Below are 55,985 nucleotides of genomic sequence, written 5' to 3'. Positions count from 1 at the left end.
CGTCGGCCGCCCGCAATGCCTCGACGGTACGCGTCGTCAGCGCCACGTGCGCACCGGACAGGATCGAAAGACCCACCAGCGCAACGTCTTCCTGCAGCGCGATGGAGACGATGTCCTCGATACGTTGCCGGATACCGGTGTAGATCACTTCGAACCCCGCATCGCGCAGTGTGCGGGCGACGATCTTGGCCCCGCGGTCGTGACCGTCGAGGCCCGGCTTGGCGACCAGCACGCGCGCCGGGCGGGCTTGGGCGGGAGCGGATTCTGCCATCAGAACACCACCGGTTGCTGAAACTCGCCCCACACCGCTTTGAGGGTGGAAACCATCTCCCCCACAGTGCAATACGCATTCGCACAGTCGATCAGCTTGTGCATCAGGTTGTCGTCGCCTTCCGCCGCGCGCGACAGCGCCGCAAGACTGGCCGCCACCGCATCGGAATCCCGCTCGGCCTTGACCTTGGTCAGCCGCTTGAGCTGAAGGTCGCGGCCCTCGGCATCCAGTTCATAGGTGGCGATCTCGGGTGGCGGCTCGTCGGAGACGAACTTGTTCACACCGACGACCGGGCGCTTACCCGACTCGACCTCCTGGTGGATCTTGAACGCCTCGTCCGCGATCAGGCCCTGTAGATAGCCGTCCTCGATGGCGCGCACCATGCCGCCGTGGGCTTCGAGATCACCCATGATCTCGATGATCTTCTCCTCGGTGGCGTCGGTCAGCGCCTCGACGAAGTACGAACCGCCCAGCGGGTCAGCCACTTTCGTCACCCCGGTCTCGTAGGCCAGGATCTGCTGCGTGCGCAACGCGAGCGTCGCCGACTCCTCGCTGGGCAAAGCGAACGGTTCGTCCCACGCCGCGGTGAACATCGATTGCACGCCGCCGAGCACCGCTGCCATCGCCTCGTACGCCACCCGCACCAGATTGTTCTGGGCCTGCGGCGCATACAGCGACGCACCGCCCGCCACGCAGCCGAACCGGAACATCGACGCCTTGTCCGTCGTCGCACCGTAGCGCTCGCGGACGATGGTCGCCCACCGCCGACGGCCTGCCCGGTATTTGGCGATCTCCTCGAAGAAGTCGCCATGCGTGTAGAAGAAGAACGAGATCTGCGGGGCGAACTGGTCGATGGTCATCCTGCCGCGCTCGACCACGGTGTCGCAGTACGTGACACCGTCGGCAAGCGTGAACGCCATCTCCTGGACCGCGTTGGCACCGGCGTCGCGAAAATGCGCGCCTGCGACCGAGATCGCGTTGAACTTCGGCACCTCGGCCGCACAGAATTCGATGGTGTCGGCGATCAGCCGTAGCGACGGCTCCGGCGGCCAGATCCAGGTGCCGCGCGAGGCGTACTCCTTGAGGATGTCGTTCTGGATGGTGCCGGTGAGCTTCTCCCGCGGCACGCCCTTCTTCTCCGCGGCGGCCACATACAAGGCCAGCAGGATCGCGGCCGTGCCGTTGATCGTGAAGCTGGTGCTGATCGCCTCCAACGGGATGCCGTCGAACAGGATCTCGGCGTCGGCGAGCGTGTCGACCGCAACGCCGACCCGGCCGACTTCCTCCCCGTACTCGGGGTCGTCGGAATCGTACCCGCACTGGGTCGGCAGATCGAGGGCCACCGAGAGGCCGGTGCCGCCCTGGTCCAGCAGATAGCGATAGCGGCGGTTGGATTCCTCGGCGGTGCCGAAACCCGAGTACTGGCGAAACGTCCACGTCTTACCGCGGTACCCGGTCGCGAAGTTTCCGCGGGTGAATGGATAGGTGCCGGGCGCAGGCGGATCGGAGGCCCGGTCGGCCGGACCGTAGACCGGCTCGAGAGGCAGGCCGGAGGGCGTCTGTACAGGCTCGCTCATCACTGGATAACGTACTTGCAGAAAATGAGAATGCCAATAACGCCCGGCGGAAACCCGCACGGAGCAAAGTGCGCGGTGCGCGCGTTCCCGCCGCCGAAGGGCCGGTACACAGCGATTATGAGACTTGCCTAGAATGAGAATGCCAATTCCAATCGGGTAGCATCCGGGTAACTCACCGCGAGGAGGCCCATGTCCACGTTCACTGACCGCACGCTCGTCGTCTCGGGCGGCAGTCGCGGCATCGGGTTGGCGATCGCGCTGGCCGCCGCCAAACGGGGCGCCAACGTGGTGCTGCTGGCCAAGACGGCCGAACCGCACCCCAAACTTCCCGGCACCGTCCACACCGCGGTCGCCGACGTCGAGGCGGCGGGCGGCAAGGGCGTCGCAGTGGTCGGTGACGTGCGCAAGGAAGAAGACGTGCAGCGCGCGGTCGACACCGCGGTGGAGCATTTCGGCGGCGTCGACGTCGTGATCAACAACGCAAGCGCGATCGCGACCGAACCGACCGAGGAACTGTCCGCCAAGAAGTTCGACCTGATGATGGACATCAACGTGCGGGGGACGTTCCTGCTGACGAAGGCGGCGCTGCCGCACCTTCGGAACTCGGCCAACCCGCATGTGGTGACGCTGGCACCGCCGTTGAACATGAAGCCACACTGGCTGGGCGCCCACCCCTCGTACACGCTCTCGAAGTACGGCATGACGCTGTTGTCGCTGGGCTGGGCCGCCGAATACGCCGACTCGGGCATCGGCTTCGCCTGCCTGTGGCCACAGACCTACATCGCGACGTCGGCGGTGGCCAATCTGGCCGACGGCACGCTGATGCCCTCGTCCCGCAGCCCGGAGATCATGGGTGACGCGGCGGCCGAAATCCTGTCCAGGCCGCCCGCCGAGGTGAACGGCAGATGTTTCATCGACTCCGCCGTGCTGGCCGAGGCCGGTGTCACCGACCTTGCCCGCTACGGCGGTGGCGACAACCCGATCCTTGATATCTTCGTCGACAAGTCATGAGTATCTCGTTGCTGCTGGAGATGGCGGCGTCGTCGAATCCGGACCGCACCGCGCTGGTGGCCGGCGAGATCCGGCTGACCACAACCGAACTGAGCGAGCTCGCTGACGGAGGCGCCGGCGTGATCGCCGCGTCCGGTGCGCAGCACGTGACTTACGTCGGAACCGGTGGCGCGATGCTGCCGCTGCTGCTGTTCGCGTCCGCGCGCGCGGGCGTGGCGGTCACGCCGCTGAACTACCGGCTCAGCGAGGACGGCCTGCGGCAGCTGATCGACCGCCTGCCCACCCCACTGGTGATCGTCGACGCCGAGTACCGCGATGTCGTGGCCGGAGCGGGTAAGCAGGTGATCACCTCCGACGAATTCGCCGCGGCCGCACGGACCGCCGAGCCCGCTGCGGAGTTCGCCGACCCCGACGCCGTCGGCGTGGTGTTGTTCACGTCGGGCACCACGTCGCGCCCCAAAGCCGTTGAGCTGACGCACAACAACCTCACCAGCTACATCACCGGAACCGTCGAGTTCGACTCGGCCGAACCCGGCGACGCCGCACTGATCTGCGTGCCGCCGTATCACATCGCCGGTGTCAGCGCGGCGCTGTCGAACCTGTACGCCGGCCGAAAGATGGTGTACCTGCCGCAGTTCGACGCCGCCGAGTGGGTCCGGTTGGTCCGCGACGAGGGTGTCACATCGGCGACCGTGGTGCCGACCATGCTGGACCGCATCGTGTCGGCACTGGAGGCGCGGCCCGTCGATCTGCCCACCCTGCGCACCTTGGCCTACGGTGGTTCCAAGGTCGCACTTCCGTTGGTACGCAAGGCGCTTGACTTGTTGCCGAACGTCGGTTTCGTCAACGCGTACGGCCTCACGGAAACCAGTTCGACGATCGCGGTGCTCACCCCGGACGACCACCGGGAAGCGTTGGCCGCCGAGGATGAGGCGGTGGCCCGGCGACTGGGTTCTGTGGGTCAACCGGTGCCGAGCATCGAGGTGCAGATCCGCGGCGGTGACGGCACCGTCCTCGGACCCGGCGAGACGGGCGAGTTGTTCGTGCGCGGCGAGCAGGTCTCTGGCCGTTACACCGACATCGGGTCGGTGCTCGACGCCGACGGCTGGTTCCCCACCAAAGACGTTGCGATGCTTGACGAAGGTGGCTACCTCTTCATCGGCGGCCGGTCCGACGACACCATCATCCGCGGTGGTGAGAACATCGCTCCCGCCGAAATCGAGGACGTGTTGGTCGAGCATCCCTCGGTGCGCGACTGTGTGGTCGTGGGCCCCGAAGACCCGGAATGGGGTCAGATCATCGTCGCGGTCGTGGTCCCTGCCGACGGCGCGCAACCCGATCCCGACGAACTGCGCGCACACGTGCGCGCACAGCTGCGCGGATCACGCACCCCGGATCGCGTGGTGTTCCGTGACGAGTTGCCGACGAATGCGACGGGCAAGGTGCTGCGGCGGGAACTCGTCGACGAATTTCAAAGGAGCCGAACATGATCAAGAACGGCACCCGGCTGCAGAGCCAGGTCTGTGACACCCAGGTGATCGTCGTGCGCAGCGCCGACAGCCTCGACGACTTGCGGGCAGGCGGCGTTCCGATGGTGCCACTGGACGCCGAAAAGTCTGCGGACGCCACCATCGATCCGGCGTTCTCGGGCGGCAATGTGATGGGCAAGCGCTACGTCGACGAGAACGGCGCCGAGGTACTGGTGACCAAGGCGGGCGCGGGCACGCTCAGCATCGGCACCACCGCACTGAATCTGAAGGAAGCCAAGCCGCTGCCTGCCAGCGACTGACACTATGGGCCGATGAGGCCGCGCAGCCTGGTCGTTCGATATTCGGCAGGCCTTGCGTTCGCCTATCTGCTTTCGGCCGCAGAGGTCGTCGCGGTCGTCGTCTCGGTCAGCCGGGAAACGGTCATGGCGGCCCAATCGGTGCTCAATGCCGGGAATCTGATCGCGACCCTCGCTCTAGTCGTTGTCGGGACGATCTCCGTCGCAACAAGCAGCGTCGCACTCGTCGTGCGTGCGCTCAACCGCGTTGGCACCATGCACAAGACTCCCAACATCACCAGGCGCCAATCCGCGATTCTGCTGACGCCGTGGGTGATCTCCGCCGCCGTCATGATTCCGTTGAACGTCGACGACGGCCCGCGCGCGCTGACTCTGATCGTTTCGGCGATCATGTTCGGAGCGACCGCCACGGTGTGCACGGGTTTTCTGTTCACCCAACGGGCATTGCGTGCCCTGATGATTGCCACCACAGTCGATCTCGAGCACGCCGAACGAGCGCCTGGTGTGCGGGCGCGAATGATCCTGATGTGGATCATGTGTAGCGCTCTGCCCGGCGCCGGCATCGTGGTGCTGGTGATGCTGCGGGCCAACGGCTGGATCATCCAGCCGGATGCGCCCATCGAGGTTCCGGTGCTGGTGCTGGCGCTCGTCGCGGTGGTGTTGGGGATGCGCGCGATGATCCTGGTTTCGTCGTCGATCTCGGATCCGATACACGAAGTGGTCAACGCGATGGCAGAAGTCGAACGCGGTCACCTGGATCAGCGGATCGACGTATACGAGCGGTCCGAAATCGGGCAGTTGCAAAGCGGATTCAACCGTATGGTCGCCGGCTTACGCGAGCGCGACCGGTTGCGGGACCTGTTCGGCAGGCATGTCGGTGAGGAGGTGGTCCGGCGTGCCGTCGAAGAACACGAATCGGTGACCGGCGACGAACGCGATACGGCAATCCTGTTCATCGATCTGGTGGGTTCAACGCAGTTGGCGGCGGCACATGAACCGCATGAGGTGGCCGCGGTGCTCAACGACTTTTTTCGAATCGTGGTCGCAGAAGTCGACAAACGCGACGGGCTGATCAACAAGTTTCAGGGCGATGCGGCGCTGGCCGTGTTCGGCGCTCCACTGCGGATCGACGACCCCGCCACCGCCGCATTGGCCACCGCCCGCGCGCTCGGTGACGAATTGCGCCGACTGAGGGTCGACTTCGGAATCGGAGTGTCCGCCGGGCCCGTCTTCGCGGGCAATATCGGCGCGGAAAACCGTTACGAATACACCGTCGTCGGCGACGCCGTCAACGAGGCGGCGCGGTTGGCCGACCGCGCCAAGGACTTCGACACCCGGGTACTGTGTTCGAGCGCCGCGCTCGACCGGGCCGACGCCGCCGAGCGGGGGTGCTGGCGGATGCAAGGCGCAGAAATGCTCAGAGGCCGGTCACAACTCACGCACATATCGGCACCGCTGGCGTCAAGCTAACGCCCGCCATCAGCCCCGCGTGCGATGATTCACCGACATGCGAGTCGACGGGCGGGACATCACCGTTTCCGGCAGCTTGCTGCAACCACTGACCCGGCGCACCAACGACATCCTGCGCCTGGTCCTCGCGGGCGCATTCCTGGCCGCGGTGATCACGAGTTCGCTGATCACCCGCAACGAATGGGACGCCCTTGAGCGGTCGATCTCCGAGATCGTCGGGGTGTTGACACCCACCCAGTCAAACCTGGTGTACCTGATCTACGGGATGGCGATCCTGGCGCTGCCGTTCGCGATCCTGGTCGGGTTGATCCTCGCGCGGCAGTGGAAACTGCTCGGCGCATACGCCGCCGCGGCGTTCCTGGCCTTCTTCTCGCTGTCGATCACCGGCAACGGCATCTCCGCGCCGCGATGGCATTTCGACCTGTCCGACCGGCTGGACACGCTGCTCTCGCAGTTCCTCGACGATCCACGCTGGATCGCCATGCTGGCCGCGGTGCTGACCGTCTCGGGTCCGTGGCTGCCCGCTCGGTGGCGGCGGTGGTGGTGGGCGCTGCTGCTGGCCTTCGTTCCGATCCATCTCGTCGTCAGCGCGGTGGTGCCCGCGCGGTCACTGCTCGGGCTGGCCGTCGGCTGGTTCGTCGGCGCACTGGTGGTGCTGGCGGTCGGCACGCCCGCCCTCGAGGTCCCGCTCGACGGTGCCGTGCGCGCCCTTGCCCGACGTGGCTTTCTCACCTCGACATTGACGGTGGTGCGGCCGGCGGGGACGGGGCCGTTGGTGCTGTCGGCCAGATCCACCGAACCCGAGACAGTCGCGGTTGTCGAGATGTACGGCCCGAATCAGCGCAGCGGCGGCTTCATGCGCCAATTCTGGCGCTGGCTGCGGCTACGCAATAGTGAGACGTCACCGCTGCAGGCGTCCATGCAGCGCGCCGTCGAGCATCGAGCGTTGATGGCGATCGCGATCGGCGATCTGGGAGTCGCCAACTCCTCCACCATGGCGATGACCCCGCTCGACCGCGGGTGGACCCTTTATGCGCATACGCCGCCGGCAGGCACGCCGATCACGGACTGCACCGAAGAGGGCTGTGTCGACCGGGTGTGGGAGGCGCTGGGCGTGCTGCATGACTGCCATATCTCGCACGGCGATCTGCGCGCCGGGGAGATCACGATCGTCGACGGCACTGCGCGTTTGGGCGGTTTCGGCAGCGCCGAATACGGCGCCACCGACGAGCAACTGCAGGCCGACATCGCCCAACTGTTGGTGACGACGACGCACCTGTACGGCGCCGAGGCGGCGGTCGGCGCAGCCGTCGATGTCCTCGGTAAGGATGTGGTGCTGAAGGCATCACGGCGACTGACCAAGTCCGCCATGCCGTCACGGATCCGCAAGTCGGTGGCCGACGTCGGCGCGGTGATGTCCTCAGCGCGCGATGAAGTGAAGCGGCGCACCGGCGCCGATCAGATCAAGACCGAGACGATCACGCGGTTCACCCGCAAGCAGGTGGTCCAACTGGTGCTGCTCGTCGCGCTGGTCTACGTCGCCTACCCGTTCATCAGCACTGTGCCGGCATTCTTTTCAGAGCTGCGGACAGCGAACTGGTGGTGGGCGCTGATGGGGCTCGCGGTGTCGGCGCTGACGTATATCGGTGCGGCAGCGGCGTTGTGGGCCTGCGCGGACGGACTGGTCAGCTTCAAGAATCTGACGATCATGCAGGTGGCCAACACGTTTGCGGCGACGACCACGCCCGCCGGTGTCGGCGGCCTGGCACTGTCGACGCGTTTCCTGCAGAAGGGCGGCCTCGGTGCACTGCGCGCGACGGCGGCCGTCGCGCTGCAACAAACCGTGCAGGTCATCACGCATGTGGCGTTGCTGATCTTCTTCAGCGCCGCCGCGGGAGCGTCCGCGGACCTGACGCACTTCGTCCCGTCCGCCACGCTGCTGTACCTGATCGGCGGGGTACTGCTCGGACTGGTCGGCGCGTTCCTGTTCGTCCCGATCCTTCGCCGGTGGCTTGCGACGGCGGTTCGTCCGCGCCTGAAGGAAGTGCTGGGCGACCTCGCCGAGTTGGCCCGCGAACCCAAGCGTCTGGCGATCATCGTTCTTGGTTGTGCGGCAACGACTCTCGGTATGGCCTTGGCGCTGTGGGCAAGTATCGAGGCGTTCGGCGGCGACACGTCGTTCGTCACGGTGACGGTCGTGACGATGGTCGGCGGAACCTTGGCGTCGGCGGCCCCGACGCCTGGCGGCGTCGGCGCGGTGGAGGCGGCGTTGATCGGTGGGCTCGCCGCGTTCGGTGTACCGACCGCAATCGCGGTGCCGTCGGTGCTGCTCTACCGGGTGCTGACGTGCTGGCTACCGGTGTTCGTCGGATGGCCGATCATGCGCTGGCTCACCGAGCAGGACATGATCTAGGGCTTCGCGAATCCCGCTGCGTTGAGCACCTTTTGGCCCGACTCGCCTTTCACGAGGTCGACGAACTTGCGGGCCAACTCCTGGTTCTTGGACTCCTTGAGCACCGCGATCGGGTAGGTGTTGACTGCGCTTGCCGATTCGGGGAACGGCACGGAGTTCACCTTGTTGCCCGCACCGATCGCGTCGGTGACGTAGACCAGTCCCGCGTCGGCCTGGCCGGTCTCCACCTTGTTGAGCACATCGGTGACGGCGGATTCCTCGCTGACGGGGTTGAGTTTCACGCCGGTTGCCTGCTCGACCTTCTGGGTGGCCGATCCGCACGGCACCTGCGGGGCGCAGGTGACCACGTTGAGCCCTTGCCGCGTCAGGTCTTTGAACGATGCGATCTTCTTCGGGTTGCCGGGTGCGACGGCGATGGTGAGCGTATTGGACGCGAAGTTGACCGGGTCACCCGCCAGCAGGCCGGCTTGCGCCGCCTTGTCCATGTTCTTGGTGTCGGCCGACGCGAATACGTCGGCCTGCGCGCCCTGGGTCAACTGGGTCACCAGGTCCGAGGAGCCGGCGAAGGAGAATTCCACTGAGACGCCAGGGTTTTCGGTGTTGAACTGGTTGCCGATGTCGGTGAACGTCTGCTTCAGCGACGCGGCGGCGAAGACGATGATCTTCGTGTTGGCGGCCGACTCTTCCTTGGAGCCGCATCCGCTGAGCAGCACCAGCGCCAGCGCGGCGGCCACGAGCCGTCTCACGACTGTCCGCCAGGAGTTTCGACGATCACGGTGGTGGCCTTCACAACGGCGACGGCGACACTGCCGGGCTCCAGCCCGAGGTCACGTACCGCATCCGCGCTCATCAAGGAGACGACGGTGAAAGGCCCACACTGCATTTCGACCTGCGCCATCACCTTGTCGGTCACCACCTTGGTCACCAGCCCGGCGAACCGGTTACGCGCCGAGCTCGCGATGCTCAGCGGATCCTTCGGCGCCGCAGCGGCGTTCGCGCTGGCGAAAGCGGCCAGCACCTCGCCCGCGATGACCTTGCGGCCCGCGTCGTCCTGGCCTGCGGGCAGGCTGCCGTCGTCGATCCAACGCCGGACGGTGTCGTCGCTGACGCCGAGCAGTTCGGCAGCCTCACGGACTCGAATCGATGCCACCGCGGCATCTTATCCGCAAATGCGGTTTTTCTGCGTGGATCAATCCGCAGATGCGGATTCTCAGGCCTCGGCGAGCCGCTTTTCGGCGTATAGCCGTGCCCACTCCCTGCGGGGCCTGATCGACACGTCGACGTCGGCTCCCTTGGCGCGCAGCGCTCCCACGGTCGCCTGCTCCCGCGATGTGCGGGCGAACGGATCCCAGCTGAAGAACCGGCACGCGTTCTGCCAGGTGATCTTGTCGATATCGGAATCGTCGGCGCCTGCGGCGTTCAGCTCGGCCAGCACCTGCTCGGGGGCGTCGGGCCAGAAGCAGTCGGAGTGCGGGTAGTCGCACTCCCACGCGATGTTGTCGATGCCGATTTCGTGGCGCAGTCGCAGCGAGGTCTTGTCAGTGACGTAGCAGGCCAGCGAGTGCTCGCGGAACACGTCGCTGGGCAGTTTGTCGCCGAAGTCGCGGCGCAGCCACTTCTGGTTGGTGTAGTGCCTGTCGCTGCGGTCCAGATAGAACGGAATCCAGCCGATGCCGCCCTCGGAGAACGCGAACTTCAGATCGGGATAGCTGCGCATTGCCGGGCCCCACAGCAGATCTTGGGCACACATCGCCGACACCTGGGTCGCCAGGATGATCATGTTGTCGATCGGCGCGTTGGGCGCCATGCTGATCGCCCCGAAGCCAGTGCCGATGTGCAGGCACATCACCACGTTCTCTTCCGAAAGCGCCCGGAACACCGGACCCCAGTACTCGTCGTCGTGATAACTCGGAAGGCCTTCCAGATGAGGCAGTTCCGGCATCGTGACGGCGCGGCAGCCCTTGGCCGCGACGCGACGGATTTCGGCGACCATCGCCTCGGGGTTCCACGTCGGCAGCACCGCGATCGGGATGAAGCGGTCGGGATAGCTGCCCGCCCATTCGTCGATGTGCCAGTCGTTGTAGGCCGACACCATCACCAACGTGACCTGTTCGCGGTGCATGTTGAGATGCCGCGCGGAGAACCCGGTGAAGGTCGGGAAGCACATCGAGGCGAGGATGCCGTTGCGGTTCATATCGCGGACGCGTTCGTGGACGTCGTACACGCCGGGGCGCATCTCGGCGAAGCCTGCGGGGTCGCGGCCCCACTCCTCGGCAGGCCAGGACACCACCGCGTTGAGGCCGCTGACACCCTGCGGTCGGCCCTGATACATCCATTGGTCGACGCCCTTGTCATCAGTGACGACGATCGGCGCCTCGTCCTTGTACTTGGCAGGCACATGGCGCAGGAACATGTCGGGCGGCTCGACCACGTGGTCGTCGATGCTGACGAGGATCAGCTCGGAGGTATCCATACCCAACTAGTACCGTCTAGCGGTGTGACCGTCTCTGCGCTTTCGGACAGAGTTTTATCTCAATCGGCCAAGCGCGTGATCGAGCTGCGGCGAGGGGGGCGCGCGCTGGGCGGCAGCTACCTCTACGAGGGCGACGCGCTGATCACCGGGTGGCATAGCCACGAGGTCCACCAGATCGAGTACGCGATCGGCGGAGTGGTTGAGGTCGAGACGGCGTCGGCGCACTACCTGCTGCCGCCGCAACAGGCGGCGTGGATTCCCGCCGGCCTAGAGCACCAGGCCACGATGAATCCCGACGTCAGAACCGTGGCGGTGATGTTCGACCGCGAGCTCGTCACCGACGGCGGCGATCGCGCCCGCATCCTTGCGGTGTCGCCGTTGATCCGCGAAATGATGATCTACGCGCTGCGCTGGCCGATCGACCGGCCCGAGGGTGACGCGATCTCCGACGCGTTCTTCCGCACCCTGGCCAATCTGGTCACCGAGGCGCTGGATCATGAAGCGCCGCTCAGCCTGCCGACGTCGGACAACCCGATCGTGGCCGCGGCGATGGCGTACACGAAGGAACACCTGGCGTCGGTGACGGCCGTCGAGGTGGGCCGCGCGGTGTCGGTGTCGGAGCGCACATTGCGACGGCTGTTCCAGGACACGCTCGGATTACCTTGGCGGACATACCTTTTGCATGCCCGGATGCTGCGCGCCATGGCCTTGCTGGCGGGGCGGGGGCAATCAGTTCAGGAGACGTCGTCGGCGGTGGGCTTTGACAGTCTGAGTTCCTTCACCCGGGCGTTCAACCAGTTCTGCGGGGAGACGCCGAGCACATACCGGAAGAGGCTCGGGTTTCAACAGAGGTCGTCGGGGGCAATCTCTTCGCCATGAGCGACGACGGAATGGGCGAAGCGATCGCGACCACGGGACTGTTCTTGAACTTCATCGCGGTGATCGCCGTCGCGGTGTGCCTGGCCAGCTGGGCCGGACACGGTGCGCTGACCGCGTTGTCGGGTGCCGTCGCGCTGATCAGTTTCGCCGCGAGCATCGCGTGCTTCCGCGCCCAGGCCGACGACGGGGAACAGCAGGAAGTCGCCGTCGGCTGATCAGTGGGACTCGCGCGGCACGTGGATGTCGTACCCCGCGATCTTGCGGTACAGCGTCGCCCGGCTCATGCCGAGTTCGGCGGCCGCCTCAGCCATCGTCAGCTTGTCGTCGTTGAGCACACGGATGATCTCGCCTCGCTCGAACGCCTCGATACGTGACAGGTGGCGTGTCCTACCCGCCAAGATCTGCGGCGGCAGGTGTTTGACGTCGATCACGTCGGCGTGGGCCGCCACGTGTGAGACCACGCGCGTCAGCTCGTCGGCGTTCCCGGGCCAGTCGTAATTCGTCAGCGCCCGCGCCGCCGTCGCGCTGATGTCGATCTCGCGACCCCGAACACGCATGGCGATGTGCCGCGCCAACGGCACCACGTCATCAGGCCGGTCGCGCAGCGGGGGCACCGGGGCCACCCTGTCCACCAGGCCGGCCAATGCCGCAGGGATGTCCTCGAATCTCTCCGCCGTGAGGGCGAACGGAACCGATGTCGACCCGTGGGCTCGCAGCACCAGACTGCGCAGGCGCTCGGCGACCCAGGTCGGCAGCATGTCGACGTCGCGGACGATCACCGCGGTGTGGGCCTTGCCGAGTTCCGGTGCCCACAACCCCAGCCAGGTCTGGATATCCGACGGGCCGGGCGCGCTCGCGGACAGGATGCGGTCACGCGGATAGGTGTGCCGGGCCGCCTGCGCAAGCAGCGTCGCCCGCCCCGAGCCGGGCTCACCGACCGCGGCCACAATCGAGCCGGCGAGCATCGCCTCTTCGGCTCGGGCCACAGCGCTGTTCCAGGCGTCCGAAAGTGGTTGCAAGCTACCGGATCCCGGTACTGGCCGGGGCACCTCGACGCGGAAGACCTGCCCGCGGGGGGTCCGTCGCGCGTGCCGCCCCACGCCTCGGGCGAGCATCAGCGCGGTGGTGTTGCTGGCCGCGGAGCGGGCCAGCGCGAGCAACAGGTCGTTGGACGACTGCGACCACGTCGTGAGGTTGACGCTGCCTTCGAGCCGACCCGACGTGGGGTCGAACACCGGAACCGCGGCGCACGTGAACGTGCACAGGCTCAACGCATAGTGCTGGTCGGCGCGCACGAGGGTGGGCACGCGGTCGGCAAGCGCCAAGCCGAGGCCGTTGGTGCCGACGTCGCGTTCGGCGTAGCCGAACCCCGGCGCCAGGTGAACGTCGTCGAGCGCCTTGAGCAAGCTGTGATCACCGGACAGTCGCGACAACACCACCCCGTCGCTGTCGGTCAGCATCATGCTGACCGGTTCATTGGCGAGCGTGCTGTGCAGGTCGGCCAGCACCTCGTTGCCGCACTGGAAGAACAGTGAACCGAGGTTCTCCGTGCCGGTGAAGACGGGTTCGATCTCTTCGAGCGGTACGCCGTAATCCTCGCTGCGCTGCCACGATGCCAGCAGTCGTTGCGACAGACCGCTCGCCTCGCGGTGCGCCACTTCATGCAGTCGAACGCGGTCTAAGAAGTCCTCAGACACCTACCTACCTCACTGTGGTCCACGTTACAAAGCCTGCCAAGTTCGCGGGGATCGAATGAGCCGGGCGGCGTCTCAGATTGAGACGCACGGGGCCTCGGCCAGGCCGCTCGATGGCCATACAGTCGGGGCCAGGATGTGACAGCCGTCACACCCCGCCGTTTACCTGCCTCTCGGAGGGGGACCCGCTCATGTACCGCAAAGACGACACGAGCTATTTCATCGTCGACGCCCACATCGCCCTGTGGGATGCGCGTCCGGAGAACCAGCGCAACGTCCACGGCAAGCAGTTCATCGACTGCTTCTACGACTACCACCGCAACCTGTCGCCGGAGTCCGAGGTGTGGAGCTACGAGGAGTACCTCTACCAGGGCGGCGAGCGGCTGATGAAAGACCTGTTCACCGATGGCTACGTCGACCACGCGATCTTCCAGCCCGCCTACCTCGGCGAGTTCTACTACAAGGGATTCGGGCAGACCGACGAGGCATCGGAACTGGCTGCCAAGCACCCCGACAAGCTGACCTACAACCACAACTTCGACCCGCGCAACGGTGAAGCGGGACTCGACCGCCTGCGCGAAGAGGCGGCGAAGTTCGGCCTGAAAGGCGTCAAGCTCTACACCGCCGAATGGCATGGCGACTCACGCGGCTGGCGACTCGACGACCCGTGGGCATACCGCTATTTCGAAGCCTGCCGCGAGCTCGGCATCCGCAACATTCACGTCCACAAGGGACCCACCATCCGGCCGCTGGATCGGGACGCGTTCGACGTCGCCGACGTCGATCATGTGGCCTCCGACTTCACCGACCTGAATTTCGTCGTCGAACACTGCGGGCTGCCCCGCCTCGAGGACTTCTGCTGGATCGCGACACAGGAGCCGAACGTGCACGCGGGGCTCGCGGTGGCGATGCCGTTCATCCACACCCGGCCGAGGTACTTCGCGCAGATCATCGGGGAGCTGCTGTACTGGGTGGGCGAAGACCGCATCCAGTTCTCGTCGGACTACGCACTGTGGACGCCGCGCTGGCTGATCGAGGCGTTCGTCGACTTCCAGATCCCCGAAGACCTCGGCGAGTACGCACCCATCACCACCGACCAGAAGAAGAAGATCCTCGGGCTCAACGCCGCGAAGATGTACGGCATCGACGTGCCCGCCGAGCTGCAATTGGCACCGGCCGATGAGCCCGCCGTCGGCCCGCGCGGGGCCGACAACCTCGTGGGGGCCTGATATGGGCAGACACGAAATCGCCTACACCGCTTTGGCAGCGGTGATGGATCCCGAACTCGACGAACCGATCACGTCGCTGGGTTTCGTTCGCTCGCTGACGGTGTCGCCGAGCGGGAACGTGAAGGTGCACCTGCGGCTGCCGACGTCGTTCTGCTCACCCAACTTCGCCTACCTGATGGCTTCGGACGCGAAAGATGTTCTGGCCAAATTGGATTGGACCCGTCAGGTGGTGGTCGAGCTGGACGACCACCACGATTCGGACATCATCAATGCGGGGTTGGCCGCAGACGCAGGCTACCGCGGCACCTTCGGTTCCGAGGCAGAGAACAGCCTCGACGAATTGCGGGAGACCTTCCGGCGCAAGGCCCACACGGCGGCGATGGAGCGATGCGTGACGGCGCTGCTGCGGGCGGAGCCGAAATGGCGCGAACTGCCGTTGGGTGATGTTCGGCTGGGTGATCTACCCGACGACGCCAACACCGCGGCGTTAGTGCGTCGCCGTCACGCACTCGGGTTACCCACAGCTTTAGATGCTTTCGTGGTGGTGGATCATGACGGCCACCCCTACTCCGCGGACGATGTCCCGATGGCGTTGCGGCGCGCGCGCTCAACGCGCATCTCCATCGAGGGCAACGCGCACTTCTGCCGCGCACTGTTGCGCACCCGGTATCCAGACGAACTCGTCCCGAAAGAAGGAGCATTGCGATGAGCGAGACCATGCGGGCCGTGCAGGTTGTCGGCTATCACCAGAACCTGCAGATGACCGAAGTTCCCCTCCCGGCGCCCACCGGACCGTTCGACGTCATCGTCAAGATCGGCGGCGCCGGCGTGTGCCGCACCGACCTGCACATCCTCGAAGGCCAGTGGGCGGAAAAATCACAGGTGCAACTGCCGTACACGATCGGCCACGAGAACGCCGGATGGGTGCATGCGGTCGGCTCGGCGGTGACCAACGTCCGCGAAGGCGACAAAGTCATCGTGCACCCGCTGATCACCTGCGGGCTGTGCCGGGCGTGCCGGTCGGGTGACGACGTGCATTGCGAATCCAACGCCTTTCCCGGGATCGACACCAACGGCGGCTACGCCGACTACCTGAAGACCTCGGCGCGCAGCGTCGTGAAGATCGACGACTCGCTCGAACCGTCGGACGTCGCGGCACTCGCCGATGCGGGTTTGACGGCGTATCACGCGGCGGCCAAGGCCGCGAGGCGGCTGACGCCGCGCGACAAGTGCGTCATCATCGGTGCAGGCGGATTGGGCCACATCGGGATTCAGGTGCTCAAGGCGCTTTCGCCGGCCGAATTGATCGTGGTGGACCGCAATGCGGAAGCCCTCAAACTCGCCCAAGCGATCGGGGCGGACCACGGTGTGGTGGCCGACGGCAGTCAGGTGGAGCAGGTGCTGTCGCTCACCGGCGGCCATGGCGCGGAGGCAGTCATCGACTTCGTCGGAGAAGGCGGCGCGACGGCAGAAGGTGTGGCGATGTTGCGGCGGGCCGGCGATTATCACGTCGTCGGCTACGGCGAGAACATCAACGTGCCGACGATCGACATCATCTCCACCGAGATCAACTTCATCGGCAACCTGGTCGGGTCGTACAACGACCTGTGCGATTTGATGGCGCTCGCGGCGAGTGGAGCCGTCAACCTGCACACCCAGAAGTACGCTCTCGACGATTTCCAGTCCGCGATAACTGATCTCGACAACGGCAACGTGCGCGGTCGAGCCATCCTCACCCCCTAAGGAGCAGTCAGCATGATTTTCATCGTGGTCAAGTGGCGACCGAAGACGCAGTACGTCGACAGCTTCATGGACGAGGTTGCCGAATTCACCGAGGCCACCCGCAACGAACCCGGCAACCTGTTCTTCGACTGGTCGCGCAGCGTTGCGGATCCGTCGGAATACGTTCTGGTGGAGGGCTTCCGCGACGGGGATGCGGGCAAGGAGCACGTCACCAGCGAGCACTTCAAGAAGTTCGTCGCCGAGGCGCCCGCCCTGCTGTCATCGACACCGCTGATCATCAGCTCCGAGATCGGCGCGACGGGTTGGGGCGAGATGGGCGAGATCAAGGTCGACAGCTAGCCGTCAGCCGGCGGGCCGAAAAAGCCCGTCGCGCAACAACATATTGACCGACCGCTCCCACCGTCTTAGTTGGTTCGGGGTGGTGAGCGGTTCGGGTAGTTGACGCTCGACGTGCTTTCGCAGGATCAGACTGCCGAGGGCGAGCACGAGCGAGTTCAGCGCGCCCCACGTCACGTCGATTTCGGGACGTGTTTCGCCGCGTTCGCTGCGCTGGTTCCACCTGGCGATGCCGAAGGCGGTCAAGGTGTCGAACACCGCGGTTCCCAACGGGCTGCCGTCCAACAGCGCTCGGCCCACGTAGTCGGCGATGTCGGGATGCTCCGACAAAATCTTGGTGACGCGGGTGCTCATCTCGGCGACGGAGTCGGCGGGCGGTGGTGGGATCGGTTGCGAGATCGTCGCGACGACAACGGCCATCACGTGGTCGTCGACGGCCTGAATGAGCCCGGCCTTGTTGGTGAAGTGGTGCTGGACCAGACCGACGGAAACACCGGCGGCTTCCGCGACGGTGCGCAGGGATGTCGCCGAGGTGCCGTAGGAGGCGAAGCTCTTCAACGCCGCGTTTCGGATCCGCTCGATGGATGAGGTTTCGTCGGCGGTGACGTGATTACGCTCGGGCAGCACGGCCTTCATTCATACACCTATGTGATATGCGCAGGGATTCAGCGAGTTCGACAATATGTCTGTATCGCTCCTACAATACAGGCATATTGTCGGCCGCGAAAGAAAGGCGAGCTGGGTGCAGGACCTTGTGTGTACACGCGATCCAGATCGGTGGACGACCGTCGCCGACGAAGGTGCCAAGGAGTTGTGCCGCGTGTGCCCACGGCGGTGGCGGTGCGCTCAGGAGGCCTGCGAGACCCCGGGAGCGCAGGGAGTGTGGGCCGGCGTGCTGATACCGCATCAGGGTCGGGGGCGGCGGTTCGCGCTGAAGCAACTGCGGTCGCTGGCCGAGCGCAACGGGTTTCCGATCCGCACGGCGTGACCCGTCGCGGCTGAAGTTTTGTGCGCGAGGGGGGATTCGAACCCCCACGTCCATAGGACAATGGCACCTAAAGCCATCGCGTCTGCCGTTCCGCCACTCGCGCGTGAGTGCCGATCGTACCGCCCAAACGCATCACAAATTGTCAGTGGCGCTGCATAGCTTGAGGCCATGCGATCCGCAGAGGAGTTCGAAGCAGGGCAACGTCTGATCGCCGCGGGCATCAACGACTGCGAGATCGCCCGCCAACTCGGCATACCGCGGACGACAGTCCGCGACTGGCGGCGACGACCAGTGATTCGATCGCGCACTAGTGATGGCGCCTGCGCCGACGCCCACGATTTCAGACCCGGCAGTCATGAACCGGTGCCGTCAAGCCATCGAGATTCTGATGGCAGGACAACGCACAGGTTTGGTTCACCGAATCGGATGCGTAGACGTATCTGCGTATTCGAAGCATTGGCCGTGCTTGTTCCCTCAACATGGTCCCGGCAAGAAGCACAGTCGGCGCATCATCCTCGAACCGTGGCAGCAGGCGCTCGTCGATCAAGCGACTGAGGAATTCGTCCTCGGCCTGATCCACAGCGACGGCTGTCGCGTCGTCGCCGACGACCGTGGCGTGATGAGCGTGCGCTACCACTTCTCGAGCATGTCCGAAGACATCCTCGGCTTGTTCACGGGCGCACTCGACGCCCTGGGCATCCCGTGGACACGGTCGAGTAAGAAGATCGTTTCCGTCTACCGCAAAGCCGCAACCGCGCGCCTAGACGAATTCGTCGGGCCCAAGGACCGCGCGGTACCGTTGAACGGTGTCCACTACACGGCGTAGGAGACCAGCGCTTATCGCGTTGGTGATCGTCGCCGCCGCCAGTTGCCTCGCCCTGGCCTGGTGGCAGTGGACCCGCTTCGAGTCGACGTCGGGCACATTCCAGAACCTCGGCTACGCCCTGCAATGGCCGCTGTTCGCCGGGTTCTGCTTCTACGCTTACTACAAGTTCGTCCGCTACGAGGACGCCCCGCCTGAGCCTCGACGGCACGACACCGTGACCGAGATCCCCAACGGCCTGTTGCCCGAACGACCCAAAGCTGCAACGGCTTCCGACGACGACCTCACACTCCGCGAATACAACGCCTACCTTGCCGAGCTGGCCGACAAAGACAAGGAACACAAGACGCCATGACCGAAGCCCCGACCACGCCCGTCGAGACGATCCGCAAGTCGCTGCTGGCCTATCGCGTGATGGCCTGGACGACAGGCGTCTGGCTGATCGCGTTGTGCTACGAGATCGTCGTCCGGTACGTGGTCAAGGTCGACAATCCGCCGACCTGGATCGGCGTCGTACACGGCTGGGTGTACTTCATCTACCTCATCGCCACGGCGAACCTGGCGGTCAAGGTGCGTTGGCCGATCGCCAAGACCGTCGGCGTGCTGCTGGCAGGCACCATCCCGCTCGTCGGCATCATCGTCGAGAACATCCAGACGCGAAACATCAAGACCCAGTTCGGTTTCTGAGCTCGGTACACTCGATGCAGTGTCAGCAAGCCCTGGGGTGTGCTGTAGCCGCACCCCGGCGAGCGGTGTGACAGCGGCCACTTCCCCATCACGTGTTTCCGCCCTGACGGGCCTGCGTGCCGTCGCGGCCGTGCTCGTCGTGGGCACCCACGCCGCCTTCGCCACCGGCAAGCTCAGTCACGGCTACCTCGGCCACATCTACGCCCGCCTGGAGATCGGTGTCGCGATCTTCTTCGTCCTCACCGGCTTCCTGCTGTTCCGCCCATGGGTGCGCGCCGCCGCCCGCCGCTCAGCGCCACCCGACTTGCGCCGGTACACCTGGCACCGGGTCCGTCGTATCCTGCCGGCGTACGTCGTGACGGTATTGGCGGTCTTCGCCCTCTACACCGTCTTCACCCCAGGGCCCAACCCCGGGCAGACGTGGTACGGGCTGCTGCGCTACCTGACCTTCACGCAGATCTATACGAACGACTACCTGATCACACTGCTGCACACGGGCCTGTCCCAGATGTGGAGCCTTGCCGTCGAGGTGTCCTTCTATGCCGCGCTGCCCGTCCTCGCCTATCTGGTGCTGCGGGGCGCATTCAGACCGCGACGGACGCTGCTCGCCCTCACCGCGCTCGCCGCGATCTCACCGCTGTGGCTCGTCGTCGTCTCCACCACCGACGTGCTGCCGAACTCGGCGGGGATGTGGCTGCCTGCCCACATCGCGTGGTTCGCCGGCGGCATGGCGCTGGCCGTTCTCGAGGCCACCGGTGCCAGATGCTCTGCACCCATCCCGCTCGGCATCGCGATCGTTCTCTATCTCACCGTCGCGACCACCTCCGGCGCGGTCACCAAGTCACTGATGTATGCGGCCATCGCGACGCTCACGGTGGCGCCGATCGCACTCGGCGCCAAGGGCGCCTACGACCGGTTGCTGAGCAGTCGGCCGCTGGTCTGGCTCGGCGAGATCTCCTATGAGATCTTCCTGCTGCACGTGCCGATCATGGCCTTGACGATGAGCGTTGTGCTGCGTTGGCCACTGTTCACCGGCTCACTGCCGGGACTGATCGCGGTGACGCTTGCCCTGACGATTCCGGCGGCCTGGGCGCTGCACCGGCGCACGATCAACCGGACGCCAACTCGCGCAGCGCAGGGAGCAGCGCCGACAACGCACGACCGCGGTGCGAGACTGAATCCTTCTGCTCTGGGCTGAGTTCGGCGGCGGTGCGATACCAGCCCTGCGGCAGGAACACCGGGTCGTATCCGAATCCGCCATTGCCGCGCGGCTCGTGGACGATGGTTCCCGGCCACCACCCGCGCACGACGACCTCACGCGACTCGGACACCAGCGCACAGGCCGACACGAACGCCGCCCCGCGTCGCTCCTCGGGTACGTCGCGCAGTTGCGCCAACAACAGTTCGGTGTTCGCCGCGTCGTCACCGTGCCGCCCCGACCATCGTGCGGACAGCACGCCGGGCATCCCGTTCAGCGCATCGACTTCCAAGCCCGAATCGTCGGCAACCGACGGCAGACCGGACGCGCGGAACGCGTCGCGCGCCTTGGCCAACGCGTTCTCCTCGAACGTCGCCCCGGTCTCCGGTGCTTCGTCGAACGGCGCGACATCGTCGAGCGACAACAGTTTCAACGCGACCCCTGCGGTGTCGAGCACACGCCTCAACTCAGCGAGCTTCTTGGGGTTTCGACTGGCCACCAGTAGCTCGGTCACCAAGTGCTCCTCAGCGGGGTCAGGTACAGCTCGTCACTGATCTCCACATTAGAGACGAACGCTCCGGTCAGGGATGCGTCAACCCCGGCAAGCAGTTGATGAACAGGATGCACGGCNGAGCACACGCCTCAACTCAGCGAGCTTCTTGGGGTTTCGACTGGCCACCAGTAGCTCGGTCACCAAGTGCTCCTCAGCGGGGTCAGGTACAGCTCGTCACTGATCTCCACATTAGAGACGAACGCTCCGGTCAGGGATGCGTCAACCCCGGCAAGCAGTTGATGAACAGGATGCACGGCGGCGGCGGAGGCGCGGGCGGGCCGGGAGGGTTGCCCGAGATCATGATCGGTTTGGTCAACGGGGCGTTCGGGTCGAAATGGAAGGTGTGGCAGACGTTGGTGTCCCAGCCTGGTACTGCGTTCATCCCGGAACCGGGGCACCACAGCTGCCCGCAGTCGCCGAACGCGTTACAGGCCGGGGGACCCTCCGGCGGGGCGCACGGTGCGACGTTCGCGTTCGACGGCGAACACATCGGCGCGGCCTGTGCGGTACCCGCCGCCAGTCCAACGGCCGCGGCGGTCAAACCGCCTGACACAAGAGCCGCGGATGCCATCGCGGCGACGAAATTCCGAGACACGGCGTCTCCTTTCCAAGGGCTTGCGCAACACTTTCTGTGAGACGCCTTGGAAAATTCTTGGAGCCGTTCCCGCCCGTTCCGGCTAGCTGCCGAAGGCCTTCTTCGCCGGCTCCGTCGACTCGGGCAACGTGCCGGGATACGGCAGTGCGAGCGCCTCGCGCTGCACCGCGAACAACTGCTCACACGCGCCCATCGCCGCATCGAGCATCTTGTCCAGCGTCGAGCGCGGGAACGTCGCCCCCTCGCCGGTGCCCTGGATTTCGACGAGCGTGCCGGTGTCCGTCGCGACGACGTTCATGTCCACCTCGGCGCGCGAGTCCTCCGAGTACGGCAGGTCGACGCGGACGCGGCCGTCGACGACCCCGACGCTGACCGCTGCGATCGCACACGACAGCGGCCGCGGATCGGACAACTTGCCCGCTGCGCCCAGATACGTGACCGCGTCTGCCAGCGCCACATACGCGCCGGTGATCGCCGCCGTGCGGGTGCCACCGTCGGCCTGCAGCACATCGCAGTCGAGCGCGATGGTGTTCTCCCCCAGCGCCGCCAGATCGATGCATGCGCGCAGTGACCGGCCGACCAGCCTGCTGATCTCCTGCGTGCGCCCGCCGATGCGGCCCTTGACCGACTCACGGTCGGAGCGCTCGTGGGTGGCGGCCGGCAGCATCGCGTACTCGGCAGTCAGCCAGCCGAGCCCAGAGCCCTTACGCCAGCGCGGCACGCCTTCGGTCACGCTGGCCGTGCACATCACCCTGGTCTCGCCGAACTCCACCAGCACCGAACCGGCGGGGTGGGAGGTGAAACCGCGGGTGATGCGGACCGGGCGAAGCTCGTCGTCGAGGCGGCCGTCTTCTCGTCTGGACACGAGCCAACCCTAACTGGTGGGTCTGACCGCGCTCAGGACCGCGCGATGTCAAACGTCTCGTTGCAGACCACCGCGTGCACCGGGCCGTCGAACTCCGCCTTGGCCTCGCTGATGACGTCTTCGCGCGACGTCCACGGCGGAATGTGCGTCAACAGCAGTTCCCGCACACCCGCCTGCGCGGCGGCCCGGCCTGCCTCGGTGCCGGACAGATGCAGCTTCGGTGGCCGCTCGTGCGTATGGGTCCACGACGCCTCGCACAAGAACACGTCGGCGTCGCGGGCCAGATCGATCAGCTGATCGCAGTAGCCGGTGTCACCGCTGTACACCAACGTCGCGCCGGTCGGATCGGTGATCCGCAGCCCGTAGGACTCGGTCGGATGGCACACCAATTTCGGCACGACCGAAAGCGCGCCGATCTCCACAGCCTGGTTGTCCACCCAGTGCCGGATGTCGAAGATGTCGGAGAAATCGTCGATCTCCCCGCCCTCGGGCGACGACGCCGCGCCCAGCCGCGCCCACGTGTTGGCGGGGCCGTACATCAGCCCGCGCTGGGCGGCGGGGGTGGGGTGGTAACGACGCCACACGAACAGGCCGGGCAAGTCCAGACAGTGGTCGGCATGCAGATGCGACAGCAGCACGTGCACGGAATTGGGGTCGGCGTGCCGCTGCAGAGCGCCCAGCACGCCGCCACCGAAGTCGATGACCATGGGCGGGGTATCAGGGGCGGTCAGAAGGTAACCCGATGCTGGCGAATCCGGCCCGACAACACTGCCGGAGCAACCGAGTACGGTGATTCGCACACTCACTAGCTTGCCATGCCCGTAGTCCGGTTGACGAAAACATCGCCCGTTTGCACGACACAAATCACCTTTGCGCCGCAACGTGACGTTGAACAGGCCGAACACCGTCCAGACCGGGGCCGAGGAATCGGGCCGCGAGTGTGGTGAAGGCCTCCGGATCGCCCGTCGATTCGAAGAGTCGACGCGCCTGCGGGGCGTCATGTGACCGCAGCAAATCCAGTTCGGTGAGCACTCTCAGCAAGTCCTTAGCTGTCTCCTCGGCACTTGACACCAACGTGACCTGATCGCCCATCGCCAACTGGATCAACCCGGACAGCATCGGGTAGTGCGTGCAGCCAAGCACCAGGGTGTCGACCTCGGCGCGCTGCAGCGGTTCCAGATAGCCCTCCGCCAGGCCGAGCACCTGGCGGCCGCTGGTCACGCCGCGCTCGACGAAGTCGACGAACCGCGGGCATGCCACGCCGATCACCTCGGTGTCGCGGGCCGCGGCGAACGCGTCCTGATAGGCGCCCGACGCGATGGTGGCCGCGGTGCCGATCACGCCGATGCGGCCGTTTCTGGTCGCGGCCACCGCGCGGCGGACCGCGGGCAGGATCACCTCGACGACGGGCACGGGCGCGTAGCGCTCGCGCGCGTCGCGCAGCATCGCCGACGACGCGGTGTTGCATGCGATCACCAACGCCTTGACTCCGCGCGAGACGAGGTCGTCGCCGATCGCCAGCGCATGGGCGCGGATCTCGGGGATGGTCAGCGGGCCGTACGGGCCGTTGCCGGTATCGCCGACGTAGATGATGTCCTCGTCGGGCAGTTGGTCGATGATCGCCCGGGCCACCGTCAGTCCGCCGACGCCGGAATCGAAGATCCCGACGGGCGCCATTGCGGAGTTCACGTCGTCAGGTATGGGTTCGCCGCTTTGCGTTTCCGTTGCTCGCGACCCTTGCGTTCCGGGCCGGAGAGCAGATACGCCGCGATCACCCCCGCGACCGCACCGCACAGGTGGCCCTGCCACGACACCCCCGGGGTGCCCGGCAGCACGCCGAGCAGCACGCTGCCGTAGACGAACAGCACGATGACGCCGACGACGATCTCCCAGATCTTGCGGGTGAAGAAGCCGAACACGATCAGAAACGCCAGCCAGCCGAAGATCAGGCCGGAGGCCCCGATGTGGTTGGCCTCGCAGCGCACGCCGACGTACGGGCAGTGCGCGCCGATGTTGCCGATCAGCCATGTGCCGAACCCGCCGAGCAGCCAGATGATCACGGTCGCGAAGATGAACCGCGACATTCCGGCCAACGTCATCAGGAAGCCGAGAATAAGCGCCGGAACGGTGTTGGCGATCAGATGATCCCAGTTCGCATGCAGCAGCGGCGCGAACAGGATGCCCAGCAGACCGTCGGTCTCCAGCGGCCGGATGCCGTTGTCGTCGAGGCGGTGGTTCGACAGCGAATCGATCAGCTCGACGATCCACAGGATGGCCACGAACGTGACGATGGTGACCCCGCCGACCACCCACGCAGGCCGCTTCTTCGGCTCTTGGGTGGTGGGATACCCGGGGCCCGTCATGCCCATAGCTGCCCTTCCAATGCATCTTCTGCATCGTCCAGGCTACCGGCGTATGCGCCGGTCGACAGGTACTTCCATCCGGCGTCCGCAACGACGAACGCGATATCGGCCCGCTCCCCCGCCTTGACCGCCTTGGCCGCCATGCCCAGCGCGGCGTGCAGCACGGCGCCGGTGGAGATGCCGGCGAAGATGCCTTCCACCTGCACCAGCTCGCGGGTGCGCTTGATCGCGTCATAGGACCCGACCGAGTAGCGGGTGGTGAGCACGTCCGGGTCGTACAGCTCGGGGATGAAGCCCTCGTCGATGTTGCGCAACGCGTAAACGCCTTCCCCGTAGCGGGGTTCGGCGGCGACGATCTGCACATCGGGCACCTGCTCCCGCAGATACCGTCCGGTTCCCATCAACGTGCCGGTGGTGCCGAGGCCCGCGACGAAGTGCGTGATTTCGGGCAGGTCGGCGAGCAACTCGGGTCCGGTGCCCTCGTAGTGGGCCAGCGTGTTGGACTCGTTGCCGTACTGGTACAGCATCACCCACGAAGGATTCTGCGCCGCAAGCTCTTTGGCGTGCGCGACGGCGGTGTTCGAGCCCCCTTCGGCCGGCGAGCAGATGATCTTCGCGCCGTACAACTCGAGCAGTTGCCTACGCTCGATCGAGGTGTTCTCGGGCATCACGCAGATCATCCGGTAGCCCTTGAGCAGCGCGGCCATCGCCAGCGAGATGCCGGTGTTGCCGCTGGTCGGCTCCAGGATCGTCGCGCCGGGTTGCAGCAGACCCTTGCGTTCGGCGTCCTCGATCATCCGCAGCGCGGGCCGGTCCTTGATGGACCCGGTCGGGTTGCGGTCCTCGAGTTTGGCCCACAGCCGGACATGCGGCTCGTCATTCCACTTTGGCGAAAGCCGATGCAGCGCAACCAGAGGTGTGTTGCCGAGCGCCTGCAGCAGCGAGTCGTAACGCGTCAATCTAGCCGCCTGCGACGGCGGGCAGGATCGTCACCGAATCGCCGTCGCTGATCGCGGTGTCCAGTCCGCCGGAGAACCGCACATCCTCGTCGTTGACGTAGATGTTGACGAAGCGGTGCAGCTTGCCGTTATCGACGAGGCGCTCGGAGATGCCGGAGTAATTGGCCTCCAGGTCGCTGATCACGTCCTGCAGCGTGGCTCCTGACGCGGAGACCCGTTTCTCGCCACCGGTGTGGGTGCGCAGGATGGTCGGGATGGAAACCTCAACAGCCATGACTAAGCCTTTCTAGTACTGCTCGACGATTTTGACGGGTTCCTCGGTGACGACACCGTCGAGGATGCGGTAGCTGCGCAACTCGTGTTGATCGGGATCGCGCGTCGACACCAGTACGTAGTGCGCATCGGGTTCGGACGCATACGAGATGTCGGTGCGGCTCGGGTACGCCTCGGTCGCGGTGTGCGAGTGGTAGATGACAATCGGAGCCTGGCCTGCATCTTCCAAAGCCCGCCACACCTTGAGTTGCTCACCGGAGTCGAACCGGTAGAAGGTCGGCGACCGCTCGGCGTTGACCATCGGGATGAACCGCTCGGGCAGGTCCGACCCCTCCGGGCCCGCGATCACCCCGCACGCCTCGTCCGGATGGTCGGCGCGGGCATGCGCGACCATGGCGTCGACCAGGTCGGCGCGGATCACCAACACGTCAGTTCCTTTCTGCGCCGGGCCTCATCCGAACGCTCCGGGCAACATGTCCCGGTACGACGGTATTCCGGCGACCGACTCGGCGGCCAACACGCCCACCAGCACCGCACTGGCCAGGCAGTCCGCCGCCGCGGCCCCGACCGCGGTGATCAGCGGCGTCTCCGGTGACATCGACGCTGGTGTCAGCGGGTCCGGCGGCACCTCGATAGCGCCGGTGGCCAGCACGAACACCGTATCGCCGTCCAGCGGGGTGTGACAGGGGCGGATGGTGCGGGACAGACCACTGTGCGCGGCCACCGCGACCCGGCGGCAGCCTGCGGGGCTCAGCGCCGCGTCGGTGGCCACCACCGCGATCGTGGTGTTGAGCGGGCTGAACTCGGCGCGCCGGGCGGCGTACGCGGCAATCTGGTCGGCGGGCGGCGGCACCAGGCCGAACTCCTCGATCTGATACGCCAGCCACGGCAACCCGGTATCGGTGTCGACCACGTCTCCCGCGGCGTTGACCACCACGATCGCGCCGACCGTGACGCCGGAGTCGAGCGTGATTGACGGTACCCGCGCTCTGCGCGGCGGTGTAACCGAACTCGGCGGTGGGCCGGTTCTGCCACCCGCCGACGGGCAGATCGAAGACCACCGCGGCGGGCACGATCGGCACCACGCCGCCTTCCATCGCCACACCGCGGCCCTGCTCCTCGAGGAAGGTCATCACGCCGTCGGCAGCCGCGAGCCCGAATGCGCTGCCACCGCTGAGCACGATCGCGTCCGCATGGCAGACCGAGTTCATCGGGTCGAGCAGATCGGTCTCCCTGGTGCCGGGTGCACCGCCGCGACCATCGACCGCGCCGACCGTGCCCGGCGGCGCAAGCACGACGGTGGTGCCGCTGGCCCAGCCCGCGCCGAGCGTGACGTCGTCGTCCAGGCGCTGGTACTGGCCGACGAGGATGCCGCCCACATCGGTGATCGAACTCATCTCTTGCCCATCAAGCCGAGCACGAGATACTCCTGCAACACGGTCAACCACTGGTACACGTCGAGGTGTCCGGCCATCGGATGATCTGTCGGCAGTGCGTCGGGACCGTTCGGGCCGATGTCGAGCATGGTGCCGAGGGCCAGCCGCACATCGTTGACCGCAGCCGCCCACGCGGTGGCGTCGTCCTCGGTCAGTTCGAACTTCCCGCCACCCTTCGGGCAGGTGTCCAACAACCGTTGCGCCGCTTCGCGTTTCGCGTTGATGATCTCGGGTTCATGCAGGCTGCGCAGCGCGCTGTTCAGGCTCTCCATGGTGCCCGAGCCCGCGGGATGGTCGTTCTGCGGGCGGTGGAAATCCGGCAGCAGGCGCTTCATCGTTTCGTCCTGCGGCGGCGTGGAGTTACCCGTCTTCATCCCGGTGATCTCGTGGAGTTCGTCTGCGGGAGCGGAAGATTCGCGTTCCTCCAGCATGCCCAGCATCGACGTCACCAGGCTGCTGAGCAGGCCTGCCTCGTGCGCGGCAAGCGCGGACCGAAACCGCGGGCCCTCGGGGGTGTCGACCCGCTTCCACTTACGCACAGCCGGATCAGCGGTCCTGCTGCATGGTGGCCCACAAACCTGCGGCATGGAGCTTGGACACGTCGACCTCCATCGACTCGCGGCTGCCTGCTGACACCACGGCTTTGCCTTCGTTGTGCACCTGCAGCATGAGCTTGGTCGCATGCGGCTCGCTGTAGCCGAACAACTTCTGGAAGACATACGTCACGTATGTCATCAGGTTCACGGGGTCGTCCCAGACGATGGTCACCCAGGGGGCGTCCGTCGCCTCGACACTCTTGACATCCCGTTCCTCGCGGGTTCCCGGGCGGGTCTTCGCCGGAGTAACCATGTGGATCAGGATACCGAGGCCGCTCAACCGTTACCGTTGCGGTGTGCGTTCTGCTTCTACGGCGTTGCTGACCGACAAATACGAGCTGACGATGCTCGCGGCGGCGCTTCGGGACGGCAGCGCGCACCGCCGCGCCACCTTCGAGATCTTCGCCCGCCGGCTGCCGGAGGGCAGGCGTTACGGGATCGTCGCGGGCACCGCGCGGTTCGTGGAAGCATTGGCGGAGTTCAGGTTCGACGACACCGCGCTGGCATCGCTGGAAGGCGCGGTGGATCGTGAAACGCTCGCGTACCTCGCCGACTACCGGTTCTCCGGCGACGTCGACGGCTACGCCGAGGGTGAGCTGTACTTCCCGGGCTCTCCGGTGCTGTCGGTGCACGGGACCTTCGGCGAATGCGTTCTGCTCGAGACGCTGGCGCTGTCGATTTTCAATCACGACACCGCGATCGCCTCGGCCGCCGCGCGGATGGTCAGCGCGGCCATCGAACGCCCGCTGATCGAGATGGGTTCGCGGCGCACGCATGAGCAGGCCGCTGTCGCCGCGGCGCGGGCGGCCTACATCGCCGGGTTCGCCGGATCGTCGAATCTCGAGGCGCAACGCCGCTACGGCGTGCCTGCCCTTGGCACCAGCGCGCACGCGTTCACGCTGCTGCACACCACCGGCGAGGGGCCCGACGAGAAGGCCGCCTTCAAGGCTCAGGTCGACGCGCTCGGCGTCGGCACCACGCTGCTCGTCGACACCTACGACATCACGCGAGGCGTGGCCAACGCCGTCGAGGTGGCGGGCACCGAACTGGGCGCGGTGCGGATCGACTCCGGCGACCTCGGCGTGATGGCGCGCCAGGTCCGCGATCAACTGGACCGTCTCGGCGCCACCAAGACCCGGATCGTGGTGTCCGGCGATCTCGACGAGTTCTCCATCGCAGCGTTGCGCGCCGAACCCGTCGACATCTACGGCGTCGGCACTTCGGTGGTGACCGGTTCCGGCGCGCCGACCGCCAGCATGGTCTACAAGTTGGTGGAGGTCGACGGCATGCCCGTCGAGAAACGCAGCAGCCTCAAGGAATCCCATGGCGGACGCAAACAGGCGCTGCGGACGTGCAAGCCCACCGGCACCATCGTCGAGGAGATCGTGTACCAGTACGCCCAGCCACCGCGCGACGAGCCAGGGCGCCTGCTGACGGTCGATCTGGTGCGCGACGGCGAACCGGTCGGCGACCTGAGCATCGACGCGGCGCGCAAGCGCGTCAAGGAAGGACTGCACAGCCTGCCATGGGACGGCCTGAAACTGTCGAAGGGCGAGCCCGCGGTCCCGACCCGGATGATCCCGCCGTCCCGCTAGGAGAAGTCACGGACGTCACCGAACTGCTGGCCAAGGCGGTCGCCGCGCTGGGCGGTAGCGAGCGCAGTGGCCAGATCGAGATGGCCGAGGCCGTTGCGCGCGCATTCGACACCGGCGAGCATCTCGCCGTGCAGGCGGGCACCGGCACCGGCAAGTCGCTGGCTTACCTGGTGCCTGCGATCGCCAAGGCCGTCGAATCCGAAGAACCGGTGGTGGTGTCGACCGCCACCATCGCGCTGCAGCGCCAACTCGTCGACCGCGACCTGCCGAGGCTGGCCGATTCCCTCGCCGACGTCTTGCCTCGTCGGCCGGAGTTCGCGCTGTTGAAGGGGCGCGGAAATTACCTGTGCCTGAACAAGATTCACAATGGCTCAACTGGCACTGCGACTGAGCCCGACGACCGGCCGCAGGAGGAGCTGTTCAAGCCGATGGCCGCCAGCGCGCTTGGCCGCGACGTGCAGCGACTGATCGCGTGGTCGTCGGACACCGACACCGGCGACCGAGATGAGTTGACGCCGGGCGTGCCGGACCGGTCGTGGTCGCAGGTGTCGGTATCGGCGCGGGAGTGCATCGGCATGGCCCGCTGCCCGTTCGGCACCGACTGTTTCGCCGAACGGGCCCGCGACAAGGCGGGCCACGCCGACGTCGTCGTCACCAACCACGCGCTGCTGGCGATCGATGCGATGACCGACGCCGCCGTCCTTCCCGAACACCACCTGCTGGTCGTCGACGAGGCACACGAACTGGTCGACCGGGTGACCGGGGTGGCCACCGGCGAGTTGTCGGCGACCGCGATGGGCGTCGCGCAGCGTCGCGTCAGCAGGCTCATCGATCCTGAACTCGTGCAGCGCCTTGACGCCGCGGCGGCGACGTTGTCGTCCGCGATCCACGACGCGTCTCCCGGCCGCATCGATGTCATGGACGACGAGATGACCACCTACCTGACCGCGCTGCGCGACGCCGCCAGCAGGGCGCGCTCGGCGATCGACACAGCGCCAAGCGATCCGGCGGCGGCGTCGGCGCGCGCCGAGGCGGTGACCGCGCTGACCGACATCAGCGACACCGCGACCCGAATCCTGACGTCGTTCGTGCCCGCCATCCCGGACCGCGACGACGTGGTGTGGCTGGAGCGTGACGACAACCGTGCGGTGCTGCGGGTGGCGCCGCTTTCGGTGGCAGGTCTGTTGCGCGGCAGGCTCTTTGAGCACACCACCGCAGTGCTGACGTCGGCGACGCTGACCATCGGCGGCACCTTCGATTCGATGGCATCGGCGTGGGGGCTGGCGGGCGACGAGGTGAAGTGGCGCGGCCTCGACGTCGGGTCGCCGTTCGAGCATGCGAAGTCGGGGATCCTCTACGTGGCCGCACATCTGCCGCCGCCGGGCCGCGACGGCACCGGGTCGGCCGAGCAACTCGACGAGATCGAGGCGCTGATCACCGCCGCGGGTGGTCGGACGCTGGGGCTGTTCTCGTCGATGCGGGCGGCCAAGGCCGCGGCGGAGATCATGCGCGACCGACTCGACACCCCGGTGTTGTGCCAGGGCGATGACACCACGTCGGCGTTGGTGCAGCAGTTCGCCGACGACCCCGAGACGTCGCTGTTCGGCACGCTGTCGCTGTGGCAGGGCGTGGACGTGCCCGGCCCGTCGCTGTCGCTGGTGCTCATCGACCGCATTCCGTTTCCCCGGCCCGACGATCCGCTACTGACCGCGCGGCAGCGCGCGGTGGCGGCCCGCGGCGGCAACGGGTTCATGGCCGTCGCCGCCAGCCATGCGGCCCTGCTCCTGGCGCAGGGAGCAGGACGTCTGTTGCGACGCGTCGACGACCGCGGTGTGGTCGCGGTGCTGGATTCGCGGATGGCGACCGCCCGTTACGGCGGTTATCTGCGTGCATCGCTGCCACCGTATTGGGCCACGACCGACTCGAACCGGGTGCGCGAAGCGCTCGAACGTCTGCGCGCAGGCTGACAGCTTTCATTAAGCTGCCTGCATGGGAAGGGGCCGGGTCATAGGTGCCGCGATCGCAGCCTGCACCGTGCTTGCGTTTCCCGCGTGCACCACAACCCTTCAAGGCAAAGCGGTCTCGGTGTTCGACGACCCGTTCCACGTCGCGGGCATGCCCGCCAGCGACGGCCCGACCGGGCTGCGACCCGACGCGAAGGGCGATGTGCGCGACGTCGAAGGTACCGACAACGGTCAGATCGACAAGCTGGCCGCCAACGCCGTCAGCGACCTCGAGGACTACTGGAGTCAGGTGTACGGTGATACGTTCGACGGGCAGTTCACCCCTGTCGAGGCGTTGATCTCTTGGGACGCAAACGGTTTCGACGGGACGTCGTTCTGCGGCGAGGACACCTACGGCATAGTCAACGCCGCGTTCTGCTATGACGACGACACGATCGGCTGGGACCGCGGCGAATTGCTGCCCGCGCTGCGAAAAGCCTACGGGGACATGGGCGTCACGATGGTGCTCGCCCACGAGTACGGTCACGCGGTTCAGCACCAGGCGGGAGTCAACAAGAAGGGCACCCCGACCCTGGTCAAGGAGCAGCAGGCCGACTGCTTCGCCGGTGCCTACATGCGCTGGGTCGCCGAGGACAAATCGCCGCGGTTCACGCTGTCCACGGGTGAGGGGCTGAACACCGTGCTGGCGGCCGTGATCGCGTTCCGCGACCCGCTGTTCGCCGAGGGTGATCCGGAAGCCGGTGTGGACGAACACGGTTCGGCGTTCGAGCGGCTTTCGGCGTTCCAGTTCGGCTTCACCGACGGGCCGTCGGCGTGCGCCGCGATCGACCTGCGTGAGATCGGCCAGCGGCGCGGCGATCTACCCGTGCTGCTGCCCGAGGACCAGACCGGGGAACTGCCGATCACCGAGGAGTCGGTGCGGTCGATCGTCGATGCGATGGGCATTGTGTTCGCTCCCGCGAACCCACCGAAGCTGAGCTTCAACGCCGCCGACGCCAAGGGTTGCCCTGACGCCCGGCCCAGTCCGCCTGCGTCGTACTGTCCGGCCACCAACACGATCGTCGTCGACCTCGACGAACTCGAGGTGATGGGCGCGCAATCGGACAGCGACAACGGCGTCGGCCTGGCCAGCGGCGACAACACTGCCTATTCGGTGCTGGTGTCCCGGTATATGCAGGCGCTGCAGCACGCACGCGGCGGCGTCGTCCTCGACAACGCCGAGGCCGCACTGCGCACGGCGTGCCTCACCGGCGTGGCGACGGTCAAGATGTCGAAGACCATCACCACGCCCGACGGCAACACCATCGCGCTGACGGCAGGCGACGTCGACGAGGCGGTGTCGGGCATCCTGACCAACGGCCTCGCCGCCAGCGACGTCAACGGCGAGTCGGTGCCGTCCGGGTTCTCGCGCATCGACGCGTTCCGGGTCGGTGTGCTAGGCGACGAGGACCGCTGCTTCAAGCGCTTCCGCTGATCTTGGAACCCCTAAGGTGCGGCGAGCGACTAGACCTTCTTCGTCACGCCGTACCACGCGGTGACGACGTCCGACACGTCGGTCGACCGGGTCAGGAATGAGTATGAGCGGATGAAGGATTCGCCGACACAGCCGTCGATCTTGATCCGGAAACCGTCGATAAGAATCCACGGGTCGAAGCCCCGGAACTGCTTCTTGGACACCGGAACCACGTTGACGATGCCTGGCTTCAACGCAATCGCCATACCGCCGGACACCGGGGTCAACACGCCCGGCACCACGCCCTCCGGGAACGGCGAGACGACGTCGACACCGCCAAGGCCCACCGACGGGGTCACGCCGACGCTGCCGGTCAGCGTCACACCGTTGGACGTGCTCATGTCGATGCCACAACCGATCTGGTAGCCCACCTCGAGCGTGCCGGAAGGAGGTTCGGCGTCGTCGGGCCCGGAGAGTGCACCGCTGTACGTGCCACCGACCTGGTACTCGCGCGACGACACCGCCGTCGTCAGCGGTGGAATCACCCGCTGCAGTTCGTTTTTCGCCGACACCGTCTGGGTCCAGCCGTCGGGTGCGATGGTGGTCGCCGGCGGCGACGACTCCACCCAACCGTCGTCGGCAGGCGCGGCGGCCTCGGCGGCGACGGCTTCGGTATCGGGGTCAGCGGACGCGCTGGGCGGGGCCGAAGCGCAGAGCAACGCGCAGACGGTCAACACGGCCATCGGATGAACCAGCACAGCCGGATCATGACCGACCACGCGATCCTGTCCGGCAAAGGCGGGCCGGATGTCAGCGAGTCTTTATCCGAGCGTGACCGGACCGAGTTCAGGTGGGCATTCGCAGCACGAAGCCGGATTCCAGCGCCACCCACGGTGCACCGTCGGCGCCGATCGCCAAACCGTGCGGCTCACTGCCAGGCGGCAGGTCGATGGTGACGACGTCCGAGCCGTCGCCGCTGACGCGCGCGATCTGGTCAGCGCCCCACAGGCTCACCCACACCCCGTCCTGCGGATCGGCGACCACCGCATGCGGCTTTCCCGGCAGCTCCATCTCCTGAATCGCGTCGTCCATCGGAATGCGGCCGAGTTTGGAGGCCAGGATCTCCGTGAACCACACCGCATCGTCGTGTGTCGCGGCGATCCCGACGGGACCCGCTGCCGCCGTTGGCAATTCGCGCACCGTCACGCCGTCTGCCGCAGCGAACCGGCCGATCGCATTGCCCTGATTCAGGGTGAACCACAACGCGTTGTCGGGGCCGGTGACGATCATCGACGGTGCGCCACCGACCGCCGTCTCGCCGGACAGTTCACCGTCGACGGAGATCCTGCCGACCTCACCCGACGTCATCGCGGTGAACCACATCGCCCCGTCGGGGCCTGCGGTGATGCCGTACGGACCGGTGTCCTCCCCCAGTTGGAACATCGTCAATTCGCCTGCCATCGTGATCCGGCCGATGCGGTCGTCACCAGTGCAGGTGAACCACATCGCGCCGTCCGGCCCGGCGGCGATGATCGAGGGCCGGGAACGCGCGTCGACCGGATACACCGTGACGTCACCTCCGTCGGTCACCCGCGCAATCGCGCCCGCGTGCACCAACGTCACCCACATCGCCTCATCCGGGCCGAGCGCAAGCGCGTACGGCCCGCCGTCCACACCGACCTTGAGCGCGCGACTCACGCCAGCGTGACGAGGCCGAGTTCGTTGTCGCCTGCCAGCAGCGGGTGATGCGGTAGCACGCGCACCGTGTAGCCGACCGGCCCTGCCACCGGCAACGGCGTGGTGGTCGAGAACACCTCGTTGCCGCCATCGGCCGTGCCGGTGTGGGCCATCGGCACGGTGACCGGGTCCACCAGCGCGTCACCAGCGTCCACCCGGCCCAGCACCGCCTGCACCACCACCTCGTCGGGCCGCAGACCGGCCAACTGCACCGTCGCCGTCAGCGTCAACTCCGAGCCGAGCAACGGCGTATCCGGCAGCCCGTAGCTGTCGACGTCGGTGATCTGGATCTTCGGCCAGGCCTCCTGCACCCGCTGTCGGTAGGCGGCCAATTCACGCGCGGCGCCGAACGGCTCACCGTCGGCGCCGGGTTCGACGGTCTTGCGCAGCGACTGCGCCGCGGGCGCGTAGTACTTCTCGGTGTAGTCGCGCACCATCCGCGAGGCCAGCACCTTCGGGCCGAGCGCCATCAGCGTGTGGCGCACCATCTCCACCCAACGCGTCGGGATGCCGTTGTCGTCGCGGTCGTAGAACTTGGGCGCCACCGACTGCTCGATCAAGTCGTACAGCGCGGCGGCCTCGATCTCGTCGCGGCGGCCTTCGTCGAGCAACCCGTCGGCGGTCGGTATCGCCCAGCCGTTCTCGCCGTCGAACCACTCGTCCCACCAGCCGTCGCGGATGGACAGGTTGAGCCCGCCGTTGAGCGCGCTCTTCATGCCCGACGTTCCGCACGCCTCCAGGGGCCGCAGCGGATTGTTCAGCCATACGTCGCACCCGTAATACAGTTGCCGCGCCATCGACATGTCGTAGTCGGGGAGGAACGCGATCCGGTGGCGCACCTCCGGACGATCGGCGAACTTCACCACCTGCTGGATCAGTGCCTTTCCGCCATCGTCGGCCGGGTGCGACTTGCCGGCCACGATCAGCTGGATCGGATGCTTCTCGTCGAGCAGCAGCTTCTCCAGCCGGTCCGGGTCCTGCAGCATCAGCGTCAGCCTCTTGTACGTCGGCACCCGCCTGGCGAACCCGATGGTCAGTACGTCCGGGTCGAAAGCCGTTGCGATCCAACCCAGTTCAGCTTCCGACGCACCGCGCTCCAGCCACGACCGGTGGAGCCGGGTCCGGACGTCGTTGACGAGCGCTTCGCGCAGCTGCGAGCGGATCCACCACATGTGGCCGGGATCCACCTGCTGCAGCCGCTGCCAGGTGTCCGGCTCGGTCAGCGAGCCGAGATCCTCGCTGCCCAGCAGTTCGCGGCCGAGTTCGAGCCACTGCGGCGCGGCCCACGTCGGGCCGTGCACACCGTTGGTGATGGACCCAATCGGCACCTCACCGGGGTCGAAGCCGGGCCACAGCTCGTTGAACATCGAGCGGCTGACCCGCCCGTGCAGCAACGACACCCCGTTGGCGCGTTGCGCCAGCCGCAGACCCATGTGCGCCATGTTGAATTTGGCGGGATCGTCCTCTTCGCCGAACGCGATGATGCGGTCCAGCGGTACGCCGGGGAGCAGGCGCGACATCTGGCCGGACGGGCCGTCGGCCGAGCCGCCGAAGTAGCGCTTGACCATCTCCACCGGAAACCGGTCGATGCCGGCCGGCACCGGGGTGTGCGTGGTGAACACGGTCGACGAGCGCACCACGGTCAGCGCGGTGTCGAAGTCAAGGCCCGCGTCGATCAATTCCCGGATGCGCTCGGCACCGAGGAAGCCGGCATGGCCCTCATTCATGTGGAACACCTCAGGTGCGGGCAGGCCCTCGACCTCGGTGTAAGCGCGAATCGCCCGCACCCCGCCGATACCGGCCAGGATCTCCTGCGTGATGCGGTGCTCCTGGTCTCCGCCGTACAACCGGTCGGTGACACCGCGTAGCTCGTGGTCGTTCTCCGGAATGTCGGAATCCAACAGCAGCAACGGAATTCGGCCGATCTGCGCGACCCACACGCGGGCCCGCAGCTCGTTGGAGTCTGGCATCGCCAGCGCGACCAACACCGGGTCACCGTGCCGGTCGGTCAACAAGCGCAGCGGCAGCCCCTGCGGATCCAGCGACGGATAGCTCTCGTGTTGCCACCCGTCGGCGGTCAGCGACTGCCGGAAGTACCCGGAGCGGTACAGCAGTCCGACGGCGATCAGCGGCAGCCCCAGGTCAGATGCGGACTTGAGGTGGTCGCCGGCCAGGATCCCCAGGCCGCCCGAGTAGTTGGGCAGCACCTCGGCGACCCCGAACTCCATCGAGAAATACGCGATGCCGTGCGGCAGTTGCGCGCCGTTGTCCTGCTCCTGCTGGTACCACAGCGGCCTGGTCAGATAGTTGTCCAGATCGGCCGCCAGCGCGTCGAGGCAGCGCACGAAGGATTCGTCGACCGCCAGCTCGTCCAACCGTTTGGGACTGACCTGCCCGAGCAGCGCGACCGGATCGCATCCGACCTGTTTCCACAGCTCCGGGTCGACGGCCGCGAACAGGTCCTGGGTCGGCTTGTCCCAGGACCAGCGCAGGTTGATCGAAAGACGTTCGAGCGCAGTCAGACGATCGGGAAGATGTGCTCGGACCGTGAACCGGCGGAGTGCTTTCACGCGACTCAACCTTACTGACTAATCGGCTCGCCGCAGCGCGGTGGGCAGTCGCTTCACCTCCATTGGGTTCGGCTGGCCACTACGGTGGGTATAGGGCGCTGAGGATGTCCACGAGGCACCGATTCGAGACCAGACGACAAGCACAGCGGCCACATGGCTCCGGGGCCGCGTCAGTGTAAGGAGTGATGGGGTGGCCGGTCGCATCGGCATCGACGACGTCGAACCTGTCGTATCGGGCGGACGCTATCCGGCCAAGGCGGTGGTGGGCGAGATCGTTCCCGTCCGGGCGACGGTGTGGCGCGAAGGCCATGACGCGGTGTCGGCGACGCTGGTGGTGCGCTACCACGGCAGCGCGTATCCGAAGTTGGCCGAGGATCCGCCCGGTCTGGTCAGGCCCGCCGAGGCCGTCCCGATCGAGAAGGTGGTCAGCCCCGCGCCGCGGATCAAACCGCAACTGCTGCCGATGGCGATGGGCCGCACTCCCGACGTGTTCCACGGACATTTCAGTCCCGACAGTGTCGGATTGTGGACGTTCCGCGTCGACGGCTGGGGTGATCCGATCGCCACCTGGCGCAAGAACGTCACGGCCAAGCTGGACGCCGGCCAGAGCGAGAGCGAATTGTCCAACGACCTGCTCGTCGGCGCGAAGCTACTCGAACGCGCAGCCACCCGCGTGCCGCGCCAGCACCGCTACCCGCTGATCGATGCGGCCGCAAGGCTACGCGCCCCCGGCGACCCTTTCACCCGCGCGGGCGCCGCGCTGTCCGAGGAGGTCGCGGCGGTGCTCGACCAATATCCACTGCGCGAATTGGTCACGCGCGGACAGCAATACGGCGTTTGGGTGGACCGCCCGCTGGCACGGTTCAGCGCATGGTACGAATTCTTTCCCCGGTCGACCGGCGGTTGGGACGCCCAGGGCAATCCGGTGCACGGAACCTTCGCCACCGCGACCAAGGAGTTGTCGCGCATCGCCAAGATGGGTTTCGACGTCGTGTATCTGCCACCGATCCATCCGATCGGCAAGGTGCACCGCAAGGGCCGCAACAACAGCGTGACCGCCGCACCCACCGACGTCGGGTCGCCGTGGGCGATCGGCAGCGATGAGGGCGGCCACGACGCGGTCCACCCGAAACTGGGCACCATCGAGGATTTCGACGACTTCGTCGCGGCCGCACGCGATCACGGCATGGAGGTGTCGCTCGACCTGGCTCTGCAGTGCGCACCCGACCATCCATGGGCACGTGAGCACCCCGAGTGGTTCACCGTGCTGCCCGACGGGACCATCGCGTATGCGGAGAATCCGCCCAAGAAGTACCAGGACATCTATCCGCTGAACTTCGACAACGACCCGGCGGGCCTCTACCAGGAGGTGCTCCGGGTGGTGCGGTTCTGGATTTCGCACGGTGTCAAGGTGTTTCGCGTCGACAACCCGCACACCAAGCCGCCGAACTTCTGGGCGTGGCTGATCGGCGAGGTGAAGAACCTCGATCCCGACGTGCTGTTCCTGTCGGAGGCGTTCACCAGGCCTGCACGGCTGTACGGGCTGGCCAAACTCGGATTCACGCAGTCCTACACGTATTTCACGTGGCGCACCTCGAAATGGGAGCTTACGGAATTCGGTCAGCAGATCGCCGAGCACGCCGACGAGGCGCGGCCGAACCTGTTCGTCAACACGCCCGACATCCTGCACGAGAGCCTGCAGCAGGGCGGGCCGGGCATGTTCGCGATCCGCGCCGTGCTGGCGTCCACGATGAGCTCGGCGTGGGGCGTGTATTCGGGCTACGAGCTGTTCGAGCACCGGCCGGTGCGTGAAGGCAGCGAGGAATACCTGAACTCGGAGAAGTACGAACTGCGGCCACGCGACTTCGAGGCCGCGCTGGCGGACGGCGAGTCGCTCGAGCCGTTCCTGACGCGGCTCAACGAGATTCGGCGTGTGCACCCGGCGTTGCACGAACTGCGGACGATCAAGTTCCATCACCCCGACAACGATGCGCTGTTGGCCTACAGCAAGTTCGACCCGGTCACCGGCGATCAGGTGTTGGTAGTGGTGACGCTCAACCCGTTCGGCCCCGAGGAGGCCACCCTCTGGCTCGACATGGGCGCGCTCGGCATGGAGCCCTACGACAGATTCTGGGTACGTGACGAGATCACCGGTGACGAATACCAATGGGGCCAATCGAATTACGTCCGCATCGACCCGGCACGGGCGGTCGCCCATGTGCTGAACATGCCCCAGGTGCCCGCCGACCAACGACTGAACCTGCTGCGTAGGGAGTGACAGATGACTCAGACGAACCAACGCACGAGCCCGCACCTTCGGCCACACACCGCGGACCTCAACCGCCTTCTGGCCGGGGAACACCATGATCCGCACTCGGTTCTGGGTGCTCACGAATACGGCGATCACACGGTGATTCGCGCGTACCGGCCACACGCGGCGGAGGTCGTCGCGCTCATCGGCGGCGAGCGCTATGCGTTCAGCCACATCGAGTCGGGCCTGTTCGCAGTCGCGGTGCCGTTCACCAACCTCGTCGACTATCGTCTCGAGGTCAGCTACCCGGCCCCCGACGGCGCCACCCATACCCACACCGTCGCCGACGCGTACCGCTTCCTGCCCACGCTCGGTGAGATGGACCTGCACCTGTTCGCCGAGGGGCGCCACGAACGACTCTGGGAGATCCTGGGCGCACACCCGCGCAGTTTCACCACGCCCGACGGGGTGGTGGAAGGCGTCTCGTTCGCGGTGTGGGCCCCGAATGCCAAGGGCGTCAGCCTGATCGGCGAGTTCAATCACTGGGACGGTAACGAGGCCCAATTGCGGGTGCTCGGCTCGACGGGTGTGTGGGAGCTGTTCTGGCCAGGCTTCGAGATCGGCGGACTGTACAAGTTCCGCATCCACGGCGCCGACGGCGCCGTGACCGAACGTGCCGACCCGATGGCGTTCGCCACCGAGGTACCGCCGCAGACCGCGTCAAAGGTGACGAAGAGCGCCTACACCTGGAGCGACTCCGACTGGATGACCCGACGTGCCGGCCAGAACCCGGTGTTCGAGCCGATGAGCACCTACGAGGTGCACCTGATGTCCTGGCGGCCGGGACTGAGCTATCAACAACTGGCCGACGAACTGACGGAATACGTGGTCTCGCAGGGCTTTACGCATGTCGAGTTGATGCCGGTGGCCGAACACCCGTTCGGCGGATCGTGGGGCTACCAGGTCACGTCGTACTACGCGCCGACGTCACGCCTCGGGAACCCCGACGACTTCCGCTACCTGGTGGACCGACTGCATCAGGCCGGTATCGGCGTGATCATGGACTGGGTGCCTGCGCACTTCCCCAAGGACGCGTGGGCGCTGGGCCGCTTCGACGGAACCGCACTCTACGAACACTCCGATCCCCGCCGCGGCGAGCAATTGGACTGGGGTACATACGTGTTCGACTTCGGAAGGGCCGAGGTGCGCAATTTCCTCGTCGCCAACGCACTGTACTGGCTGCAGGAATTCCACATCGACGGGCTGCGTGTCGATGCGGTCGCGTCGATGCTCTACCTCGACTACTCGCGCCCGGAGGGCGGTTGGACTCCGAACGTCTACGGCGGCCGCGAGAACCTGGAAGCCGTGCAGTTCCTCCAGGAGATGAACGCCACCGTGCACAAGGTGGCACCGGGCATCGTGACGGTCGCCGAGGAGTCGACGTCGTGGCCTGGCGTGACACGGGCGACCAACCTTGGCGGCCTTGGCTTTTCGATGAAGTGGAACATGGGCTGGATGAACGACACGCTGGAGTTCATCAAACGCGACCCGATCCACCGCAGCTACCACCACCACGAGATCACCTTCTCGATGCTCTACGCCTACAGCGAGAACTTCGTGCTGCCGATCAGCCACGACGAGGTGGTGCACGGCAAGGGCACCTTGTGGGGCCGGATGCCGGGCAACGACCACGTCAAGGCGGCGGGCCTGCGGGGCCTGCTGGCCTACCAGTGGGCGCATCCTGGCAAGCAGTTGCTGTTCATGGGTCAGGAGTTCGGCCAGCGTGCGGAGTGGTCCGAGGAGCGCGGCGTCGACTGGTACCAGCTCGACGAGAACAGCTTCTCCACCGGCATTCAGCGGCTGATGCAGGACATGAACGGCATCTACCGCAGTCATCGTGCGCTCTGGTCGCAGGACACCCGTCCCGAGGGTTACTCGTGGATCGACGCCAACGACTCGGCCAACAACGTGTTGAGTTTCCTGCGGTTCGGCGACGACGGCTCGATGCTGGCGTGCGTGTTCAACTTCTCCGGTTCTGAGCACACCCGCTACCGGCTGGGGCTGCCGCACGCCGGGACGTGGCGCGAGGTGCTCAACACCGACGCCGACATCTACAACGGCGCGGGAATCGGCAATTACGGCGCGGTGGAGGCCACTGAGGAGCCGTGGCACGGCCGCCCGGCCTCGGCGGTGATGGTGCTGCCGCCACTGGCCGCGCTGTGGTTCGAGCCGGCCTGACTACGTCAGTAGAGCGCGTTCGCCAGCTTGCGTCGGCCCGCGATGACCTCCGGGTCGGCCGGGTCGAACAGGTCGAACAACTCGATCAGCCGGGTGCGGACCTTGGTCCGGTCGTCGCCTGCGGTCCGCTTGACCAAGCCGATCAGCCTGTCGAACGCCGCCGCGACGTTCTGCTGCAGGATGTCGACATCAGCGGCGGCGAAAGCCAATTCGATGTCATCGGGTTTGGCGTCGGCGGCGACGATCGCGCCAGGCGCGCGTGACGTGGCGCGCTGCAGGAAACCGATCTGACGCACCGCGCCCTTGGCCTCTGCATGGTTCGGGTTCGCGTCGAGCAGGGCTTGATACGCCGTCAACGCCGCATCGAAGTCCCCGTTGTCGAGGTGTTCACGCGCTTTGGCCAGTTCGGGATCGACCTGTTCGGGTTCGTCTCCTCCGCCGCTGAGCTTGCCCGCGGTCGCGTCCAGGAGGGAGTCGACCCACCGGCGCAGCTGTTCGGGCGGCTGCACCCCCTGGAAGCTCGAGATCGGCTGTCCAGCGGCCAGGGCCACCACCGTGGGCACCGCCTGCACGCCGAACATCTGCGCCACCCGCGGCACCGTGTCGACGTTCACCGTCGTCAGCGACCATTTGCCGCTGTCGGCGGCCGCGAGCTGGCCGAGGATGTCACCGAGCTGCACACTGGCCTCGCTGCGGGGTGACCACAGCAACACGACGACAGGCACCTCGTTGGACCGGACAAGCACCTCGGCTTCGAGGTTGGCTTCGGTGATCTCGACGCCGGCAGGCTGGGCGCCGCCTGCGGCACCCTCACCGGACGGCGCCGGTCGTTGCTTGAGACCTGACAGATCGACTGCACCGGCCATGGAGGCCGCGATAGGGGGTCGTGGACGGCTCACGCCCCCAAGTCTGTCACGTCGTTTCCGGTGCGCGCCGTCCCGGTTGCACGACCGCCGCAGCCGCCCCGGCAACCCCGAGCCGGCCGGTCCGATCAGCCCATATGAGGAAGATCACACTGGCCAATGGCACGACGCTCGCCAGCAACGCCAGCAACCATGTTCGCGCGGCCCAGTTGTGGGCGATCCCGACCAGCAGACCGGCGACCACGAAGCCGATGAAGATCAGCCCGTGGGCCATGCCGAACACCTTGACGCCGATCTCGGTGCGCGGTGTGCCCAGGTACTTGAAGTACATGCCGATCAGCAGACCGACCCAGCTCACGGCTTCCGCCATGGCGATCAGTCGAAACCAACCTGCGGCGGACCGAAGGTCGAATGCGGGTGTCATGGGCGCCATTGTGCCCGAAAAACACCCCGGCTACTACATCGCGTCGTAGACGCCTAGCTCCGACGCAGGACCAGCGCGTCGCCTTGGCCGCCTGCGCCGCACAGCGCGGCCACGGCGTAGCCCGAACCGCGACGTGCCAGCTCGAGCGCGGCGTGCAGGGTGATCCGCGCGCCGGACATGCCGATCGGGTGGCCGATCGCGATGGCCCCGCCGTTGACGTTGACCTTCTCCGGATCGACGCCGAGTTCCTTCGTCGACGCCAGCGCCACCGCCGCGAACGCCTCGTTGATCTCGATCACGTCGAGCTGATCAACCGAAATGCCTTCGCGGGCAATGGCTTTCTTGATCGCGTTCGCCGGTTGCGACTGCAGGGTGGAGTCTGGGCCCGCGACGACGCCGTGCGCGCCGATCTCGCACAGCCAGGTCAATCCCAGTTCCTGCGCCTTGTCCTTATTCATCACCACGACGGCGGCGGCGCCGTCGGAGATCTGCGACGCCGAACCGGCAGTGATGGTGCCGTCCTTGCGAAACGCCGGTTTGAGCCCGGCCAACGATTCCGCCGTGGTGTTGGCGCGGATGCCTTCGTCCTCGGCGAACTCCAGCGGATCACCCTTGCGCTGTGGGATCTTCACCGGCACCACCTCGTCGGCGAAGACGCCGTCTTTCCATGCCGCAGCAGCCTTTTGGTGTGAGCGCGCGGCGACCTCGTCCTGCTCGGCACGGCTGAACTGGTCGACGTCGTTGCGCTGCTCGGTCAGCGCGCCCATCGGTTGGTCGGTGAACACGTCATGCAGACCGTCGTATGCCATGTGGTCGAGCACGGTGACGTCGCCGTACTTGTAGCCGGCGCGGCTGTCCATCAGCAGGTGCGGCGCCTTGGTCATCGACTCCTGGCCGCCGGCCACGACGACGTCGAATTCGCCTGCGCGGATGAGTTGATCAGCCAGCGCGATGGCGTCGATGCCGGACAAACACATCTTGTTGATGGTCAGCGAGGGCACATCCCAGCCGATCCCTCCGGCGACGGCGGCCTGCCGAGCGGGCATTTGACCGGCCCCGGCGGTCAGCACCTGACCCATGATCACGTATTCGACGAGCGACGCCGGAACTCCTGCCTTCTCCAGCGCACCGGCGATGGCGATGCCGCCCAGATCGCTGCCCGAGAAATCCCGCAGCGACCCCATCAACTTGCCGACCGGTGTGCGGGCTCCAGCAACAATCACCGACGTCGTCATATCTGCCTCCAACCAGGTTTCCAGCGGCTCCTGAAAGGCTATCCGTCGGGACCCCAGTATCGAAACCGAGGTCGTTAGGTTACCTTTACGTTATGACTGCCGAGCAGGTCGATGCGCGACCGATCATCGCAACGGCCTTAATCACAGCAATCGACCACGTGGGCATCGCGGTCGCCGACCTCGACGACGCGATCAAGTGGTACCACGACCACCTCGGCATGATTGTCCTGCACGAAGAGGTCAACGAAGACCAGGGTGTGCGCGAGGCGATGCTGTCGGTGCGCGGCGCCCCGGTCGGTAGCGCGCAGATTCAGCTAATGTCGCCGCTGAACGAGCAGTCGCCCATCGCGAAGTTTCTCGACAAGCGCGGGCCCGGCATCCAGCAACTGGCCTACCGCGTCAGCGACATCGACGCGCTGAGCGAGCGACTCCGCGAACAGGGCATCCGGTTGCTCTACGACGCGCCCCGTCGCGGCACCGCTGATTCGCGGATCAATTTCATCCATCCCAAGGACGCGGGCGGGGTGCTGGTCGAGCTCGTCGAGCCGGCCGAAGACCACTAGCTCCACTTTCGCGTCGGGCTGCGGGTGGCCCGGTTCGTCCAGCACGGGGTATGCCAATGCCGCCGGTCCTCGGCCGCATGTTCCCCACCGTCCACTGGCCACACCACTAAATGCGCTGTGCCCGTACGGATTTCGTGGTCGCAGCCCGGACAGCGATACGTCTTGACGGCCCGCGCCGCCGCGATCGGCCTGACCTCGTAGTCATAACCGTCCGGCCCGGTCTCCACCCTGCGGCGGTCCGGCAACGGCGGTAGCGGGCGTTGCCGACGAGGTGGGGGGCGGCGCCGGGGCATGCCACCAGTTTGTCAGAACAGCCTGAACTCGGCGCTGTCCATGCCGCGCATTGCGTCGTAGTCCAAAGTGAGACAACGGATTCCGCGGTCGGTAGCGAGGGTTCTGGCCTGCGGCTTGATCTGTTGGGCGGCGAAGACTCCGCTCACCGGGGCCAGCACCGTGTCGCGGTTGAGCAGCTCGAGGTACCGGGTGAGCTGCTCGACGCCGTCGATCTCGCCGCGCCGCTTGATCTCGACGGCCACCGACCGGCCCTGCTCGTCGCGGCACAGCAGGTCGACGGGTCCGATCGCGGTCATGTACTCACGGCGCACCAGCGTGTAGCCGGTGCCGAGCAACTCCACATGCTCGGCAAGCAGGGCCTGCAGATGCGCCTCGACGCCGTCCTTCACCAGACCGGGGTCGACGCCGAGTTCGTGGCTGGAATCGTGCTCGATGTCCTCGACGGTGATGCGGAGCTGCTCCCCCGCCTTGTTCTCCACGACCCACACCGGCACCGGGCCATCGAGCTGCTCGGACAGCCAGCAGGGTGGGCTCATCCAGTTCAGCGGCTTGTAGGCCCGGTCGTCGGCGTGCACGCTGACCGAGCCGTCCGCCTTGAACAGCAGCAATCGGCGGGCCGACGGGAGGTGGGCGGTCAGCCGCCCGACGTAGTCAACGGTGCACTGGGCGATCACGAGACGCACCCGAACACCTTAAGCAAAGATGGCGCCAATCTAGGCTGAGGCACGATGAGCGTTGCGCGCAGACTGGGCCGGGTTCTGGAGAGAGTGACGCGGCAGAGCGGCAGGCTGCCCGATACGCCCGACTACGGCTCCTGGCTGTTGGGCAAATCGACGGAAAGTCAGGCGCGCCGGCGGGTCCGCATCCAAGTGATCCTGACGGTGTTCATTCTGGTCGCCAACATGATCGGCATCGGCGCGGCGCTCCTGCTGGTCATCGTGGCGTTTCCGGTGCCGAGCGTCTTCGCCGACGCACCGTTCTGGATCACGTGGGTGGTGGGCCCGGCCTACATCCTGCTGGCGCTGTTGGTCGGCACGTTCTGGATCACCCATCGGACCGTCAACGCGCTGCGGTGGGCGATCGAGGATGTCGCACCGACACGCGAAGACCAGCTGAACACCTTCCTGGCGGCATGGCGGGTCGCCAGGGCGCACCTGTTCCTGTGGGGCGTCGGGACGGCGCTGTTCACCACGCTGTACGGCTTGCAGAACACGGCATTCATCCCGCGATTCCTCTTCACTGTCAGCTTCGCCGGCGTCGTGGTCGCGACCGCCAGTTATCTGTTGACCGAGTTCGCGCTGCGACCCGTCGCCGCGCAGGCGCTCGAAGCAGGTCCGCCGCCACGCAGGCTCACTGCAGGCATCATGGGCCGACTGATGCTGGTGTGGCTTCTCGCCTCACTGCCCGTGGTCGGCATCGCGTTGCTCGCGGTGTTCGCGGTCGCGCTGCAGAACCTGACCGAGACGCAATTCGCCCTCGCCGTCGAGATTCTGGCGATCCTCGCGCTGCTCGTCGGCTTCACCTTGATGTGGATTGTGTCGTGGCTCACGGCGACCCCGGTGCGTGTCGTGCGCTCGGCGCTCAAGCATGTCGAGCAAGGCGACCTCGACTGCAACGTCGTGGTGTTCGACGGCACCGAACTCGGTGAATTACAGCGTGGCTTCAACACGATGGTGCGCGGACTGAGGGAACGCGAGCGTGTCCGTGACCTGTTCGGGCGCCACGTCGGCCGGGAGGTGGCGGCCGCCGCCGAACAGCAGCGCCTCGAACTCGGCGGCGAAGAACGCCACGTGGCGGTGATTTTCGTCGACATCATCGGTTCGACCCAATTGGTCGCGGGCCGACCCGCGACCGAGGTGGTCGACCTGCTGAACCGGTTCTTCGCCGTGATCGTCGAGGAGGTCGACCGCCATCACGGCTTCGTGAACAAGTTCGAGGGTGACGGTGCGTTGGCGGTTTTCGGCGCACCGAACCGGCTGGATCGTCCCGAGGACGAAGCGCTCGCGGCCAGTCGCGCCATCGTCAGGCGGATACGGGCGGAGGTGCCGGAGTGCGAGGCGGGCCTCGGCGTCGCCTCGGGCCAGGCGGGGGCCGGAAACGTCGGCGCCAAGGAGCGTTTCGAGTACACCGTCATCGGTGAACCCGTGAACGAAGCGGCAAGGCTGTGCGAGCTGTCCAAAACCACGCCAGGCCATCTACTCGCCTCCTCCGACACCGTGGACAGTGCCAGCGAAGGCGAGCGCGGCCACTGGACGCTCGGCGACACGGTGACGCTGCGAGGCCTCGACGAACCGACGCGGCTGGCGCTCCCGGTCTAGCGATCAGCTACCGGAAGACTTCGAGGCTGCTGCCGCGGCCGCGGCCCTGCCCTCAGGACTGGCCAGCGAGTTCCCAGACGACGTTGCCGAGGCCACCGGCGCTCCGCAGTTCAGCGACAGCAGAACTTGGTTGGTCGGCCCAGCGCTGGTGTTCTCGGGCGGAGCCTCGGTTCGGCTTTGCTGCCGCGTGACGATGCAGTCTGACCGGTCGACGCTATCGCCGACGGTCGTCGACACCACGACCCCCAAACCCGCTGATGACAGTGCAGATGACGCGTCGCTGTACTTCTGCCCCACGACGCTGGGCTGAGAGTCCGCCTCAGCCACGCCGCATCCGAGGAACATCGCACAAACGGCCACCATGCCGATAACGAATTTCATAGAACCATGCTGCCTGCCAACATGTTACGCAAGGTTACTTTCACCTGTGACTGCGTATGAGGTTCACTGGTCGTCGGTTGGGAAAGCCTGTATTCGATTGATGTTCACCAAAAGTCGACGTACAAACGGTTTTGGGTACGTTCTGGAGGTAATCAATGAAAACGCAACGACTTTCCCGTCTCTCGGCTGGGTTCGGCATGGCTGCGGTAGTCGCAGCAACCATCCTGGTCTCCACCCACCCTGACAATGCCAATCCGAGCAATGTCGCTGGGGGATCAGGGGATTCGTCCACGGGAGGAACCTACGTGTCTCCAGTGGTGCCGGCCATGAAGATCGACCCGACCGCGATGAGCATGGGCGCGACGGCGACGGCGGCGGCTCCGGCCACGACCGAGGCAACGGCATTCGCGTCGCCTACCTTGAAGGCGACTGCGGCGGCCGGCTGCGTGAACAACGGTCAGTGCCCGTAATCACACAGCTTTTCAAGGTGTTGGTCACAACCTGAGCACGCCATCATCGAACGCTTATGGCCAGCCGACACCCGCACGACTTGCAAGGCGCGGTCGATGACGTGCGTGCCACATATGACGAGGCACCCTACGAATCTTACGCCCATCCCTGGTCCGCCCCAGGGCAATTGGCAGCTGTCGCATCGTCGTTCGGACTGAATCCGCCTTCGACGGAAAACGCACGTGTACTTGAAATCGGTTGTGCGGCAGCTGGGAACTTGCTTCCATTCGCGGCGTTGCACCCTCGAGCCAAAGCGGTCGGCGTCGACTTGTCGCTGGTGCACATCGAGCAGGCGCGCCACCGCGTCGAGGCCTTGGCACTCAACAACGTCGAACTCCTGCACGCAGACATCGCGCGTCTCGAACTAGATGCGCTGGGCGAGTTCGACTTCATCGTCTGCCATGGCGTGTACAGCTGGGTGCCACCTCATGTGCAGGACGCCATTCTGGCGGCCTGCGGACGGTTGCTGGCGCCCAACGGGGTGGCATATGTCGGCTACAACACATATCCCGGCTGGAAAGCCAGGGAGATCGTGCGCGATGCGATGTTGCTGAACGTCGGTGACAGCGCGACTGCCGATGAGAAGGTCAGTCGGGCGCGCGCCATGGTCGACTTCCTGCAAAAGGTGGCCCAGCCGGGCACCGTGCTCAGCAGAGCGGTAGACGACTATCGGCGGACGGCCCCAGGCGCCGGCGACTATTACGTCCTCCACGAAGAACTCGAGCTGTACAACCTGCCCTGCTATTTCACCGACTTCGTTGCGCGTGCGCGCAGCCACGGCTTGGACTATCTGGCCGAGGCCCAACCGGAATACTCATTCGCCACGAATTACGGTCCGGTCGTCGCCGAGCATGTACTCGAACATGCTGACGATCAGGTGCTGCTCGAGCAGCACCTCGACTTCGCCGTCAACCGGCACTATCGCCAGTCGCTTCTGGTCCGCGCCGGATCTGCGATGCAAATCAGACGCACCTTGGACCGAAGTCGGTTGCGCCGCATGCACTTTGCGATGTCGTCGGCCATGCTGCCCGATTGGGCGCAGTTCGACGAGGGGCAGAAGGCGGCGGTCGATGCGCTGACCGACCAATGGCCATGGACGCTGTCATGGCCGCAGATCGTCGAGGCTGCCCGCAATCGCCTCTCCGGCGCCGGCGCTTCGCCGACACCCGATCTCGAAGCGCAGATCGACGCCCTCATCGAGGGCATCGTCGTTCAGGGGCTGGGCCGTTATCGACTCGACCCGGTGTCGCCTGAGCCGTCGTGCACACCGATCCGCCTTGCGGAGCCGATACGTCGGATGGCGCGACTGACCCGCGACGACACCGATGCCTTCGTGTTCAACCACTGGCACGAACAACTGCCCTTGTCGCCGGTGGACCGCTATCTCCTACCGTTGCTCGATGGGTCCCGTGATCGGGATGGCCTGCTCGCGGTACTGCTCGACGTAGCAGGGCAGGGGTTGATCCACATCGAACGCGAGGACGGCCAGGAACTCGACGCCGACGCCATCCGTGATGTGCTGGCTCAATGGGTCGACGCGCTGCCGCAGCGGCTGGAAGAGATGAAGCTGACGAGCGTGCGCTCAATCTCGTTGAGAGCAAACGGTTGTGCATCTGTTACCGCTTGCACAGCTCCAGCACACGGTTAACATAGAGCAACACAACATCCGGTCCTTAACGTCATTGTCGCGCGGCAAGTGCTGCCACATCGACGAGAAACGGAGTGGATCAATGACTTTCAAGCGAGTGTTGTTTACATCGGCCGTGGCGGCCGGAATCGGCGCGGCCGGGCTATTCGGCATCGGCACGGCGAACGCAGATCCGTGGGGATGTGATCACCCGGGCCAACCAGCGTGTGGTGACCACCATGACGACCGCGGTGGACCAGGCCCTGTCGACTGGCATAACCGCGGTGTCGATCAAGGCCGCTTCGACCACCAGCCGTTCAACTGGAACGGTCAGCAGGTGTACCCAGTGCCTGCCGGCGACGGGCACGGATGGGGCTTCTGGTTCCTCGGCCAGTGGATTCCGCTGTAAACCGTCATCCGCCCTCGGGGCGGGCGCTGGAAACGGTGACCCGCCTCGAGGGCCCAGTCGATCAGCTATCCCTCGAACTTTTCCGTGGGTTCGGTGAATCCGGCGTCCGCGAGGACCTTTCGGCCGGCCGGACCTGTGACGTCCTGGATGAACTTGTTGGCAAGAGTCGCCTGATCTGAATCTTTGACCGGTGCAATCCAAGACGTGACCTGGGCATCGGCCGATTCAGGGAATGCGAACCATGAGACTTTGTCCCCGGCGTTCATCGCATCGGTCTGGAACACCAGGCCGGCGTCGGCCTTCCCCGTCGTCACATCGCGGAGAACGTCGATATCCGTCATGTCGTTGTACTGGGGATGAAGTGGCACCCTGGCGCGGTCCTCGAGTTGACGGGTGGCCGCTGCGCAAGCGCTGGGGACGCCGCACACCGCGACGCGCACCCCTGGCCGGCCAAGATCCGCGAACGAGGCGATTTGCCCGCGGTTTCCCGGTGCCGTCGCGATCACCAGGCTGTTCGCCGCGATGGGAACTGGAGGAGCAGCTATCAGGCCGGCGTTTGCCACCGTGGTCATGTTGTCGTGATCACCGGAGACAAATACGTCAGCGCCATTGCCGTTCGACAGTTCGGCGGAAAGATCCGACGAGCCGGAGAAGATGAACTCGACTGCTGTTCCCGGGTTTTCAGCCTCGAACTGTTTGCCGATCGTCGTCAAGCTCTTGATCATCGCCGACGACGCGAACACCGTGATGGATGTCGTCGGACGCGCCTGCGAGCTGCAACCGCTCGCGACGACCGGGAACAGAATACCGGCCGCCACGGTTTGCTTAAATCGGGCGCGCATCGACGTTGACCATACCGAGTGCCCTGCGCGCGGGTGAAATCACGTCCCGCATGTTTTGTTGTGGACTTGCACCGTATCCGCTGCGAATCCGCTTGTGTCCACCCCATAATCCATCGCGTGGGGGCACCCTTGGACGCGTGGGCGAAGTTGGAGGCGTGGTTCGGCAAACCGCGACTGTTGATCGGCGCGACCGAGCAGTCGGCGAGCACGTGCCGCCGTTGTCGAGCGCCTCAGTGCCAGTGGCCAGTCGCTCCAGCGTAGGCCGAGGGTTGTTGACCGTCGAGGGCTTGGCCATCGGGGTGCTCGGCGGCGTGGCGTTGGCCTCGTCGATGGGGTACGCCCGATTCGGCGCCGACGGCATGCCGATGCTGGGACTCAAGGTGACTCCGCCGCATGCCGCGCTCCTCCTGGTGATGGGAGCGCTGGCCCTGCTGGCATGTCTAGGCCCGCGGACGGCCCTGATCTTCAGTGCCGTCACGGCATTCGGGTGGGCCGTCCTGACCGTGGTGTGCGCGTTCAAGGTCGCACACCACGCCCCAGGCGTACTCGGTTTCGATCCACGCGACAGTTTCCTCTACGGCGCGCTGAGCGCCTATAACCTCGTGACGTCGGTCCTGCTCGCGTTCGCGCTGTTCAGGATTCGACGAAAGGTCTAGCTGACTCCGTTGATCCCGGGGTGCTGACCGGCGGGGACGGTCGGAGCGCCGGGAGCCACCACGGGCGGGGTGAACAGATTGCCGCCAGTCGGGTTGATGCTCTTTTCGGTGGGAGCCGCCGCAGGCGCACTCGTCGCCGGGGGCGCCGCCGTGGTGGTTGTCGTGGTCGTAGTCGTCGGTGTCGTGGTGGTCGTGGACGAGGGCGCTTGATTACCACTCGAACCACAGGCCGCGGTGAATGCAGCCACCGCGATCAGCATGGCGCCGCCAGCGATCGTGATCCGCCGAGAAGTCATGTGTTACTCCTAATTTCGGGCGCGGACGCCATTACTTGTTGCGGTGAACACCCGGAGGTTCTGTCGGCGCCGGAGGTGCCAACACCGACGGGGTGAACAGATTTCCGCCAGTCGGGTTGATGCTCTTTTCGGTGGGAGCCGGCGGTGCGCTCGTCGGCGGCGGAGGCGGAGGGGTGGTGGTCGTCGTGGTCGTAGTCGTCGGTGTCGTTGTCGACGACGGCGCTTGGTTACCACTACTGCCGCAGGCCGCGGTGAACGCGGCAACTGCAATCAACACGGCGCCGCCTGCCACCGTGATCCGTCGACGATCGACCATCTGAACTCCTAATAACTGGAAACGCCTGACAAATGATTGTGATATCGCTTAGACCGCCATGTGCTGAGGGCCAGCTGGGAATGTGCTGCTAACTCATGAATGCGGTGGTGCGGTAGCTTTACCGCCGATGGCTACGACTCGGTACCAGACGGTCGACATCGATGGTCTGAATCTCTTCTACCGCGAGGCCGGCGCCCCCGATGCGCCGGTTGTTCTTCTGTTGCACGGGTTTCCCTCGTCATCGCGGATGTGGCAGCCGCTAATCGACCGGTTGTCTGACCGCTACCGAATGGTCGCTCCTGACTACCCCGGGTTCGGTCACAGTGACGCGCCGTCCGCAGACAGCTTCGGTTACACGTTTGACCGGATCGCAGCGTACGTCGAGAGGTTCACCGACGCAGTCGGTCTCGACCGCTATTCGCTCGTCGTCCAGGACTACGGCGGACCTGTCGGGATGCGGCTTGCGGTGCGTCGGCCGGAGCGACTGACCGCGCTCGTCGTGCAGAATGCGGTGTGCCACGAGGACGGCCTCGGCCCGCTATGGGAAACACGCCGGGCGTTCTGGTCCGACCGCGCGAGCCACGAAGAAGCGCTTCGCGAGAACTTCTTCTCGCCCGCGGCGACCCGGCAGCGCCACGTCGGCAACAGCCCGCATCCGGACCATTACGACCCCGATCTATGGACCGACGAACTTTCGTTCCTGCGTCGCCCCGGTCAACAGGACATCCAGACCGACCTGTTCTACGACTACCGCACCAACGTCGCGAGCTATCCGGACTGGCAGCGGTGGCTACGCGAGATGCAACCGCCGCTGTTGGTCCTCTGGGGGCGCTACGATCCGTCGTTTCAACAGGACGAGGCGGAGGCCTACCGGCGCGATGTGCCCGGCGCCGAGGTGCACGTGATCGATGCGGGCCACTTCGCACTCGACGAAGCTCCCGACGTCGTCGCCTCGCTCACCGACGGCTTCCTCGCGCGGGTGATCACTTGAAACCACGATGTCGTTTTTCCGCCAGTGATGTCGGTGGGCTCGTGTAATTGTCGATGCATGCACGAGGATTTCGACCGCTGCTATCGGGCAGTCCAGTCGAAGGACGCCCGGTTCGACGGTTGGTTCGTCACCGCCGTGCTGACCACCAAGATCTATTGCAGGCCCAGTTGCCCGGTCCGCCCTCCGTTCGCCCGCAACATGCGGTTCTATCCGACAGCCGCTGCCGCGCAGCGCGCCGGCTTCCGAGCCTGTAAGCGGTGCCGGCCCGACGCGTCGCCGGGTTCGCCTGAGTGGAATGTCCGTGGCGACGTCGTGGCCAGGGCGATGCGGCTGATCGCCGACGGCACCGTGGACCGCGAGGGCGTCACCGGCCTGGCGGCGCGGGTCGGCTACACCACCCGACAGCTCGAGCGGTTGCTGCAGGCCGAGGTCGGCGCCAATCCGCTCGCCCTGGCACGCGCGCAGCGCAGCCAGACGGCGCGGGTGCTGATCGAGACCACCGAGCTGCCGTTCAGCGATGTCGCGTTCGCGGCCGGCTTCTCGAGCATCCGGCAGTTCAACGACACGGTCCGGATGGTGTTGGACCTGACCCCCACCGCGCTACGCCAGCGCGCCCGGGCGCGGTTCGGGCGGGGCGACGACGACGGCGGCGGCGCACGCGGCGTGTTGTCGCTGCGACTGCCGGTGCGCACACCGTTCGCGTACGAGGGTTTGTTCGGCCATCTCGCCGCCAGTGCGGTGCCCGGCGTCGAAGAAGTGCGCAACGGCGCCTACCGGCGGACGATGCGCCTGCCCAACGGCAACGGAATCGCCAGTCTCACACCGCATCCTGACCACGTGCAGTGTCGGTTGGTGTTGGACGGTTTCCGCGATCTGTCGACGGCGATCGCGCGTTGCCGCCGCCTGCTCGACCTCGACGCCGACCCGGAAGCCGTCGTCGACGCATTGAGCGCCGACCCCGACCTCACCGCCTTGGTGGCCAAGGCACCGGGACAGCGAATCCCACGAACCATCGACGAACAGGAACTGGCCATCCGCGTGGTGCTCGGACAGCAGGTGTCGCTGAAGGCCGCGCGTACGCACGCCGGGCGCATCGCGATGGCCTACGGGCAACCGGTCGCCGACCCGAACGGTGGTCTGTCACTTGTCTTTCCGGCTGTCGAACACCTCGCCGAGATCGATCCGGCGCACCTCGCCTTCCCGAAGTCCAGGCAACGGTCACTGGTGACCCTGATCGGCGCGATGGCCAATGGCGACGTGGTGCTCGACGCCGGCTGCGACTGGAACCGGGCGCGCGAACAACTGCTGGCGTTGCCGGGCATCGGCCCGTGGACTGCCGAGGTGATCGCGATGCGGGGCCTCGGAGACCCCGACGCCTTCCCGGTCAGCGATCTCGGTGTCCGGCTGGCAGCCAGACAGCTCGGGCTGCCCGACGACGTCCGCCCGCTCACCGAACGCAGTGCGCAGTGGCGGCCTTGGCGGTCGTATGCCACCCAGCATCTGTGGACGGCCCTGGATCACGCGGTCAACGAGTGGCCGCCGAAGGAGAAGTGATGGAACAAGTGCTGTTTCGGTCGGTCGACAGCCCGGTCGGGAAGCTGACGCTTGCAGGTAGGGATGGCCGGCTGATGCATCTGCGGATGGTCGACCAGACCTACGAGCCGAGCCATGTCGGCTGGGAGCCCGACGACGACGCGTTTCCGGAGGCCGTCGAGCAACTCGAGGCGTATTTCGCCGGCGACCGCACCGAATTCGAACTCGAGCTGAATCTGGTGGGCACGGCATTTCAGCGCAAGGTGTGGCAGGCGCTGCTCACCATTCCGTACGGGGAGACGCGGTCGTACGGCGAGATCGCCCGGCAGATTGGGTCGCCGGGCGCATTCCGCGCTGTCGGGCTGGCCAATGGGCACAATCCGATTGGCATCATCGTGCCCTGCCATCGGGTGATCGGCTCAAATGGCAGTCTCACTGGATACGGCGGTGGACTCGATCGAAAAAGGGCGTTGCTGGCATTAGAGAAAAGCCGCACCGCGCCGGCATTATTCGACTGAATTAGTGCAAATAAAAATGCCTCGGCCCTCCAATCGAAATTGGAGGGCCGAGGACTTAAATTGTGTTCGGCGGTGTCCTACTTTTCCACCCGGGTTGGGTAGTATCATCGGCGCTGGCAGGCTTAGCTTCCGGGTTCGGGATGGGTCCGGGCGTTTCCCTGCCGCTATGTACCGCCGTAACTC

At 66.1% G+C, this 55,985-nt stretch carries 59 protein-coding genes, 1 tRNA gene, 1 rRNA gene and 2 pseudogenes (1 of these 63 running past the window's edge); 30 read left to right on the top strand and 33 right to left on the bottom strand.

What is annotated here, in order from left to right:
• Together C1A30_RS00410 and C1A30_RS00405 are read right to left on the bottom strand one after the other, a co-directional pair.
• On the bottom strand, positions 1–271 hold the 5' portion of the coding sequence (locus C1A30_RS00410) for a cobalamin B12-binding domain-containing protein (RefSeq protein ID WP_101946318.1). 158 nt of this gene lie to the left of the window's left edge; only the first 271 of its 429 coding nucleotides appear in the window; the start codon lies at positions 269–271; its stop codon lies off the left edge, out of view.
• A complete protein-coding gene (locus C1A30_RS00405) occupies positions 271–1,848 on the bottom strand; it encodes a methylmalonyl-CoA mutase family protein (RefSeq protein WP_101946317.1) in 1,578 nt (525 codons plus the stop codon). The genes C1A30_RS00410 and C1A30_RS00405 overlap by 1 nt, the downstream gene beginning before the upstream one ends.
• A gap of 189 nt (positions 1,849–2,037) precedes the next feature.
• On the opposite strand from C1A30_RS00405, the gene C1A30_RS00400 reads away from it, so the two are divergent.
• From C1A30_RS00400 to C1A30_RS00380, 5 genes are read left to right on the top strand one after another with little or no spacing between them, the layout of a single operon-like run.
• A complete protein-coding gene (locus tag C1A30_RS00400; RefSeq protein WP_101946316.1) occupies positions 2,038–2,859 on the top strand; it encodes an NAD(P)-dependent oxidoreductase in 822 nt (273 codons plus the stop codon).
• A complete protein-coding gene (locus C1A30_RS00395; RefSeq protein ID WP_101946315.1) occupies positions 2,856–4,349 on the top strand; it encodes a class I adenylate-forming enzyme family protein in 1,494 nt (497 codons plus the stop codon). Before C1A30_RS00400 ends, C1A30_RS00395 begins: the two co-directional genes overlap by 4 nt.
• Positions 4,346–4,648 (top strand): hypothetical protein, encoded by a 303-nt coding sequence (locus C1A30_RS00390; RefSeq protein WP_101946314.1) that lies wholly within the window; start codon positions 4,346–4,348, stop codon positions 4,646–4,648. The genes C1A30_RS00395 and C1A30_RS00390 overlap by 4 nt, the downstream gene beginning before the upstream one ends.
• Positions 4,649–4,660: 12 nt before the next feature.
• Positions 4,661–6,115: an adenylate/guanylate cyclase domain-containing protein gene (locus C1A30_RS00385; RefSeq protein ID WP_101946313.1), complete on the top strand. Its 1,455-nt coding sequence runs from the start codon at positions 4,661–4,663 to the stop codon at positions 6,113–6,115.
• 37 nt (positions 6,116–6,152) lie between these two features.
• Positions 6,153–8,528, top strand: coding sequence for a lysylphosphatidylglycerol synthase transmembrane domain-containing protein (locus C1A30_RS00380; protein WP_101946312.1), 2,376 nt, complete (start codon positions 6,153–6,155; stop codon positions 8,526–8,528).
• On the opposite strand, the gene modA (C1A30_RS00375) is transcribed toward C1A30_RS00380, so the two are convergent.
• From modA (C1A30_RS00375) to C1A30_RS00365, 3 genes are read right to left on the bottom strand one after another with little or no spacing between them, the layout of a single operon-like run.
• Complete coding sequence (gene modA / locus C1A30_RS00375; RefSeq protein ID WP_101946311.1) at positions 8,525–9,274, bottom strand: molybdate ABC transporter substrate-binding protein; 750 nt, start codon at positions 9,272–9,274, stop codon at positions 8,525–8,527. The two genes, C1A30_RS00380 and modA (C1A30_RS00375), sit on opposite strands and share 4 nt — an antisense overlap.
• Entirely contained in the window at positions 9,271–9,678 is a 408-nt protein-coding gene (locus tag C1A30_RS00370) for a molybdopterin-binding protein (RefSeq protein ID WP_101946310.1), read from the bottom strand. Before C1A30_RS00370 ends, modA (C1A30_RS00375) begins: the two co-directional genes overlap by 4 nt.
• A 60-nt stretch (positions 9,679–9,738) precedes the next feature.
• Complete coding sequence (locus C1A30_RS00365) at positions 9,739–11,001, bottom strand: amidohydrolase family protein (protein ID WP_101946309.1); 1,263 nt, start codon at positions 10,999–11,001, stop codon at positions 9,739–9,741.
• Positions 11,002–11,025: 24 nt separating this feature from the next.
• On the opposite strand from C1A30_RS00365, the gene C1A30_RS00360 reads away from it, so the two are divergent.
• The gene (locus tag C1A30_RS00360; RefSeq protein WP_101946308.1) at positions 11,026–11,880 is read left to right on the top strand and encodes a helix-turn-helix transcriptional regulator; all 855 of its coding nucleotides are present in this window, start codon (positions 11,026–11,028) and stop codon (positions 11,878–11,880) included.
• Positions 11,877–12,095, top strand: coding sequence for a hypothetical protein (locus C1A30_RS00355; protein ID WP_101946307.1), 219 nt, complete (start codon positions 11,877–11,879; stop codon positions 12,093–12,095). The genes C1A30_RS00360 and C1A30_RS00355 overlap by 4 nt, the downstream gene beginning before the upstream one ends.
• Here C1A30_RS00355 and C1A30_RS00350 read toward each other — a convergent pair whose 3' ends face one another.
• A complete protein-coding gene (locus C1A30_RS00350) occupies positions 12,096–13,577 on the bottom strand; it encodes a helix-turn-helix domain-containing protein (protein ID WP_101946306.1) in 1,482 nt (493 codons plus the stop codon).
• Positions 13,578–13,765: 188 nt separating this feature from the next.
• Here C1A30_RS00350 and C1A30_RS00345 point away from each other — a divergent pair, with 188 nt between their 5' ends.
• Genes C1A30_RS00345 through C1A30_RS00330 form a run of 4 tightly spaced genes read left to right on the top strand, consistent with a single transcriptional unit; the run spans position 13,766 to position 16,885 of the window.
• Positions 13,766–14,803 (top strand): amidohydrolase family protein, encoded by a 1,038-nt coding sequence (locus C1A30_RS00345; protein ID WP_101946305.1) that lies wholly within the window; start codon positions 13,766–13,768, stop codon positions 14,801–14,803.
• 1 nt (position 14,804) lies between these two features.
• Positions 14,805–15,512, top strand: coding sequence for an iron-sulfur cluster assembly protein (locus C1A30_RS00340; protein WP_101946304.1), 708 nt, complete (start codon positions 14,805–14,807; stop codon positions 15,510–15,512).
• 8 nt (positions 15,513–15,520) lie between these two features.
• Positions 15,521–16,546, top strand: coding sequence for an NAD(P)-dependent alcohol dehydrogenase (locus C1A30_RS00335; RefSeq protein ID WP_101946600.1), 1,026 nt, complete (start codon positions 15,521–15,523; stop codon positions 16,544–16,546).
• A gap of 12 nt (positions 16,547–16,558) precedes the next feature.
• Positions 16,559–16,885, top strand: a complete 327-nt coding sequence (locus C1A30_RS00330; protein WP_101946303.1) for a putative quinol monooxygenase — start codon at positions 16,559–16,561, stop codon at positions 16,883–16,885.
• A gap of 3 nt (positions 16,886–16,888) precedes the next feature.
• Here the strand turns inward: C1A30_RS00330 and C1A30_RS00325 are convergent, their stop codons facing one another.
• On the bottom strand, positions 16,889–17,518 hold the full coding sequence (locus C1A30_RS00325; RefSeq protein ID WP_101946302.1) for a TetR/AcrR family transcriptional regulator: 630 nt from the start codon (positions 17,516–17,518) through the stop codon (positions 16,889–16,891).
• Positions 17,519–17,624: 106 nt separating this feature from the next.
• Between C1A30_RS00325 and C1A30_RS00320 the strand changes: the two genes are divergently transcribed.
• Positions 17,625–17,870 carry a WhiB family transcriptional regulator gene (locus C1A30_RS00320; protein ID WP_369974083.1) on the top strand — a complete coding sequence of 82 codons (246 nt, stop codon included), beginning with the start codon at positions 17,625–17,627 and terminating at the stop codon, positions 17,868–17,870.
• Positions 17,871–17,891: 21 nt separating this feature from the next.
• On the opposite strand, the gene C1A30_RS00315 is transcribed toward C1A30_RS00320, so the two are convergent.
• Positions 17,892–17,973: transfer RNA gene (locus tag C1A30_RS00315), tRNA-Leu, on the bottom strand.
• Between the two features lie 65 nt (positions 17,974–18,038).
• Here C1A30_RS00315 and C1A30_RS36465 point away from each other — a divergent pair.
• From C1A30_RS36465 to C1A30_RS00295, 4 genes and pseudogenes are all read left to right on the top strand, one after another.
• A pseudogene (locus tag C1A30_RS36465) lies at positions 18,039–18,696 on the top strand (helix-turn-helix domain-containing protein).
• On the top strand, positions 18,677–19,048 hold the full coding sequence (locus C1A30_RS00305; protein ID WP_101946300.1) for a hypothetical protein: 372 nt from the start codon (positions 18,677–18,679) through the stop codon (positions 19,046–19,048). The pseudogene C1A30_RS36465 and the gene C1A30_RS00305 overlap by 20 nt, the downstream one beginning before the upstream one ends.
• Positions 19,045–19,380, top strand: coding sequence for a DUF3817 domain-containing protein (locus C1A30_RS00300; protein ID WP_101946299.1), 336 nt, complete (start codon positions 19,045–19,047; stop codon positions 19,378–19,380). The genes C1A30_RS00305 and C1A30_RS00300 overlap by 4 nt, the downstream gene beginning before the upstream one ends.
• Positions 19,381–19,399: 19 nt before the next feature.
• Positions 19,400–20,578 (top strand): acyltransferase family protein, encoded by a 1,179-nt coding sequence (locus C1A30_RS00295; protein WP_369974082.1) that lies wholly within the window; start codon positions 19,400–19,402, stop codon positions 20,576–20,578.
• Here C1A30_RS00295 and rdgB read toward each other — a convergent pair.
• From rdgB to clpS, 12 genes and pseudogenes are all read right to left on the bottom strand, one after another.
• Positions 20,490–21,095, bottom strand: a complete 606-nt coding sequence (rdgB, locus tag C1A30_RS00290) for an RdgB/HAM1 family non-canonical purine NTP pyrophosphatase (protein ID WP_200828116.1) — start codon at positions 21,093–21,095, stop codon at positions 20,490–20,492. The genes C1A30_RS00295 and rdgB overlap by 89 nt on opposite strands.
• A 244-nt stretch (positions 21,096–21,339) precedes the next feature.
• Positions 21,340–21,726 carry a hypothetical protein gene (locus C1A30_RS35315; RefSeq protein WP_142392526.1) on the bottom strand — a complete coding sequence of 129 codons (387 nt, stop codon included), beginning with the start codon at positions 21,724–21,726 and terminating at the stop codon, positions 21,340–21,342.
• A gap of 82 nt (positions 21,727–21,808) precedes the next feature.
• Entirely contained in the window at positions 21,809–22,591 is a 783-nt protein-coding gene (gene rph, locus C1A30_RS00275; protein ID WP_101946296.1) for a ribonuclease PH, read from the bottom strand.
• Positions 22,592–22,623: 32 nt separating this feature from the next.
• Positions 22,624–23,397 carry a cyclic nucleotide-degrading phosphodiesterase gene (locus C1A30_RS00270; RefSeq protein WP_101946295.1) on the bottom strand — a complete coding sequence of 258 codons (774 nt, stop codon included), beginning with the start codon at positions 23,395–23,397 and terminating at the stop codon, positions 22,624–22,626.
• A 58-nt stretch (positions 23,398–23,455) separates the two neighbouring features.
• Positions 23,456–24,280, bottom strand: a complete 825-nt coding sequence (murI, locus tag C1A30_RS00265; protein WP_101946294.1) for a glutamate racemase — start codon at positions 24,278–24,280, stop codon at positions 23,456–23,458.
• The gene (locus C1A30_RS00260; protein WP_101946293.1) at positions 24,277–24,960 is read right to left on the bottom strand and encodes a rhomboid family intramembrane serine protease; all 684 of its coding nucleotides are present in this window, start codon (positions 24,958–24,960) and stop codon (positions 24,277–24,279) included. The genes murI and C1A30_RS00260 overlap by 4 nt, the downstream gene beginning before the upstream one ends.
• On the bottom strand, positions 24,951–25,913 hold the full coding sequence (locus C1A30_RS00255; protein ID WP_101946292.1) for a cysteine synthase: 963 nt from the start codon (positions 25,911–25,913) through the stop codon (positions 24,951–24,953). Before C1A30_RS00255 ends, C1A30_RS00260 begins: the two co-directional genes overlap by 10 nt.
• 1 nt (position 25,914) lies before the next feature.
• On the bottom strand, positions 25,915–26,187 hold the full coding sequence (locus C1A30_RS00250; RefSeq protein ID WP_101946291.1) for a MoaD/ThiS family protein: 273 nt from the start codon (positions 26,185–26,187) through the stop codon (positions 25,915–25,917).
• Between the two features lie 12 nt (positions 26,188–26,199).
• Complete coding sequence (locus C1A30_RS00245) at positions 26,200–26,613, bottom strand: Mov34/MPN/PAD-1 family protein (RefSeq protein WP_101946290.1); 414 nt, start codon at positions 26,611–26,613, stop codon at positions 26,200–26,202.
• Between the two features lie 24 nt (positions 26,614–26,637).
• Positions 26,638–27,583 (bottom strand): annotated as a pseudogene (locus C1A30_RS00240) (P1 family peptidase).
• Positions 27,580–28,161 (bottom strand): DUF2017 domain-containing protein, encoded by a 582-nt coding sequence (locus C1A30_RS00235; RefSeq protein ID WP_101946289.1) that lies wholly within the window; start codon positions 28,159–28,161, stop codon positions 27,580–27,582. Before C1A30_RS00235 ends, C1A30_RS00240 begins: the two are co-directional and overlap by 4 nt.
• Positions 28,162–28,168: 7 nt before the next feature.
• Entirely contained in the window at positions 28,169–28,471 is a 303-nt protein-coding gene (gene clpS, locus C1A30_RS00230; protein ID WP_101946288.1) for an ATP-dependent Clp protease adapter ClpS, read from the bottom strand.
• Here clpS and C1A30_RS00225 point away from each other — a divergent pair.
• From C1A30_RS00225 to C1A30_RS00215, 3 genes are read left to right on the top strand one after another with little or no spacing between them, the layout of a single operon-like run.
• Positions 28,470–29,813, top strand: a complete 1,344-nt coding sequence (locus C1A30_RS00225) for a nicotinate phosphoribosyltransferase (protein WP_369974081.1) — start codon at positions 28,470–28,472, stop codon at positions 29,811–29,813. The two genes, clpS and C1A30_RS00225, sit on opposite strands and share 2 nt — an antisense overlap.
• Positions 29,744–31,780: an ATP-dependent DNA helicase gene (locus C1A30_RS00220; protein ID WP_235009588.1), complete on the top strand. Its 2,037-nt coding sequence runs from the start codon at positions 29,744–29,746 to the stop codon at positions 31,778–31,780. Before C1A30_RS00225 ends, C1A30_RS00220 begins: the two co-directional genes overlap by 70 nt.
• 22 nt (positions 31,781–31,802) lie before the next feature.
• Positions 31,803–33,251, top strand: a complete 1,449-nt coding sequence (locus tag C1A30_RS00215; protein ID WP_101946287.1) for a neutral zinc metallopeptidase — start codon at positions 31,803–31,805, stop codon at positions 33,249–33,251.
• A gap of 29 nt (positions 33,252–33,280) precedes the next feature.
• Here C1A30_RS00215 and C1A30_RS00210 read toward each other — a convergent pair whose 3' ends face one another.
• From C1A30_RS00210 to C1A30_RS00200, 3 genes are all read right to left on the bottom strand, one after another.
• Complete coding sequence (locus C1A30_RS00210) at positions 33,281–33,973, bottom strand: MspA family porin (protein WP_101946596.1); 693 nt, start codon at positions 33,971–33,973, stop codon at positions 33,281–33,283.
• A 103-nt stretch (positions 33,974–34,076) separates the two neighbouring features.
• Positions 34,077–34,859, bottom strand: a complete 783-nt coding sequence (locus tag C1A30_RS00205; RefSeq protein ID WP_235009609.1) for a virginiamycin B lyase — start codon at positions 34,857–34,859, stop codon at positions 34,077–34,079.
• Between the two features lie 65 nt (positions 34,860–34,924).
• Positions 34,925–37,537 carry a glycosyltransferase family 1 protein gene (locus tag C1A30_RS00200; RefSeq protein WP_101946285.1) on the bottom strand — a complete coding sequence of 871 codons (2,613 nt, stop codon included), beginning with the start codon at positions 37,535–37,537 and terminating at the stop codon, positions 34,925–34,927.
• Positions 37,538–37,727: 190 nt separating this feature from the next.
• Between C1A30_RS00200 and C1A30_RS00195 the strand changes: the two genes are divergently transcribed.
• Both C1A30_RS00195 and glgB read left to right on the top strand, forming a co-directional pair.
• Positions 37,728–39,815: an alpha-1,4-glucan--maltose-1-phosphate maltosyltransferase gene (locus tag C1A30_RS00195; RefSeq protein WP_101946284.1), complete on the top strand. Its 2,088-nt coding sequence runs from the start codon at positions 37,728–37,730 to the stop codon at positions 39,813–39,815.
• 3 nt (positions 39,816–39,818) lie between these two features.
• A complete protein-coding gene (gene glgB, locus C1A30_RS00190; protein ID WP_101946283.1) occupies positions 39,819–42,026 on the top strand; it encodes a 1,4-alpha-glucan branching protein GlgB in 2,208 nt (735 codons plus the stop codon).
• Between the two features lie 5 nt (positions 42,027–42,031).
• On the opposite strand, the gene C1A30_RS00185 is transcribed toward glgB, so the two are convergent.
• From C1A30_RS00185 to C1A30_RS00175, 3 genes are read right to left on the bottom strand one after another with little or no spacing between them, the layout of a single operon-like run.
• Complete coding sequence (locus tag C1A30_RS00185; protein ID WP_101946282.1) at positions 42,032–42,925, bottom strand: tetratricopeptide repeat protein; 894 nt, start codon at positions 42,923–42,925, stop codon at positions 42,032–42,034.
• 13 nt (positions 42,926–42,938) lie between these two features.
• Positions 42,939–43,322, bottom strand: a complete 384-nt coding sequence (locus C1A30_RS00180) for a DUF3817 domain-containing protein (protein ID WP_101946281.1) — start codon at positions 43,320–43,322, stop codon at positions 42,939–42,941.
• A gap of 44 nt (positions 43,323–43,366) precedes the next feature.
• Positions 43,367–44,548, bottom strand: coding sequence for an acetyl-CoA C-acetyltransferase (locus C1A30_RS00175; RefSeq protein WP_101946280.1), 1,182 nt, complete (start codon positions 44,546–44,548; stop codon positions 43,367–43,369).
• A gap of 92 nt (positions 44,549–44,640) precedes the next feature.
• On the opposite strand from C1A30_RS00175, the gene mce reads away from it, so the two are divergent.
• Entirely contained in the window at positions 44,641–45,111 is a 471-nt protein-coding gene (gene mce, locus C1A30_RS00170) for a methylmalonyl-CoA epimerase (protein WP_067810055.1), read from the top strand.
• Here the strand turns inward: mce and C1A30_RS00165 are convergent.
• On the bottom strand, positions 45,108–45,404 hold the full coding sequence (locus C1A30_RS00165; RefSeq protein ID WP_101946279.1) for a hypothetical protein: 297 nt from the start codon (positions 45,402–45,404) through the stop codon (positions 45,108–45,110). The two genes, mce and C1A30_RS00165, sit on opposite strands and share 4 nt — an antisense overlap.
• 12 nt (positions 45,405–45,416) lie before the next feature.
• The gene (gene nucS, locus C1A30_RS00160; protein ID WP_101946278.1) at positions 45,417–46,088 is read right to left on the bottom strand and encodes an endonuclease NucS; all 672 of its coding nucleotides are present in this window, start codon (positions 46,086–46,088) and stop codon (positions 45,417–45,419) included.
• A gap of 45 nt (positions 46,089–46,133) precedes the next feature.
• Here nucS and C1A30_RS00155 point away from each other — a divergent pair, with 45 nt between their 5' ends.
• The gene (locus C1A30_RS00155; RefSeq protein ID WP_101946277.1) at positions 46,134–47,723 is read left to right on the top strand and encodes an adenylate/guanylate cyclase domain-containing protein; all 1,590 of its coding nucleotides are present in this window, start codon (positions 46,134–46,136) and stop codon (positions 47,721–47,723) included.
• 3 nt (positions 47,724–47,726) lie between these two features.
• Here C1A30_RS00155 and C1A30_RS00150 read toward each other — a convergent pair whose 3' ends face one another.
• On the bottom strand, positions 47,727–48,104 hold the full coding sequence (locus tag C1A30_RS00150; RefSeq protein WP_101946276.1) for a hypothetical protein: 378 nt from the start codon (positions 48,102–48,104) through the stop codon (positions 47,727–47,729).
• Positions 48,105–48,405: 301 nt separating this feature from the next.
• Positions 48,406–48,558 carry a hypothetical protein gene (locus C1A30_RS35500; protein WP_160112664.1) on the bottom strand — a complete coding sequence of 51 codons (153 nt, stop codon included), beginning with the start codon at positions 48,556–48,558 and terminating at the stop codon, positions 48,406–48,408.
• 72 nt (positions 48,559–48,630) lie between these two features.
• On the opposite strand from C1A30_RS35500, the gene C1A30_RS00145 reads away from it, so the two are divergent.
• Together C1A30_RS00145 and C1A30_RS00140 are read left to right on the top strand one after the other, a co-directional pair.
• A complete protein-coding gene (locus C1A30_RS00145; RefSeq protein WP_101946275.1) occupies positions 48,631–50,262 on the top strand; it encodes a methyltransferase regulatory domain-containing protein in 1,632 nt (543 codons plus the stop codon).
• Between the two features lie 82 nt (positions 50,263–50,344).
• Positions 50,345–50,650 carry a hypothetical protein gene (locus C1A30_RS00140; protein WP_101946274.1) on the top strand — a complete coding sequence of 102 codons (306 nt, stop codon included), beginning with the start codon at positions 50,345–50,347 and terminating at the stop codon, positions 50,648–50,650.
• 65 nt (positions 50,651–50,715) lie between these two features.
• Here the strand turns inward: C1A30_RS00140 and modA (C1A30_RS00135) are convergent, their stop codons facing one another.
• Positions 50,716–51,492: a molybdate ABC transporter substrate-binding protein gene (gene modA / locus C1A30_RS00135; RefSeq protein ID WP_101946273.1), complete on the bottom strand. Its 777-nt coding sequence runs from the start codon at positions 51,490–51,492 to the stop codon at positions 50,716–50,718.
• A 137-nt stretch (positions 51,493–51,629) separates the two neighbouring features.
• Here modA (C1A30_RS00135) and C1A30_RS00130 point away from each other — a divergent pair, with 137 nt between their 5' ends.
• Positions 51,630–52,148, top strand: a complete 519-nt coding sequence (locus C1A30_RS00130; RefSeq protein ID WP_142392525.1) for a DUF4383 domain-containing protein — start codon at positions 51,630–51,632, stop codon at positions 52,146–52,148.
• Here the strand turns inward: C1A30_RS00130 and C1A30_RS00125 are convergent.
• A complete protein-coding gene (locus C1A30_RS00125) occupies positions 52,145–52,444 on the bottom strand; it encodes a hypothetical protein (protein WP_101946271.1) in 300 nt (99 codons plus the stop codon). The genes C1A30_RS00130 and C1A30_RS00125 overlap by 4 nt on opposite strands.
• A 131-nt stretch (positions 52,445–52,575) precedes the next feature.
• Here C1A30_RS00125 and C1A30_RS36460 point away from each other — a divergent pair, with 131 nt between their 5' ends.
• The 4 genes from C1A30_RS36460 (at position 52,576) to C1A30_RS00105 (ending at position 55,802) form a co-directional block, all read left to right on the top strand.
• Positions 52,576–52,764, top strand: a complete 189-nt coding sequence (locus C1A30_RS36460; RefSeq protein ID WP_160112663.1) for a hypothetical protein — start codon at positions 52,576–52,578, stop codon at positions 52,762–52,764.
• A 123-nt stretch (positions 52,765–52,887) separates the two neighbouring features.
• The gene (locus C1A30_RS00115; protein WP_101946269.1) at positions 52,888–53,751 is read left to right on the top strand and encodes an alpha/beta fold hydrolase; all 864 of its coding nucleotides are present in this window, start codon (positions 52,888–52,890) and stop codon (positions 53,749–53,751) included.
• 57 nt (positions 53,752–53,808) lie between these two features.
• A complete protein-coding gene (locus C1A30_RS00110) occupies positions 53,809–55,305 on the top strand; it encodes a DNA-3-methyladenine glycosylase 2 family protein (protein WP_101946268.1) in 1,497 nt (498 codons plus the stop codon).
• On the top strand, positions 55,305–55,802 hold the full coding sequence (locus C1A30_RS00105) for a methylated-DNA--[protein]-cysteine S-methyltransferase (protein ID WP_101946595.1): 498 nt from the start codon (positions 55,305–55,307) through the stop codon (positions 55,800–55,802). Before C1A30_RS00110 ends, C1A30_RS00105 begins: the two co-directional genes overlap by 1 nt.
• 64 nt (positions 55,803–55,866) lie before the next feature.
• Here C1A30_RS00105 and rrf read toward each other — a convergent pair.
• Positions 55,867–55,981 (bottom strand): 5S ribosomal RNA (rrf, locus tag C1A30_RS00100).
• Between the last annotated feature and the right edge of the window lie 4 nt (positions 55,982–55,985).

This window comes from Mycobacterium sp. 3519A, assembly GCF_900240945.1.
Taxonomy (GTDB): domain Bacteria; phylum Actinomycetota; class Actinomycetes; order Mycobacteriales; family Mycobacteriaceae; genus Mycobacterium.
Note: the sequence above shows the minus strand (reverse complement) of the source record. Positions and strands in the feature narration are given on the sequence as shown.

Coding starts and splice junctions, on each gene's coding strand:
- mce (WP_067810055.1), top strand. CDS start 44,641: ATGACTGCCGAGCAGGTCGATGCGCGACCGATCATCGCAACGGCCTTA.
- C1A30_RS00330 (WP_101946303.1), top strand. CDS start 16,559: ATGATTTTCATCGTGGTCAAGTGGCGACCGAAGACGCAGTACGTCGAC.
- C1A30_RS00155 (WP_101946277.1), top strand. CDS start 46,134: ATGAGCGTTGCGCGCAGACTGGGCCGGGTTCTGGAGAGAGTGACGCGG.
- C1A30_RS00395 (WP_101946315.1), top strand. CDS start 2,856: ATGAGTATCTCGTTGCTGCTGGAGATGGCGGCGTCGTCGAATCCGGAC.
- C1A30_RS00345 (WP_101946305.1), top strand. CDS start 13,766: ATGTACCGCAAAGACGACACGAGCTATTTCATCGTCGACGCCCACATC.
- C1A30_RS00260 (WP_101946293.1), bottom strand. CDS start 24,960: ATGGGCATGACGGGCCCCGGGTATCCCACCACCCAAGAGCCGAAGAAG.
- C1A30_RS00390 (WP_101946314.1), top strand. CDS start 4,346: ATGATCAAGAACGGCACCCGGCTGCAGAGCCAGGTCTGTGACACCCAG.
- clpS (WP_101946288.1), bottom strand. CDS start 28,471: ATGGTTACTCCGGCGAAGACCCGCCCGGGAACCCGCGAGGAACGGGAT.
- C1A30_RS00335 (WP_101946600.1), top strand. CDS start 15,521: ATGCGGGCCGTGCAGGTTGTCGGCTATCACCAGAACCTGCAGATGACC.
- C1A30_RS00115 (WP_101946269.1), top strand. CDS start 52,888: ATGGCTACGACTCGGTACCAGACGGTCGACATCGATGGTCTGAATCTC.
- C1A30_RS00205 (WP_235009609.1), bottom strand. CDS start 34,859: ATGTGGGTGACGTTGGTGCACGCGGGCGCGATTGCGCGGGTGACCGAC.
- C1A30_RS00380 (WP_101946312.1), top strand. CDS start 6,153: ATGCGAGTCGACGGGCGGGACATCACCGTTTCCGGCAGCTTGCTGCAA.
- C1A30_RS00145 (WP_101946275.1), top strand. CDS start 48,631: ATGGCCAGCCGACACCCGCACGACTTGCAAGGCGCGGTCGATGACGTG.
- modA (WP_101946273.1), bottom strand. CDS start 51,492: ATGCGCGCCCGATTTAAGCAAACCGTGGCGGCCGGTATTCTGTTCCCG.
- C1A30_RS00180 (WP_101946281.1), bottom strand. CDS start 43,322: ATGGCGCCCATGACACCCGCATTCGACCTTCGGTCCGCCGCAGGTTGG.
- C1A30_RS00340 (WP_101946304.1), top strand. CDS start 14,805: ATGGGCAGACACGAAATCGCCTACACCGCTTTGGCAGCGGTGATGGAT.
- C1A30_RS00140 (WP_101946274.1), top strand. CDS start 50,345: ATGACTTTCAAGCGAGTGTTGTTTACATCGGCCGTGGCGGCCGGAATC.
- C1A30_RS00405 (WP_101946317.1), bottom strand. CDS start 1,848: ATGAGCGAGCCTGTACAGACGCCCTCCGGCCTGCCTCTCGAGCCGGTC.
- C1A30_RS00105 (WP_101946595.1), top strand. CDS start 55,305: ATGGAACAAGTGCTGTTTCGGTCGGTCGACAGCCCGGTCGGGAAGCTG.
- C1A30_RS00300 (WP_101946299.1), top strand. CDS start 19,045: ATGACCGAAGCCCCGACCACGCCCGTCGAGACGATCCGCAAGTCGCTG.
- C1A30_RS00150 (WP_101946276.1), bottom strand. CDS start 48,104: ATGAAATTCGTTATCGGCATGGTGGCCGTTTGTGCGATGTTCCTCGGA.
- C1A30_RS00325 (WP_101946302.1), bottom strand. CDS start 17,518: ATGAAGGCCGTGCTGCCCGAGCGTAATCACGTCACCGCCGACGAAACC.
- C1A30_RS00165 (WP_101946279.1), bottom strand. CDS start 45,404: ATGCCCCGGCGCCGCCCCCCACCTCGTCGGCAACGCCCGCTACCGCCG.
- C1A30_RS00365 (WP_101946309.1), bottom strand. CDS start 11,001: ATGGATACCTCCGAGCTGATCCTCGTCAGCATCGACGACCACGTGGTC.
- C1A30_RS00220 (WP_235009588.1), top strand. CDS start 29,744: ATGGGACGGCCTGAAACTGTCGAAGGGCGAGCCCGCGGTCCCGACCCG.
- C1A30_RS00110 (WP_101946268.1), top strand. CDS start 53,809: ATGCACGAGGATTTCGACCGCTGCTATCGGGCAGTCCAGTCGAAGGAC.
- glgB (WP_101946283.1), top strand. CDS start 39,819: ATGACTCAGACGAACCAACGCACGAGCCCGCACCTTCGGCCACACACC.
- C1A30_RS00215 (WP_101946287.1), top strand. CDS start 31,803: ATGGGAAGGGGCCGGGTCATAGGTGCCGCGATCGCAGCCTGCACCGTG.
- C1A30_RS00225 (WP_369974081.1), top strand. CDS start 28,470: ATGTGGATCAGGATACCGAGGCCGCTCAACCGTTACCGTTGCGGTGTG.
- C1A30_RS00385 (WP_101946313.1), top strand. CDS start 4,661: ATGAGGCCGCGCAGCCTGGTCGTTCGATATTCGGCAGGCCTTGCGTTC.
- C1A30_RS00175 (WP_101946280.1), bottom strand. CDS start 44,548: ATGACGACGTCGGTGATTGTTGCTGGAGCCCGCACACCGGTCGGCAAG.
- C1A30_RS00400 (WP_101946316.1), top strand. CDS start 2,038: ATGTCCACGTTCACTGACCGCACGCTCGTCGTCTCGGGCGGCAGTCGC.
- C1A30_RS00125 (WP_101946271.1), bottom strand. CDS start 52,444: ATGACTTCTCGGCGGATCACGATCGCTGGCGGCGCCATGCTGATCGCG.
- C1A30_RS00250 (WP_101946291.1), bottom strand. CDS start 26,187: ATGGCTGTTGAGGTTTCCATCCCGACCATCCTGCGCACCCACACCGGT.
- C1A30_RS00355 (WP_101946307.1), top strand. CDS start 11,877: ATGAGCGACGACGGAATGGGCGAAGCGATCGCGACCACGGGACTGTTC.
- C1A30_RS00210 (WP_101946596.1), bottom strand. CDS start 33,973: ATGGCCGTGTTGACCGTCTGCGCGTTGCTCTGCGCTTCGGCCCCGCCC.